General features: G+C 60.1%; 49 protein-coding genes and 3 pseudogenes (1 of these 52 only partly in view). 33 read left to right on the forward strand and 19 right to left on the reverse strand.

Annotation, left to right across the window (positions count from 1 at the left end):
- Positions 1-577: 577 nt before the first annotated feature.
- The 3 genes from JFT66_RS25760 (at position 578) to JFT66_RS30100 (ending at position 3,718) form a co-directional block, all read left to right on the forward strand.
- Complete coding sequence (locus JFT66_RS25760; protein ID WP_073844924.1) at positions 578-814, forward strand: helix-turn-helix transcriptional regulator; 237 nt, start codon at positions 578-580, stop codon at positions 812-814.
- 28 nt (positions 815-842) lie between these two features.
- Complete coding sequence (locus tag JFT66_RS25765) at positions 843-2,297, forward strand: YfjI family protein (RefSeq protein WP_050587205.1); 1,455 nt, start codon at positions 843-845, stop codon at positions 2,295-2,297.
- A 320-nt stretch (positions 2,298-2,617) separates the two neighbouring features.
- Positions 2,618-3,718: a YagK/YfjJ domain-containing protein gene (locus JFT66_RS30100; protein WP_143192539.1), complete on the forward strand. Its 1,101-nt coding sequence runs from the start codon at positions 2,618-2,620 to the stop codon at positions 3,716-3,718.
- A 13-nt stretch (positions 3,719-3,731) separates the two neighbouring features.
- On the opposite strand, the gene JFT66_RS25775 is transcribed toward JFT66_RS30100, so the two are convergent.
- The 4 genes and pseudogenes from JFT66_RS25775 to JFT66_RS25785 all read right to left on the reverse strand — a co-directional run.
- Positions 3,732-4,748, reverse strand: coding sequence for a hypothetical protein (locus JFT66_RS25775; RefSeq protein WP_073844916.1), 1,017 nt, complete (start codon positions 4,746-4,748; stop codon positions 3,732-3,734).
- Positions 4,749-4,808: 60 nt separating this feature from the next.
- Positions 4,809-6,140, reverse strand: a complete 1,332-nt coding sequence (locus JFT66_RS25780; protein ID WP_198860394.1) for a tyrosine-type recombinase/integrase — start codon at positions 6,138-6,140, stop codon at positions 4,809-4,811.
- Between the two features lie 294 nt (positions 6,141-6,434).
- Positions 6,435-6,581: pseudogene (locus JFT66_RS29950) on the reverse strand (integrase); the annotation flags it as partial.
- 3 nt (positions 6,582-6,584) lie between these two features.
- Positions 6,585-6,733 (reverse strand): annotated as a pseudogene (locus tag JFT66_RS25785) (siphovirus Gp157 family protein); the annotation flags it as partial.
- Positions 6,734-7,265: 532 nt separating this feature from the next.
- Between JFT66_RS25785 and JFT66_RS25790 the strand changes: the two are divergent.
- The 21 genes from JFT66_RS25790 to JFT66_RS25890 all read left to right on the forward strand — a co-directional run bounded on the left by JFT66_RS25790 (position 7,266) and on the right by JFT66_RS25890 (position 28,547).
- Positions 7,266-7,463, forward strand: coding sequence for a hypothetical protein (locus tag JFT66_RS25790; protein ID WP_198860396.1), 198 nt, complete (start codon positions 7,266-7,268; stop codon positions 7,461-7,463).
- 179 nt (positions 7,464-7,642) lie between these two features.
- Positions 7,643-7,906 (forward strand): DUF7709 family protein, encoded by a 264-nt coding sequence (locus JFT66_RS25795; protein WP_153837976.1) that lies wholly within the window; start codon positions 7,643-7,645, stop codon positions 7,904-7,906.
- Between the two features lie 231 nt (positions 7,907-8,137).
- Entirely contained in the window at positions 8,138-8,830 is a 693-nt protein-coding gene (gene aqpZ, locus JFT66_RS25800) for an aquaporin Z (RefSeq protein ID WP_198860397.1), read from the forward strand.
- 225 nt (positions 8,831-9,055) lie between these two features.
- Positions 9,056-10,753: a type II secretion system ATPase GspE gene (gene gspE / locus JFT66_RS25805; protein WP_198860398.1), complete on the forward strand. Its 1,698-nt coding sequence runs from the start codon at positions 9,056-9,058 to the stop codon at positions 10,751-10,753.
- Positions 10,750-11,946 carry a type II secretion system inner membrane protein GspF gene (gene gspF, locus JFT66_RS25810; RefSeq protein ID WP_198860399.1) on the forward strand — a complete coding sequence of 399 codons (1,197 nt, stop codon included), beginning with the start codon at positions 10,750-10,752 and terminating at the stop codon, positions 11,944-11,946. Before gspE ends, gspF begins: the two co-directional genes overlap by 4 nt.
- A gap of 20 nt (positions 11,947-11,966) precedes the next feature.
- Positions 11,967-12,377 (forward strand): type II secretion system major pseudopilin GspG, encoded by a 411-nt coding sequence (gene gspG / locus JFT66_RS25815; RefSeq protein WP_152612369.1) that lies wholly within the window; start codon positions 11,967-11,969, stop codon positions 12,375-12,377.
- A 7-nt stretch (positions 12,378-12,384) separates the two neighbouring features.
- Positions 12,385-12,810, forward strand: coding sequence for a GspH/FimT family pseudopilin (locus JFT66_RS25820; RefSeq protein WP_034120543.1), 426 nt, complete (start codon positions 12,385-12,387; stop codon positions 12,808-12,810).
- A complete protein-coding gene (locus tag JFT66_RS25825; RefSeq protein ID WP_198860400.1) occupies positions 12,807-13,139 on the forward strand; it encodes a type II secretion system protein in 333 nt (110 codons plus the stop codon). The genes JFT66_RS25820 and JFT66_RS25825 overlap by 4 nt, the downstream gene beginning before the upstream one ends.
- The gene (locus JFT66_RS25830; protein ID WP_034120540.1) at positions 13,136-13,744 is read left to right on the forward strand and encodes a prepilin-type N-terminal cleavage/methylation domain-containing protein; all 609 of its coding nucleotides are present in this window, start codon (positions 13,136-13,138) and stop codon (positions 13,742-13,744) included. Before JFT66_RS25825 ends, JFT66_RS25830 begins: the two co-directional genes overlap by 4 nt.
- Positions 13,741-14,442 carry a hypothetical protein gene (locus tag JFT66_RS25835; RefSeq protein ID WP_034120537.1) on the forward strand — a complete coding sequence of 234 codons (702 nt, stop codon included), beginning with the start codon at positions 13,741-13,743 and terminating at the stop codon, positions 14,440-14,442. The genes JFT66_RS25830 and JFT66_RS25835 overlap by 4 nt, the downstream gene beginning before the upstream one ends.
- Entirely contained in the window at positions 14,439-15,431 is a 993-nt protein-coding gene (locus JFT66_RS25840; protein ID WP_034120536.1) for a PilN domain-containing protein, read from the forward strand. Before JFT66_RS25835 ends, JFT66_RS25840 begins: the two co-directional genes overlap by 4 nt.
- A complete protein-coding gene (gspM, locus tag JFT66_RS25845; protein ID WP_034120535.1) occupies positions 15,406-16,008 on the forward strand; it encodes a type II secretion system protein GspM in 603 nt (200 codons plus the stop codon). The genes JFT66_RS25840 and gspM overlap by 26 nt, the downstream gene beginning before the upstream one ends.
- Positions 16,005-16,505, forward strand: a complete 501-nt coding sequence (locus JFT66_RS25850; RefSeq protein WP_034120534.1) for a general secretion pathway protein GspN — start codon at positions 16,005-16,007, stop codon at positions 16,503-16,505. The genes gspM and JFT66_RS25850 overlap by 4 nt, the downstream gene beginning before the upstream one ends.
- A 5-nt stretch (positions 16,506-16,510) precedes the next feature.
- Entirely contained in the window at positions 16,511-18,637 is a 2,127-nt protein-coding gene (gene gspD / locus JFT66_RS25855; RefSeq protein WP_198860429.1) for a type II secretion system secretin GspD, read from the forward strand.
- A 471-nt stretch (positions 18,638-19,108) separates the two neighbouring features.
- Positions 19,109-21,502, forward strand: coding sequence for a TonB-dependent receptor plug domain-containing protein (locus JFT66_RS25860; RefSeq protein WP_198860401.1), 2,394 nt, complete (start codon positions 19,109-19,111; stop codon positions 21,500-21,502).
- Positions 21,503-21,521: 19 nt separating this feature from the next.
- Positions 21,522-22,493: an amino acid ABC transporter permease gene (locus tag JFT66_RS25865; protein WP_198860402.1), complete on the forward strand. Its 972-nt coding sequence runs from the start codon at positions 21,522-21,524 to the stop codon at positions 22,491-22,493.
- Positions 22,486-23,259 carry an amino acid ABC transporter ATP-binding protein gene (locus JFT66_RS25870; protein WP_034120531.1) on the forward strand — a complete coding sequence of 258 codons (774 nt, stop codon included), beginning with the start codon at positions 22,486-22,488 and terminating at the stop codon, positions 23,257-23,259. The genes JFT66_RS25865 and JFT66_RS25870 overlap by 8 nt, the downstream gene beginning before the upstream one ends.
- An 18-nt stretch (positions 23,260-23,277) precedes the next feature.
- Complete coding sequence (locus JFT66_RS25875; protein WP_034120530.1) at positions 23,278-24,201, forward strand: ABC transporter substrate-binding protein; 924 nt, start codon at positions 23,278-23,280, stop codon at positions 24,199-24,201.
- Positions 24,202-24,213: 12 nt separating this feature from the next.
- A complete protein-coding gene (locus JFT66_RS25880; protein WP_198860403.1) occupies positions 24,214-25,797 on the forward strand; it encodes a flavin monoamine oxidase family protein in 1,584 nt (527 codons plus the stop codon).
- An 11-nt stretch (positions 25,798-25,808) separates the two neighbouring features.
- Positions 25,809-26,231, forward strand: coding sequence for a RidA family protein (locus JFT66_RS25885; protein ID WP_198860404.1), 423 nt, complete (start codon positions 25,809-25,811; stop codon positions 26,229-26,231).
- 159 nt (positions 26,232-26,390) lie between these two features.
- Positions 26,391-28,547 carry a phosphocholine-specific phospholipase C gene (locus tag JFT66_RS25890; protein ID WP_198860405.1) on the forward strand — a complete coding sequence of 719 codons (2,157 nt, stop codon included), beginning with the start codon at positions 26,391-26,393 and terminating at the stop codon, positions 28,545-28,547.
- Between the two features lie 570 nt (positions 28,548-29,117).
- On the opposite strand, the gene JFT66_RS25895 is transcribed toward JFT66_RS25890, so the two are convergent.
- The 10 genes from JFT66_RS25895 to JFT66_RS25940 form a co-directional block, all read right to left on the reverse strand.
- Entirely contained in the window at positions 29,118-29,954 is an 837-nt protein-coding gene (locus JFT66_RS25895) for a 5'-nucleotidase, lipoprotein e(P4) family (protein WP_198860406.1), read from the reverse strand.
- Between the two features lie 60 nt (positions 29,955-30,014).
- Positions 30,015-32,525: a fimbria/pilus outer membrane usher protein gene (locus JFT66_RS25900; protein ID WP_198860407.1), complete on the reverse strand. Its 2,511-nt coding sequence runs from the start codon at positions 32,523-32,525 to the stop codon at positions 30,015-30,017.
- A gap of 84 nt (positions 32,526-32,609) precedes the next feature.
- Positions 32,610-33,350, reverse strand: a complete 741-nt coding sequence (locus JFT66_RS25905; RefSeq protein ID WP_034120519.1) for a fimbrial biogenesis chaperone — start codon at positions 33,348-33,350, stop codon at positions 32,610-32,612.
- Between the two features lie 76 nt (positions 33,351-33,426).
- Positions 33,427-34,029, reverse strand: a complete 603-nt coding sequence (locus JFT66_RS25910) for a fimbrial protein (RefSeq protein ID WP_034120518.1) — start codon at positions 34,027-34,029, stop codon at positions 33,427-33,429.
- A 198-nt stretch (positions 34,030-34,227) separates the two neighbouring features.
- Complete coding sequence (locus tag JFT66_RS25915) at positions 34,228-34,875, reverse strand: response regulator (RefSeq protein ID WP_034120517.1); 648 nt, start codon at positions 34,873-34,875, stop codon at positions 34,228-34,230.
- 23 nt (positions 34,876-34,898) lie between these two features.
- Positions 34,899-38,072, reverse strand: coding sequence for a hybrid sensor histidine kinase/response regulator (locus JFT66_RS25920; protein WP_198860408.1), 3,174 nt, complete (start codon positions 38,070-38,072; stop codon positions 34,899-34,901).
- Positions 38,073-38,142: 70 nt separating this feature from the next.
- Positions 38,143-39,336, reverse strand: coding sequence for an EAL domain-containing response regulator (locus JFT66_RS25925; protein WP_034120514.1), 1,194 nt, complete (start codon positions 39,334-39,336; stop codon positions 38,143-38,145).
- Positions 39,323-42,121, reverse strand: a complete 2,799-nt coding sequence (locus JFT66_RS25930) for an ATP-binding protein (protein WP_153837962.1) — start codon at positions 42,119-42,121, stop codon at positions 39,323-39,325. The genes JFT66_RS25925 and JFT66_RS25930 overlap by 14 nt, the downstream gene beginning before the upstream one ends.
- 57 nt (positions 42,122-42,178) lie before the next feature.
- Complete coding sequence (locus JFT66_RS25935; protein WP_153837961.1) at positions 42,179-43,162, reverse strand: fimbrial protein; 984 nt, start codon at positions 43,160-43,162, stop codon at positions 42,179-42,181.
- 23 nt (positions 43,163-43,185) lie between these two features.
- The gene (locus tag JFT66_RS25940) at positions 43,186-43,875 is read right to left on the reverse strand and encodes a fimbrial biogenesis chaperone (protein WP_162524841.1); all 690 of its coding nucleotides are present in this window, start codon (positions 43,873-43,875) and stop codon (positions 43,186-43,188) included.
- 198 nt (positions 43,876-44,073) lie between these two features.
- Here JFT66_RS25940 and JFT66_RS25945 point away from each other — a divergent pair, with 198 nt between their 5' ends.
- The 3 genes from JFT66_RS25945 (at position 44,074) to JFT66_RS25955 (ending at position 46,352) form a co-directional block, all read left to right on the forward strand.
- Positions 44,074-44,595 (forward strand): chemotaxis protein CheY, encoded by a 522-nt coding sequence (locus JFT66_RS25945; RefSeq protein ID WP_153837959.1) that lies wholly within the window; start codon positions 44,074-44,076, stop codon positions 44,593-44,595.
- A gap of 288 nt (positions 44,596-44,883) precedes the next feature.
- Complete coding sequence (locus tag JFT66_RS25950; RefSeq protein ID WP_034120507.1) at positions 44,884-45,561, forward strand: ABC transporter ATP-binding protein; 678 nt, start codon at positions 44,884-44,886, stop codon at positions 45,559-45,561.
- Complete coding sequence (locus JFT66_RS25955) at positions 45,558-46,352, forward strand: ABC transporter permease (protein ID WP_153837958.1); 795 nt, start codon at positions 45,558-45,560, stop codon at positions 46,350-46,352. The genes JFT66_RS25950 and JFT66_RS25955 overlap by 4 nt, the downstream gene beginning before the upstream one ends.
- 3 nt (positions 46,353-46,355) lie before the next feature.
- On the opposite strand, the gene JFT66_RS25960 is transcribed toward JFT66_RS25955, so the two are convergent.
- Positions 46,356-47,570 (reverse strand): DUF2599 domain-containing protein, encoded by a 1,215-nt coding sequence (locus tag JFT66_RS25960; RefSeq protein ID WP_034120503.1) that lies wholly within the window; start codon positions 47,568-47,570, stop codon positions 46,356-46,358.
- A gap of 419 nt (positions 47,571-47,989) precedes the next feature.
- Here JFT66_RS25960 and JFT66_RS25965 point away from each other — a divergent pair, with 419 nt between their 5' ends.
- The gene (locus JFT66_RS25965) at positions 47,990-48,394 is read left to right on the forward strand and encodes a RidA family protein (RefSeq protein WP_153837957.1); all 405 of its coding nucleotides are present in this window, start codon (positions 47,990-47,992) and stop codon (positions 48,392-48,394) included.
- 211 nt (positions 48,395-48,605) lie between these two features.
- Here the strand turns inward: JFT66_RS25965 and JFT66_RS25970 are convergent, their stop codons facing one another.
- Positions 48,606-50,093, reverse strand: a complete 1,488-nt coding sequence (locus JFT66_RS25970; protein WP_198860409.1) for an aldehyde dehydrogenase family protein — start codon at positions 50,091-50,093, stop codon at positions 48,606-48,608.
- A gap of 235 nt (positions 50,094-50,328) precedes the next feature.
- Here JFT66_RS25970 and JFT66_RS25975 point away from each other — a divergent pair, with 235 nt between their 5' ends.
- Entirely contained in the window at positions 50,329-51,498 is a 1,170-nt protein-coding gene (locus JFT66_RS25975; RefSeq protein WP_034120500.1) for a p-hydroxyphenylacetate 3-hydroxylase oxygenase component, read from the forward strand.
- Between the two features lie 57 nt (positions 51,499-51,555).
- Positions 51,556-52,029: pseudogene (locus tag JFT66_RS25980) on the forward strand (flavin reductase family protein); the annotation flags it as partial.
- Positions 52,030-52,061: 32 nt separating this feature from the next.
- Here the strand turns inward: JFT66_RS25980 and JFT66_RS25985 are convergent.
- Positions 52,062-53,384 carry a hypothetical protein gene (locus JFT66_RS25985; protein WP_198860410.1) on the reverse strand — a complete coding sequence of 441 codons (1,323 nt, stop codon included), beginning with the start codon at positions 53,382-53,384 and terminating at the stop codon, positions 52,062-52,064.
- A gap of 217 nt (positions 53,385-53,601) precedes the next feature.
- On the opposite strand from JFT66_RS25985, the gene JFT66_RS25990 reads away from it, so the two are divergent.
- From JFT66_RS25990 to feaR, 3 genes are all read left to right on the forward strand, one after another.
- Positions 53,602-55,101: an APC family permease gene (locus tag JFT66_RS25990; protein WP_034120497.1), complete on the forward strand. Its 1,500-nt coding sequence runs from the start codon at positions 53,602-53,604 to the stop codon at positions 55,099-55,101.
- On the forward strand, positions 55,064-55,660 hold the full coding sequence (locus tag JFT66_RS25995; protein ID WP_034120624.1) for a DUF3156 family protein: 597 nt from the start codon (positions 55,064-55,066) through the stop codon (positions 55,658-55,660). Before JFT66_RS25990 ends, JFT66_RS25995 begins: the two co-directional genes overlap by 38 nt.
- A 114-nt stretch (positions 55,661-55,774) precedes the next feature.
- Positions 55,775-56,716, forward strand: a complete 942-nt coding sequence (gene feaR, locus JFT66_RS26000; RefSeq protein ID WP_034120496.1) for a transcriptional regulator FeaR — start codon at positions 55,775-55,777, stop codon at positions 56,714-56,716.
- 70 nt (positions 56,717-56,786) lie between these two features.
- On the opposite strand, the gene JFT66_RS26005 is transcribed toward feaR, so the two are convergent.
- Positions 56,787-57,542: an SDR family oxidoreductase gene (locus tag JFT66_RS26005; protein ID WP_034120495.1), complete on the reverse strand. Its 756-nt coding sequence runs from the start codon at positions 57,540-57,542 to the stop codon at positions 56,787-56,789.
- Positions 57,532-57,543, reverse strand: partial view of an SDR family NAD(P)-dependent oxidoreductase gene (locus JFT66_RS26010; RefSeq protein WP_034120494.1) — the 3' end only. The gene runs 792 nt beyond the window's last position; 12 of the gene's 804 nt are visible here — the last part of the coding sequence; its start codon lies off the right edge, out of view; the stop codon is at positions 57,532-57,534. The genes JFT66_RS26005 and JFT66_RS26010 overlap by 11 nt, the downstream gene beginning before the upstream one ends.

Here is a 57,543-nt window from a genome sequence, read left to right on the forward strand (position 1 = left end):
TTCCCACCGGCCCGCCGACTACTCCCAGCACCGCGCCGGCTTCTGCGCCTGAAAGGGCGCCGGCGGCACCGCTGGCCACACCGCCTGCCGCACCAATTAATCCACCCGTTTGTTTACCGATATTTTTAGTAACCACTCGTCCTGAATTGCAGCTCGGGCACGGGGTGTACATAAATGATTCCTCTCTGTTTGCTGAGTCCACGTATCACGCAGAAATGCTGAATGACGCGCTCATCGCTGAGCGTTCATCTAGGTGATATAGGTCTGAGATTTTTTTGAATGAGGCTTGCCAAAACAACATCCCAGGGAGGGACGTTGTGGGCGGAATCTGAATGTGAGGTTTGGCGTTAAGGGCAGCTATTTTTGCTATTAATAGCTGGAATAGTACTGGCTAAGGGGAGATACATTCTATTTTGAGGCGCGAGACAGAATTGCTTTCAAAGTGGCATGTTCTAAGGCGTAACGTTAGCAAGCGTTACGCTCACGTTCTTTGAGATTTGAGTTGCTGCTTATAGGATTGCCTCGTCCAGTCCTAACGGGTGTAATGATGTTTAATGAAAAATCAGAAGCGTTGGTTATGCTTCGCTTGAGAGATGTTTTAACGCGAACGGGTCTTTCAAGGTCAACTATTTATAACAAGCTAAATGTGGCCTCGCGTCATTATGATGCGAAATTCCCAAAGCAGATACGTGTCGGGAAAACATCTGTGCGTTGGATTGAGAGTGAAATAAATTTGTGGGTGGAAGAGTGTGTGAGGCTGTCTAGGCAGAATCAATGGTCAATGGCGGGCGTTATGTCTGCTGCAGTTTCTTAATGTTGTTTGTTGTATTTTTGGGTGAGCTATGTATTTTAACTATTTCAGAAATAGCGCAAATAAGTCTAATTTCGGAGATGATTCATATCCGAGTTTGTCGCAATTTCCCTTGCTGGATGCAGCAATAAATGAGGCTCAAGCTAATATTCAGGCTCCGCGGGGATTGATTCAAAATGCGGCCCTAACTGCAATCTCTGTTGTCTTGCAGGGCCTTGTAGATATTCGTAAACCCAATGGCCAGGTCGCTCCGACCTCGCTGATGCTTCTGGCTATTGCTGACTCGGGTGAAAGGAAGTCAACGGTTGAGAATGTTTTTTTGAAGCCGATTAGGGCCTTTCAGGCTAAACAGGGCGAGGAGGTGAAGGAGAGTCAGTCGGTGTGGAAAGTTAAGTACGATACCTGGATGGTTCGACGTAACGGAGTATTAAAAGCGATTATGAAAAAAGCATCAAAAGGGCTTTCTGCTGACGAAGAGGAGAAGGTTCTATTGGCTTTAGAGAAAGAAGCCCCAGCTAAGCCAAAAGAATTTAAGATCTTGTATGAGGACTCAACCTCTGAGGCTTTGTTTCATGGGATGTACGAAAATTTACCTGCGGCTGGTTTGATTTCAAGTGAAGGTGGAGGTGTTTTAGAAGGGCGCGCCTTTAATGACCTTTCAAAGCAAAATGCGATTTGGAGTGGTGACTCAATCACAATTGATCGTAAGACGGCGGAAAGCTTTAAACTTGTTGACGCACGGCTGACAGTCTCTCTTATGGTCCAGGAGAGCGTATTTTCGAAGTACATGGCTCATAAAGGCGGGGTGTCTAGGGGATCTGGTTTGTGGGCGCGCTTTCTAATCTGTCGCCCGGCTTCAACACAGGGGACTAGATATGTAAGCACTCACGTACCGTCCTGGTATCATCAAACACAATTTGCCTCGCGGTTGGAGCACTTTCTTGAGATGGATCTTATTTGTTTCAGAGGAAATAAAAAAGAAAAAGAAGTGATCGGATTCGACTCCGAAGCGGCTCGGCTTTGGGTAGAGATTGCGAATGATATTGAGTCAAGGATGTGTGCAGGTGGAATACTGTATGGGCTAGGTGATCATGGTTCAAAGTTAGTTGAGGTTATTTCTAGGTTGGCTGCATTGCTTCATTGTTTTGAAGGGTTTGAGGGTGATATTTCGATGTCAACCTTGCAGGCGGCAACGGATCTTGCTAAATGGTACTCCAATGATTTTATAAAGTTGTTTGGGGAGAACTCTAAAGAGAACGATGAAGAGCAGGAATTAAATTGCTGGCTTGATAGTTTTCGTAAGGTGGGTAAGCGTTTTGTTAAAAAAAATTATATTTTGCAATGCGGGCCTGGGAAGTTTAGAAAGAAAGCTGCTCTTGAGCATGTTCTTTTGCGACTGGTAAATAACAGTGCTATCCGGATTTTGAATTATCCTGGGGACAAAACTATTTATGTTGATCTCTGTCCTTGGCAGGGTGGTTTGTAGATGATGCTAGTCTCTTTTCGGGGTACTAACTCTTTGGGTTGTTTTTGATATTTGGCGTTAGTTGTTTACGAGTTGTGTTGGTTTGTTTGTCTAGGTTTTATAGGAAGCATGTTCAAGGTGGTTATTGCTTGATTATGTATTACTATTTAATTAGATTGTTGGGTTTGTAGTTTGGTTTAATTAAATCAGTTGTTTGATGTCTAGTTAATTAGTTAGATAAGTTGATGGTGCAATAGTTGACGGTTGTGATGTCAACTGATCATTTGTCAGCAGCATGGCCCCCCCAAAGCCATGTTGCTGGCTTCTTGAGGAATCAGTGAGTGATAGATGAAGTTGATTGGATCGATAATGGAGGGTCGTTAGATCTAATGGTTGAGGAGGTCGGAGGGCTTCCTGTTTTAAGGGTAGAGGAAAGCTTGGTGTTGGAGTTGCGTTCTATTGAGAAATTAATGTGTGAGCTTGCTGATAGTAAGGGCTTTTTGTTCTCTTCTTATACTCATCAACTTTACGGGGTAAAGGTTAAGGCTGAGAGGCTTGGTCGCTATTTTGTTGACAAACTGAAGAGGGGAAAGGGAATGCTTGAACAGTACTTCCCCTGTCATGTAGTTAATCCTTATGTGGAGGTTTTTTTCAGATGTGTTGATCGAGTCGATGAGCTTCATTCGCTCAGAGTCTGGCGGGATTTACGCAATGGAGCCGCTGAGGCTTTTTCAGTTAGAATGAATGATCTCGTAGAGTTTGTGCGGCTGGAGCTGGCCAGTGATGCTTTTAAAGCCGTTTTGAAACGATTCCGTAAAGCGTCCGTTAAGCGAGTTAACAGCTTGGAAGGTTATATAGACGCTCTTTTCGCCAAGCACTCTAGGATGCTTGTTGTGCGTGTTGATTTGTCTTATCAGTCAGGCTTTGTAAGTGGTCGTGAGGATTTTTATGGCGATGTTAGTAAGGTAAAGGTACATTGGGCAAAAATGCAGAAAGATCTACACAAGGGCATTCCAGTTGATGGGTTGTTAGGGTTTGCTTGTAAGCTGGAATATGGACAGCTAAAGGGGTTTCATTTTCATTTGTTGCTTTTTTATAATGGATCAAATCATCGCCAGGATGGGGTTTTGGCTAGAATGGTTGGTGAGTATTGGCGGGACTCAATTACGGCAGGATCAGGGCGCTATTTCAATTGTAATGCAGTAAAGGATAAATATAAATATCTTGGAATAGGTATGATTAGTTTTAATCAGCTGGACAGGGTAAGCGCTTTGAAGAATAGGGTGGCGTCATATCTTACGAAAGTGGACTATTGGGTACGGCTCTCTGCTGATAGTGGCAGGTCATTTTTCAGGGGAAATATGCCAAAGCTGAAAACTATGAAGAGAGGGCGCCCTAGACGTTCATGTCCTGCTCAGGCGGCGCCTAATGGTTCTGTGTAGAAAGCCTTTTTGATTACTTTCTAGGCTTTAAGCTGATAATACTGGCAGCTGCTACGGCAAGCTTTACTGTTAGCCCGCACTCATCGCACAAATGGTTTTTAATTGTTTCCTTTTTGGGGTGATATTTTTTGGTGCTTTCTTGGCTTTGTTTCCAGAAAAGCTTTGCCGCCTCGTTTATCATAATCAACGAGATTGAGGCATGGGAAGGATATTCTTTGATGATTTCATTGCCTGGCTTTTCAATTGGTGTATACTCATAGAGCCTGTCTGGAAGTATTGCATAAGCCGCCTGATCTAGAAGATCTCCGCCTCTGAGGCTGAATCTAGATTTTAGCCAGTCTTTTATTTTTTCGATAAGTTCTTTTTTTTGATCGATTGAGGTGATTTTTTCTTTTTTGATGAATCTATCTGATGCTTCGTTCAGGATTGCAAGATCCTCTGACATCCATTCCATTTTTTGACTGTAGCGGCTCTCCTCCATTCCTTCATTAAGGATTTTTTGAGTGTCTTCTTTTTTAATTAGTATTTCCGCGGCGGTAATTTTTTCTTCTTGTGGCTGGTTGCTTTTTCGGTTAGTCACAAAAAATCCTGCGTCAACCACAAGGGATGGATAGGGTTTTAATTGTGCTTTTAGTTGTTCAATCGCCGAAATTACTGAAAGTCCTTCTTTGATGCTGCTGATAAAGGCACAGCTAAAATTATCCTTTAGGATTTCTCCGTAATCTATAATTTCAGCCCACTCAGAGGGGGGTATGGAGAAGAATTTAATGTTGGATTCTACAATTGCGTGGTAATCGTGCTCTTCGCTGAAAGGTGTGCCCCTATGCCGCTTAAATAGGCTTTGTGCTGTTTGTAGCTCATCTGAACCTGCGACGATAGCCGAGCCTGATACGTGAACTGCAACATTTCTAGGGCGGCGGCATAAAAGGGAAATCTGCAGCTTTTCGATTCTGTTTTTGAATTCACTTTCGGAGATGCTGTGCTCCTCAAGAAATTCAGTTACTGATATAACAAACTCTTTGTTTTTCATTTGTAATAGTGTCCTTGTGTAGCGCTGCTAGTCTTTTCTCTGGGCGGTTGGAGTGGTTGTCTATATCAGGCCGGATAAATGTTTGCCGAGAACTTCCCAAGCCTCCGCCATTTCTTTAGCATAGCTATGACGCTGATATATGCGTTTTACCTTATTTTCCTCTGTGTGGTTGAGGCAACGTTCAGCCACTTCAGGAAGCACGCCAATAGCAGTCATAATCGTCGCGCCTGTACGCCGCAGGTCGTGAGGCGTCCACTTTCCGCCTGGTAGCAACAGTGCTTGGGCTTTGGCGCTACGTCGGCTCATGGAGCCTTGTTCCGGAAGGCGCTGGCGATCTCCCAGCTGCTTGGTTACCGTTTTAGGGCATACATGGTCAGTTATGTAGGTGTTCGGGTAGCACCAAGGTGACAGGCTATTAATCTGCTTTACGCGCTTGAAGTGGCTAATGGCAAAGTCTGAAAGGGTGATGCTGTGCGGTTTGCCGTTTTTACTATTCTCGGACGGAATCAGCCAAGTGCTTTGCTCTAGATCGATATGCTCCCATCGGGCGCTCAGGAGCTCACCAATTCGACAGCAGGTCGATAGGGCAATCCAGATTGCAGCTTCGGTGGTGACTAGCAGTCCTGCATCAGGGGCTTTCTTAGCAAGCAGCTTGATTTCGTCATCACTCAGTACTCGGTCGCGTTCAGTATCTTTGCCGCCTATCTTAGCTTTGCGGATACTGGCACTGGGATCGTGCTCAATAAGGTCGCGGTCTACGGCAAAGCGGAACATTTGACGCATAAGCGAAAAAACCATCTTGGCCATACGGTTTACACCGCGAGCGAGGAGGGCATCTGTCACCTCGGTGATATGACCCTTTTTCACATCAGCGACAGCCAAGTCGCCCAAGAAGGGCAGAACGTCCTTTTCAAACATCCGACGAGCCTCTGCACCCTTGTCCTTGCGGTTGATGAGATCAACCTTAGCCCAGTGCTCGAATAGGTCGGTAACAGTCTTGCGTGCCGCCTGGCGAGCTTGCTCGGCTTCGGCTTCTGCTTTCTCGGCGGTGAGTCGTGCCAATTCACCATCTCGGGCTGCGATACGGGCAGCTTCCTCGGCATCCAGATGTTCACGTAAGTTGCGAGTTCCACTTTGGTAGAGGCGTGACCACTCTCCAGCTTTAGTTCTTGCTTCCTTGAGGGTAAGTCCATCAGTGCCAGTGGCGTCATATGCACCTATGGGCAGAAACACTCTTCCACCGCTGGTGTCGGTATACCTGAAGTAAAACAGGCGTTCGCCATCTGGGCGAAGACGTGCCATGAATCGGCCGCAGCCGCGAGGAGCATCCTCGATCAGCCAGGTAGGTTTGGCTGGTTTTGCGTTCATCTGTTTGTCGGTGATCGTCGCCACTTTCGCTTCCCCAGAAAGGCCAGGCTCCAGATGGTCACCGTTGGGTCACCGTTTCTCGCTGGCTTTGGTAGAATACTATCGGAAGCGGTTGGACTGTGTAAACTGTATTGGCCTAGTAAATACAGTGCTTTAGGCCTTGTTCCTGGAATTGTTTAGACTGGATTGGATTGTGATTCACCTTTATGGGGTGCTAGGGGTAGAGTGTTCGAATCACTCCGTCCCGACCATTATTCCTGAGTAAAATCAGACACTTAAGCCGATCAGGTAGATCGGCTTTTTTGTGGCTGCGCAAAACTACCCGGTGATTTCACTGATATTCAGGTCCGTAATTGCCTCGGGCCAGATGATTTTCTCGTGGTCTCGCTGGTAGTTTTTGGTCATGCCCTCGCTCGCATGGCCTGCGATCTTCTGCCCATCCTTTCCCGCTTTCTTGTACAGGTGTGCCCGCTCACTGCTCATTGCCAGAATAATGGTGAACAGCGGCCGTTTGATCGCTTGTTGTTGTCAGCTTCCATGTTGCGGCGCCAGTATTCGCTGATCTGCGACACGCTGTCGGACTTGATCCGTTTGAGTTCGGCCAGGCGTTCGATCTCGTCGGCGCTGAAGCCAAGCATCGATAGGGATTTCTTGATGGCGTCGGTGAGTGGGCTATTTATTTCCTAGAGAAAGCCTCGTTTAGTTCGGCTCTATGGAGTCAGCTTCTATCAGGCTGCAAGTTGATTTTCTCTGAAGGTTTCTTAGAAGGTGGTGCCGAATAGCAGCCAGGCTGATTTGCCGGCACTGCATCGCAGCTGATTTGGAAGCCGCCAACCTTGATGTCAGGGTCGCTTTGTCCGGGGCTGTACGCCGAACAAGCGCCGAGAGTTGCAAAAGCTATGAGGATCGCTAGGTATTTCATCTGGGGTCCATTCCTGTTTACTCCGGTTATCTACCGAGTATATCGAAAGTGTCCCGCCCGCCTAGCTGCCGCTTTTGGCTCGAACCTGATGTGTAACACTTTACGAGCCTCGGCACTCGACCGGGCTTTTGGCTTTTCGCCGTTCGTCCACTACTCGGCACTCACTGCGACCAGCCGACTCCCATCTTTAAGCGCGGATATCCCGGGCGTGAGAACGGAGAGCCAGCATGGAAATCAACGAGAACGCCCCAGGCAATATTTCACAGCAGGCAGTAACGCGCGGCACGGACAACGAGACAGGTCGTGATCCAAAGCGTGATGAAGATAACATCCCGTCGCCACCGGACGACGAGGCACCTCTGGAGGAAGATATGTCGGACGTAGACGCTGCCGATTCAGTAGCGAGCGAGCACCCTGACAACTGAAGACTTGTCGATCAACGAACCCGGCCAGGCGCCGGGTTTGCTCTGGTTTCAGTGGTAGGGCCCGGCAGGATATGGCTTGAATTTCATTTAAATGCCAGCGCGAAATAAGTGCGCTATTGTCGGCATGACTCTCCTGCGAAAGTCACAGACGTAACAGCAGCCCAACTGCGGAGATTGATATGCGTGCCGAAGACGTTCTTGCCGACGACACAAACGAAGCAACATTTGACGGAGTGACCGTACGTAAGGGGACGGTCGGTGCCTTTTTGGCAAACGTACGCGTTTGGAGTGATTCGACGGCGAGCAAGGATGATCAACTGCTAGCGGAGCGAGAAATTATTCAATCTCTACCCGCTCTGAAGGCGATCGGGCTCCTCGATGTGTTTGAACCTAAGGATTTCCGGTTGCGTGAGTTGATCGCCAAGGCGGGCGTACCTCAGTAACGGCAAATCACGCCGCGCAGAAGTGATTCGATAGAAATACCAAACATATTCATCAGGCCTCGGCATTGCCGGGGCTTTTTCATGTCTGGAATGCATGCTTTTTCTTCGAAAGCATCCTGCACGACGGGCACAGCTTTTGGTTAGTCGGTTTTACTGAGGAAATTTCCCACATCCAGCCCCGATACTCGCTTGTTAGGCTCGGCCTCTTTAAGCCTGATAAGGAGTTTCCTGATGATAAAGCGTCTTGCCGCCGAGTTCTTGGGCACGTTCTGGCTGGTACTGGGCGGTTGTGGCAGTGCCGTGCTGGCTGCTGCATTCCCTGAGCTGGGTATTGGTTTTGTAGGGGTGGCATTGGCATTTGGCTTGACGGTATTAACCATGGCCTACGCGGTCGGTCATATTTCCGGGGGGCATTTCAACTCGGCTGTGACCCTTGGTTTATTGGCTGGCGGGCGCATCGGCTGTAAGGAAGTGGCGCCCTATATCGTCACGCAGGTGCTTGGCGCTATTGCAGCTGCCGGGGTGTTGTATTTGATCGCAAGCGGCAAGCCAGGGTTTGACGTGTCAGCCGGTTTTGCTACCAATGGTTATGGCGAGCATTCACCCGCTGGCTTTTCATTTCTATCAGTCGTTGTCACCGAGTTTGTACTCACTGCGTTCTTCTTGCTGATCATCCTGGGCGTTACCGATAAAAAGGCACCGGCAGGTTTTGCGCCGCTTGCTATCGGGCTCGCTTTGGTGTTGATCCATCTGATCAGTATTCCAGTGAGCAATACATCGGTTAACCCGGCGCGCAGTACGGGCGTGGCAGTTTTCCAGGGTGGTTGGGCGGTTTCCCAGTTGTGGGTATTCTGGTTGGTGCCTTTACTGGGCGGCGTGTTTGGTGGACTTGTGCACCGTTTTGTATTGGCGACAAAGCGGTAAGCGGTTTTTCCCAAAGGAGGGGGCGAAGCCAAATCTGCCCCCTCTTCACTTAAGTCGCAGTACAGTATTTCATATTATTACCCCTCATCCCGGAACTAGCACTAGAACTTCCAGTCGATTAACCCAGTTAACTCCGACTGCGGCGTGGCGAACTAATGGCACTGCATGGGTAGTGTTCGATAGTTCCAAATAGCCATACTTTCTCGCAACTAGACACTTCAAATTATGTCTTCAACGCCCATCGATGCCTGCCATGTGCAGATACCGCACACCGATCAGGTATGCGCGTGGCTGATGCAGCACGCCGGGCTGAAAACCCTGGATCTTGAACGCGCCCAACGCCTGTCCAATGACCCTCGCGACCTGCTGGGTTTGCTGACGCGCTTGGGCTTGGTGTCCGAAGTCGAACTGGCTCGCGCCTGGGCTGACTTGCTCGACGCGCCGTTGCTGCTGGCCGACGCCGCGCCGCCGCTGCTCGACCCATTGCCCGTCTTGACCGAACGCTTTATGCGTCACTACCAAGTCGTGCCCATTGGCTGGGACGAGGGTGGATTGCGCGTGCTGGCGGCCAACCCGGCGCAGTTGTATCCGTTCCAGGCCCTGGCCTACGCCTGTCAGGTGCCGGTGTGGCTGGCCATCGGCCCGCGCAATGAAGTCGATGCATTGATCGAGCGCTATTACGGCCAGGGCCGTTCCGCCATGGGCACCTTGATCGAAAACCTCGATGAGCAGGGCGGCGCCCTCGAGGATATCGAGCACCTCAAGGACATGGCGTCCGAAGCGCCGGTGATTCGCCTGGTCAACCTGATCCTGCAGCGCGCGGTGGAACAGCGCGCTTCGGACATCCATATCGAACCGTTCGAAAACCAGCTCAAGGTGCGCTACCGCATCGACGGCGTGCTGCACGACGCCGAAGCACCGCCTGCCAGCTCCTCAGCGGCGGTAATCTCGCGGGTGAAGATCATGGCGCGCCTGGACATTGCCGAACGGCGCTTGCCCCAGGACGGGCGCATCATGCTGCGCATTCAGGGCAAGGAGCTGGACTTGCGCGTGTCCACGGTGCCCACCAGTTTTGGCGAGTCGGTGGTGATGCGCCTGTTGGACCGGCAAACCGTGCAGTTCGACTTTCCCAGCCTGGGCTTCGACGGCCAGCGCCTGGCGGCCTTCCTCGACCTGCTCGAGCGGCCCCACGGCATCCTGCTGGTCACCGGGCCCACCGGCTCGGGTAAAACCACCACGCTCTACACCGCCTTGTCGCGGCTCAACACCAGCGAGCGCAAGATCATCACCGTGGAAGACCCGGTGGAATACCAGCTTGAGGGCATCAACCAGATCCAGGTCAAGCCGGCCATCGGCCTGGACTTTGCCGGGGTGCTGCGCGCCATCGTGCGTCAGGATCCGGACGTGATCATGATCGGCGAAATCCGCGACCTGGAAACCTGCCGCATCGCCGTACAGTCCTCTCTCACCGGCCACTTGGTCCTTTCAACCCTGCACACCAACAGCGCCGCGGCGAGCATCACGCGCTTGCTCGACATGGGTGTGGAAAGCTACCTGATTGCCTCCACCGTCAGCGGCATCCTCGCCCAGCGCCTGGTGCGACGCCTGGACCCGGCCACGCGTGTGGCGTTCCAAGCATCGCCGCAATTGATCAAGGAGCATGGCCTGGATCGCTTGACCGAGCAGCGCCCGATCCTGCTCTACCGAGGTGATTATCACGGCCGCAGCGCGCTCACCGAACTGCTGGTGATGAACGACGAGTTGCGCGGCCTGCTGATGCGCCACGCCGATGCCGCCACCCTTGAACAGGCCGCCCGCCGCGCCGGTTTGCGCACCTTGTATGAAGACGGTTTGCGCCAGGCGCTGGCAGGTGTCACGTCTCTGGAAGAAGTGCTGCGCGTGACCCGTGGAGAGGACGCGTGAGCCTATTCAAGTTCCGCGCCCTGGACAGCCAGGGCGTCGCCCAGAGCGGCACGCTGCAAGCCACTGACCGGGCCGCCGCGGTCGCCGCTTTGCACAAGCGTGGTTGGTTGTTGCTGCACATCGAAACGGCGGGCAGCCCCTTGTTGCGCAAAACACGCGGGCAGTTGAAGGGCGCCGCGCTGGTGAGTTTCACCCAGCAACTGGCCACGCTGCTCGGCGCCGGCCAGCCCCTTGAACGCTCGCTGGGGCTGCTGCTCAAGCAGCCCGGCCAACCCCAGGTGCGGGCGTTGATCGAGCGCATCCGCGACCACGTCAAGGCCGGCAAGCCGCTGTCGGCTGCGTTGGAGGAGGAGGGCGGCACGTTTTCCCCGCTGTACCTGAGCATGGTGCGCGCCGGTGAAGCGGGTGGGGCACTGGAAGCTACTCTGCGCCAGCTCACCGACTATTTGGAGCGCAGCCAGTTACTGCGTGGCGAGGTGATCAACGCGCTGATCTACCCGGCGTTCCTGGTGGTCGGCGTATTGGGTTCGCTGGCGCTGTTGCTGGCTTATGTGGTGCCGCAATTCGTGCCGATTTTTCAGGACCTGGGCGTGCCGATTCCGCTGATCACCCAAGTGATCCTCGGGCTAGGCGAGTTTCTGGGGGCCTATGGCCTGGTGCTGTTGGCCGGGTTGTCGATCAGTGCATGGGTCCTGGCAGCGCGCCTGCGCGACCCCAGCCGCCGCGAGCGCTGCGACCGGCGCCTGCTGGGCATCCGCGTGATCGGCCCGCTGCTGCAACGGGTGCAAGCCGCACGCCTGACCCGCACCCTCGGCACCTTGCTCAGCAATGGCGTGGCGTTGCTGCCCGCATTGGTTATCGCCCGGCAGGTCTGCAGCAACCGTGCACTGCAGGCGCAAGTGGCGCTGGCGGCGCAACGGGTCAAAGGCGGCGGCACCCTGGCCGATGCATTTGGCCGCCAGCCGCTGCTGCCGGAGCTGGCCCTGCAAATGATCGAAGTCGGCGAACAAGCCGGTGAACTGGACAACATGCTGCTCAAGGTTGCCGACATCTTCGACATCGAAGCCAAGCGCGCAATCGACCGCCTGCTCGCTGCGCTGGTGCCGTCCCTGACCGTGGTCATGGCCGTGCTGGTGGCCGTGATCATGCTCGCGATCATGCTGCCGCTGATGAGCCTCACCAGCCATATATGAACATTAAAGGAGCTGAACGGATGAGAACCAGACGCCGCCAACGCGGCTTCACCCTGCTGGAAATGCTGGCGGTGATCGTGCTGCTGGGCATCGTCGCGACCATTGTGGTGCGCCAGGTCGGCGGCAATGTGGACAAAGGCAAATACGGCGCGGGCAAGGCGCAACTGGCGAGCTTGAGCATGAAGATCGACAGCTACGCCCTGGATGTGGGTGCGCCGCCCAACACCCTGCAACAGCTGCTGGACAAGCCGGCCAATGCCTCCAGTTGGGCTGGCCCCTATGCCAAGCCGTCGGAGTTGAAAGACCCGTTCGGCCACGGCTTCGGCTATCGCTTCCCCGGTGAGCACGGCGCTTTCGACCTGATCTTCTACGGCCAGGACGGTCAACCGGGCGGCGAGGGCTACAGTGCCGACTTGGGCAACTGGGAATAACCCGCCCGTGGCCCAGCGCGGCTTTACCCTGCTGGAGATGCTGGTGGTCCTGGTATTGATCGGCATCGCGGCTGGGTTGCTGGCATTCGGTGTGCGCCAGGGGCTGCAGGTGGCCCAGGAACGTCGGCTGGTCGGGCAGATGGTCGAGGCGCTGCGCACCACTCGGGCGGGCGCGATCATCAGCGGCCAGGCGGCGCGCACCGAGTTTGACCTTCAGGGCCTGAGGTTCCAGGCGCCAGGGCGAGCGCCGCAATACTGGCCGGCGCAGTTGCAGGTGACGTTGCACAGTGCCGAACAGGCAGGCTCTGCCGTGGTGTTCTACCCCGATGGCAGCTCCACTGGCGGTAACCTGCTGCTGGCCAACGGCACGCGACGTTGGCGTATCGACATTGGCTGGCTCACGGGCAGCGTGCAGTCCAAGGCGCTGCCATGAAGCACCAGGCCGGCTTCACCTTACTGGAAATGCTCGCCGCGCTGACGTTGATGGCGGTGTGCAGCAGCGTGTTGCTGGTTGCCTTCGGCCAGAGTGCGCGCTCTTTGTCGCAAGTGGCCCACAGCGACCGGCTCACCCATGCCGCGCTCACCGTGCTGGACCAGGAAGCGGCCGGCCCGCTGAGCGCTGGCACCCGCCAAGGTGAGCTCGATGGCATCCATTGGCAATTGACCAGTACCCGGCAACAAGCCCATCTGTTTCGCCTCGACCTGAGCCTCAGCGAAGGCCAGCACCAGGCACGCTTCAGCACCTTGAAGGCACGCCTGTGACGCGCCGCGAGCAGGGCTTTACCTTGCTGGAAATCCTTGTGGTGCTCAGTTTGCTCTCGGTGTTGTTGCTGTTGGTGGGCGGTGCGTTGCTGGGAGCCAATCGGGCGGTATTCAAGGCGCAGCGCTACACCGTCAGCCTGGATGAAACCCGCGCCGCCCACCAGTTTTTGCGCAACGCAATCAGCGAGGCGCTGCCGTTGGATATCACTGAGGACGACAGCCAGGCCGAGGGTTTTTTTATCGGTACGGCTGAGCGCTTGCAGTTTGTGGCGACCTTACCCGGTGTGCTCGGCGGTGGGATCCAGCGCTTTACCCTGCAACGGGTCGAGCAGGATTTACAGGTAGCGTTCTCGCAGCTGGAGTCCCACACCAACGCCCTGCGTGATCAGCCCCAGGTGCTGTTGCACAACGTCGAGGCGCTGCAATTCAGTTATCGCGGCGTATCACCATTGGGCCAGCCCACCGGCTGGTTGAGCGTGTGGCCCTGGCCCAAGCGGTTGCCCGCAGCGGTACGCATCGACGCCAGCGTTAACGGGCCGCTGCCGTGGGTTACCCAGGTGATTGCCCTGCGCCTGAACCTGTCCAGCGCGAGTCTTGAACAATGAAGCGCCAACGCGGGGCGGCGTTGTTGCTGGTGCTGTGGGTGCTGGCCTTGCTCAGCGTGTTGCTCGGCGGCTTGGCCGGTTGGGTGCAGTTGGAAAGTCGCCAGGCACTGTGGCACCGCCAGCACACCCAGACGCTTTTGGCCGCCGAGGCTGGCATCGCCCAAGTCATGGCTGATCGGCATTGGGTGGCGGACGGGCGCGCTATCGCACTGACCTTCGATGACGCCCGGTTGCAGGTCCGCCTGCGCAGTGAGCGCGGCAAACTGTACCTGGTCAACGCCGACACGGATGACCTGCTGCGTCTGGCCCTGGCCTGCGGCGCTACACCGGCTCAGGCCCAGCAACTGGTCAAGGCGCTCGAGGCCCGGCGTCACCAGGGCCTGGCGCCGTTTCGGGTGCTCGAAGAGGTGCGTCAACTCCCCGGTATGACCCAGGCGCTCTACAGTCGACTGTTGCCGGAAATCACCTTGTGGAGCGACCTCGATCGACCCGATCCGGCATTCGCCAGCCCCTTGATGCGCAAGGCATTGAACCTGCCGCGCCACAACGCCGAGGGCGCCGACCCCGGCCAGGTACTGGAAATCGACAGCCGCGCCGAGCGCCCCGGCGGCTCTCAGGCGCGCCTGCAACTCACCGTCTTATTGAGCCCCGCGGAGGACAGCGCACAGCCCTATCGGGTCGTGCGGTGGCAAGAATGAATCGACTCGAACCTATCGCCCGGCATTGGCGCGGCAGCCTGTTGCAGCAAGGCTGGCGCCTGTGGCTGTTGGAACTGCGCGGCTGTGTGCCCAGTTGGCTGGCTCTTCAAGAGCCGCCTGAGCAGGTCCATCATTGGCCACTGACGGCGCCGGTGGTCCCGGGCAGCGCGCGCCAGGTGCTGATGCTCGCCCCCGACGCGGTGCTGCAGCAAAGCGTACAACTGCCCTTGGCTGCCGCGCGTAACCTCACGGAGGTGGTCGGCTACGAACTGGACCGCTACACCCCATTCGACGCCGAGCAACTGTACTTTGTGGCCCGCCAGGAGCGGCGCACATCCAGTCACCTTGAGGTGACGCTGGTGGCGATCCTGCGTGAGCGCCTGGACCCGATTCTCAGCGACTGCGCCGCCCTCGGCCTGCATCCCCACCGCGTGGATGTGGCGGGCCTGGGCATCGACCTGCTGCCCGCGCCGTTACGCCCGCGCCAACGTCCAGCCGGAAAGCACCTGCAGCGCAGCCTGCCGTGGTTGTGTGGCGCTTTGCTGATCGCGGCGATGCTGCTGTGGCTCAACGACCGCCAGCGCGTACTCGACGCCATGCACGCCACCGTGCAGCAGCAAAAAGCCGAGGTCGCCCAGGTGCACGCCCTGCGCCAGCAACTGCTCAATACCCGTGGCGCGGCGCAGTACCTCACCCAGCGCAAACTGGCGCAACCGCCCCTGGCCGCACTGCTGAATGACTTGACCTCCTGCCTGCCAGCCGACACCTGGCTCGACCAATTGGACGTCAAGGCGGGGGCGGTGACTTTCTCTGGTCAAAGCGCCAAGGCCAGTGGCTTGATCACCCGCATCAAAGGCTGCCACCGTCTGGACAACGCCCAGTTCGAGGGGGTGATCCAACCCGACGCACGCACCGGCAAGGACCAGTTTGCCTTGCGTGCCCGCTTACGCCAGGAGGCCGCCGATGCGCCGACCCCTCACACCCCGTGAACGTCGCGGTGCGGCCTTGTTGGTGCTCGCCGTGGTGCTCGGCGCGGCCTACTGGCTGTTGATCGACAGCTGGTTCGCCGGGCCGCTGCGGGCCATGGGCGAACAGGCCGAACAGTTACGTGAGCAACAGCAACGCTACGCCAGCGTAGTGCGCCAGGGCGATGCGCTGCGCGCGCAGCTTGAGCTGGCACGGCAGGACCCGGCCAGCAGCGCCAGCCTGTTGCCTGGCGATGATCCGGACGTCGTCGCCGCCGACCTGATGCAGCGCCTCGCCGACCTGATCAACAGCCACGCCAACCTCGGCGGCGGCTGCAACCTGACCCAGCGCAAGCCCATCACCACCGAACAGGACGACAGCGAGCCCTATCGCCAGGTCAAGGTCAGCCTCACGCTCAACTGCGCTATCGAACCGCTGACCGCGATCCTGCATGCGCTGGAATATCAGCCACAGTTTCTGTTTGTCGATGAGCTGCGCATTCGCCGCAGCAAACAGGCGCCGGCCAATGGCGGGGCGGGCAAACTGGCGGTGCAACTGCTGGTGCGTGGCTACCTGCAACCGGCACGGGTGGTGCCATGACCGGCCCACTGCGTCCTTTGGAATGGGGCTTGCTCGGCCTGGCCGGGTTATTGGGGCTGTTGATGGCGGTGATCCTCAGCAGTATCGGCGATGCACCCCGGTGGTTACCCGAAGAACCGATGCATGCGCAGCCTTCCGTCAGTGTGCAAGCCGCGCCTACGCTGGCGTTGCAGGACCTCGCCAGCACCTGGCAGGCGCCGCTGTTCAGCCCTGATCGGCGCCCGGACCGGGTGGTGGGCAAAACCCGGGTGGCGAGCCTGGCCAACCTGACCCTCAGCGGCATCATGATCACCGGTAACCTGCAAATGGCCATGCTCAAACAAGCCGGCGGCCCACCCTTGACCGTGCGCCTGGGCCAGACCCTGCCCAACGGCTGGCGCCTGGAACACCTGACCCCGCAATACGCCCGTTTCGCCCTGGACGGGCGTACCCAGACCCTGAGCCTCTACGGCAAGCGGTTACCCCTGATCTCCCATCCCCGCGAGCCCCTCCCTTGATCGATATGCGCACTTCGCTGTTTTGCCTGGCCACTGCCGTCTCATTGGGCGGCTGTGGATCTTTGCCCGACACCCTCGACCCGGACGCCGACCTGCTGCACGAAGCGCTGCAGGGCACTGGCTCGCAACGCCCGCCAACCCCGGCTCCCGTGGCCGAAAGCCCGCAGCCGGCGACCCCGGCACCGCCCCAGCGCCAGTTGATTCGCGGCAATCAAGGCTTTGTGCGCCAGCCCACCGCGCCGGTGAAAGTGCCGGCGCAGGGCGGTGACATTGTGTTCAACTTCGCCGACCAGCCCATCGAGGCGGTGATCAACAGCGTAATGGGCGACCTGCTGCACGAGAACTACAGCATCGCCGAGGGCGTGAAGGGCAATGTCAGCTTCTCCACCTCCAAACCGGTGGACAAACAGCAGGCACTGTCGATTCTCGAGACCCTGCTGTCCTGGACTGACAATGCCATGATCAAGCAGGGCAACCGCTACGTAGTTCTGCCGGCCAACCAGGCAGTGGCGGGCAAGCTGGTACCGCAGATGCGCGTGGCGCCACCGTCCAGCGGTCTCTCGGCGCGGCTGTTCCCGCTGCGTTATATCTCCGCCACCGAGATGCAGAAACTGCTCAAGCCGTTCGCCCGTGAGAACGCCTTTTTGTTGGTTGACCCGGCGCGTAATGTGCTGAGCCTGGCCGGTACCTCGGAAGAACTGGCCAACTACCAGGACACCATCGATACCTTCGATGTGGACTGGCTCAAAGGCATGTCGGTGGCGGTATTCGGCCTGCAACGCGCCTCGGTGGCCGAGCTGATGCCCGAGCTGCAAGCCATGTTCGGCGCCGACAGCGGCACGCCCCTGGCGGGCATGCTGCGCTTCTTGCCGGTCGAGCGCACCAACTCGGTGGTGGCGATATCTTCCCAACCCCAGTACCTCAACGAAGTGGGCGACTGGATTCGCACTATCGACGAGGGCGGCGGCAACGAACCGCAGATGTATGTGTACGACGTGCGCAATATGAAGGCCGCCGATTTAGCCAAATACCTGCGGCAGATCTACGGTAACGGCGCGATCAAGGACGACACGCCCGCCAAGGTTGCGCCGGGGTTACGTACCACCACCTTGTCCTCGTCCACCCGCGCAGGTCTACAGGCCAACGCTCCAGCGCCCGTACCCGAAGAGCCCGAATCGGCGAGCGTCGAAAACACTCAGTCGCGCCCCGCCAGCGACCTTGAAGCGGGCACCCGCATCACCGCGCAAAAGAGCAGCAACCAACTGCTGGTGCGCACCCGCCCGGCGCAATGGAAAGAGATCGAAGCGGCGATCAAACGCCTCGACAATCCACCGCTGCAAGTGCAGATCGAGACCCGCATCCTCGAGGTCAAGCTCACGGGTGAACTGGACCTTGGCGTGCAGTGGTACCTCGGCCGTCTGGCCGGCAATTCCACCAGCACCACAGTCGCCAATGCCTCCGGCAGCCAAGGTGCATTAGGCGGTGGCGGGGCAGGGCTGGGAGCGGCGGATTCGTTGTTCTATTCCTTCGTCAGCGCCAACCTGCAAGTGGCCCTGCACGCCTTGGAAACCAACGGTCGCACCCAGGTGCTGTCGGCGCCGTCGCTGGTGGTGATGAATAACCAGCCGGCGCAGATCCAGGTGGGCGACAACATTCCCATCAGCCAGACCACCGTCAACACGGGGGACGCCGACACCACCCTGAGCAGCGTCGAATATGTGCAGACCGGGGTGATTCTGGATGTGGTACCGCGCATCAATCCAGGCGGTTTGGTGTACATGGATATCCAGCAGCAGGTCAGTGATGCCGAGAGCCAGGTGGGCAATAGCGACACACCGGTGAACCCGCGGATTTCAACGCGCTCGGTGTCGACCCAGGTGGCGGTGCAGAGTGGGCAGACGGTGTTGCTCGGTGGGTTGATCAAGCAGGACAACGCTGAGAGCGTCAGCGCCGTGCCTTACCTGGGGAAGGTTCCGGGGTTGCGGTGGTTGTTTGGCAATACCAGCAAGTCCAAGGACCGTACGGAGCTGATTGTGTTGATTACGCCCAGGGTGATTACCAGCAGCAGCCAGGCGCGGCAGGTGACGGATGATTATCGCCAGCAGATGCAGTTGTTGCGGCCCGCTCAATAAACTGGCCGCACCGCTTACCACTGTGGGAGGGGGCAAGCCCCCTCCCACATTTTTATCTAGTGCAGCCAGAAACCGATCATCGAAACAACCTTCCCAGGCCCCAATCTCTCTGCTATTGATGGAAAAAACATTACCTTTACGAATAAAAATATTTATAAATAATAAAAGTAGTGAATATTAGCTTATGCCAAAACAGCATTATATTTTTGAAATTCATTCCGTTATGTTTGAACTCAACAGCCTACCCCTGACCTCGGATGGTACCCAGCGTGATTCAGATTCTGCGCGCCTGACCGGGTAATCATCCCCCGCAGCAGAATCGTTGGACGGGAGCTCAACGTATGTTGCCACTTCAACTTCCTCGCTTGCCCCACACCTAGCCCACAGCGCATCGCCCCTTGAACACCGGCCACGCCGCACCAAGCAGCGTGCCTGCCCGACTTCGCGATTTGGAAAAAGCTGGGAATGGATATGAAGCAAGTTCTGCAACCCACCGCCGCCCTGACACTGTCCCTGCTCGCCGCAGCGGTACAGGCCCAAGACGACAGCACCTTGTCCACCGTCGTGGTCACCGGCAACCGTGGCGCCGAGCAGCGCACGGTCACCAGCAGCCCGGTGCCGATTGATGTGGTCAGCGCCAAGCAATTGCAAAGCACCGGCAAGCCCGGGTTGATGGAGGCGTTGAGCGCGGTGATTCCGTCGCTGACCCTGCCGGAAAAAACCGGCTGGGACGCCAGTGGCATCGCCCGGGCGCCGAACCTGCGCGGCTTGAGCGCCGCCGAAGTGCTGGTGCTGGTCAACGGCAAGCGCCGCCATACCAGCGCCACCCTGAATATCAACGGTATCAACACCGGCGCGGCGCCGGCCGACCTGGACCTGATCCCCATCAGCGCCATCGACCATGTCGAAGTCCTGCGCGATGGCGCCGCTGCCCAGTACGGGTCCGACGCCATCGCTGGGGTGATCAACGTGATCCTCAAGGCCGACACCAGCGGCACTTCGGTGACTAATGCCGGCCTTGGCTATGACGGCAAGAAGCAGACCGTACAACAAAGTCTCAACAAGGGCTTCGAGATCGGTAACGGCGGCATCGTGCAACTGGCCCTGGATGCGCGCAGCCAGAACGACGACAACAAGGCCAGCGCCAACGGCTACAGCTATGAACAGGCCTATAGCCTGGCGGGCAAGTCCACCTACGGCGGCTACGGCACGCCCAAGACCAACCTGTTGACCCTGGGCTACAACGCCGAGCTGCCGATTGACGACAGTTTCAGCCTGTACTCCTTCACGACGTATTCACGACGCAAGGCCGAGCAAGGGCAGAACTTCCGCCTGCCCACCATCACTAACACCATCACCACCGGGCCTAACGGCTACCCGGCCGGGTACACCCCGGCCTGGTACATCGACGAGGACGATTTCCAGGCAGCGTTCGGTGGCAAGGGCACCGTGGGCGAGTGGGACTGGGACCTGTCCACCACCTACGGGCGCAACGAAGCGGAGCAGGGCACCACCCACAACCAGAACCCGTCCCTGGGTGAGGCCACGCCGAACAGCTTCACCTCCGGTACGTGGATTTCAACGGAGCTGACCACCAACCTGGACTTCAAGCGTGGCTTCGATATCGGCCTGCAAAAACCCTTGGATCTGTCCTATGGCTTTGAGCATTGGCGCGACACCTACGAGGTGCAGGCCGGTGATTACGGCTCCTATGCCAACGGCGGTTACTGCGTGGCGCCGGGTAACTGTGCGTCGTCCGGGGCCCAGGTCACCAACGGCATTTCCCCGGAAGAAGAAAGCAGCGCCTCGCGCAACAGCCTGGCCGGTTATGTGGATGTGGGCTTCAATCCCTTGCCGGACTGGTATGTCGGCACCGCCCTGCGCTATGAGCATTACAACCAAGGCGTGGGCGCCACCCGCAGCGGCAAGCTGACCACGCGCTACGACTTCACGCCCCAATTCGCGGTGCGTGCCACGGTGAGCAATGGCTTTCGTGCGCCGTCCCTGGCCAACAGTTTGTTCAGTGCACGCTCCACCACCTATGGCGTGGTGGACGGCGTGTACCAGTCGATCAACTACGGCGTGCTGCCGGTGGGCTCGGCGGCGGCCAAGGCGTTGGGTGCCGAAGAATTGAAACCCGAGCGCTCCACCAACTTCAGCCTCGGTTTCACCCTGACGCCCACCGACCGCCTCAGCTTCACTGCCGATGCCTACGTGATCAACCTGCGTGACCGCATCACCCTGACCGGCACCTTGCTCGGCCCGCAAGTCACCCAGGTGTTGCAAGACAACGGCATCAACTCCACCTCCGGCGGCCAGTACTTTATCAACGGCGCCGACACCCGCACCAAGGGCCTGGACCTGGTCAGCAGCTACAACCAGGACCTGGGCCAGTTCGGCGCCCTGAAATGGACCGCTGCGTTCAACTGGAACCAGACCAAGATCCTCAACTACAAGCAGTCCACAAATATCCTAGGCACCTCCTATGACCTGATGGACCGCCAGGCCCGCAACCTGATCACCGGCGTGCAACCCAATACCAAGCTGATCCTCGGCGGCGACTGGAGCATCGAGCGCTTCAACCTCAACCTGGCCCTGACCCGCTACGGTTCCTACAAAGAAGTGAATTCATCGGCCAATCGTGACCTGGACCGGGTCTACAACGCCCGTTGGATCACCGACCTCGACCTTGGCTACAACCTCACCAAAGACCTGAACATCGCCATCGGCGCCAAGAACCTGTTCGACCAGTACCCCAAGAAACAAGGGGTGCCGAGCAGCACCATGGTCGCCAGCTACGGCACTTATTCGCCCTACGGTTTTACCGGCGGGTACTACTACACCCGGCTGACTTACGCCTTCTAAGGCCTGCGAGGAATAGCACATGCCCACTGTCGCCAAACCCTACGACCTGCTCGATGAGGTCGCCGCCCAACCGGTTCGCCAGCGCCGCGTCTCCACGCCGATCAAGGCACTCCAGGTCGTGCCGGCCCGGCATCCCTGGCGCTGGGCCGGGTCGATCTTCGCCGCGCTGGTGCTGCTCGCCATCGCGCATTCCCTGGCCACCAACCCGCGCTGGGAATGGGGCGTGTTCGGCCAGTGGTTCTTCTCGCCCTCGGTGCTACGTGGCCTGGGGCAGACGCTGTTGCTGACGTTGCTGAGCACGGTGTTCAGCATCCTCCTGGGCACGGCGCTGGCCCTGGCGCGGCTGTCGGGTTCGCCGTTGCTGGCGGCATTGGCCTGGGGCTATATCTGGTTTTTCCGCTCGATGCCGGCGCTGCTGGTGTTGATCATTCTCTACAACTTTGCCTATCTGTACGACCATATCGTGCTCGGCGTGCCGTTCACCGAGCTGGTGTTCGCCGAGTGGTCCACGGTAGACGTGCTCAGCCAGTTCACCGTGGCAGTCCTGGGCTTGAGCCTGATGCAGGCGGCCTACGCGGCAGAGATCATTCGTGGTGGCCTGATCGGTGTGGATGCCGGCCAACATGAAGCGGCAGCGGCCCTGGGATTACCGGCGTCGCGACGCATCTTTCGCATCATCCTGCCCCAGGCACTGCGTTCGATTTTGCCCTCGGGGTTCAACGAGATCATAGGTCTGGTCAAAGGCACGTCCATTGTCTATGTGCTGGCCTTGCCCGAGCTGTTTTATACCGTGCAGGTCATCTACAACCGCACCCAGGCGGTGATCCCGCTGCTGATCGTTGCCACTGTCTGGTACCTGATCATCACCACCGTGCTCACCAGCGCCCAGTACTACGTCGAACGCCACTTCGCTCGCGGCACCGCCCGGGTGTTGCCGCCCACGCCGTTGCAGCGCTTGCGCCACTGGTTCAAGGAGAAGGCCCATGGCTGAAGCACGCGCCGGGCGCATCCAGATCCAGGGCGTGGGCAAGCGCTTTGGCAACCAGCAGGTGCTCGATAACATCGACCTGACCATCGACCCCGGCAAGGTCACGGTGATCCTCGGGCCGTCCGGCTCGGGCAAGTCCACCTTGCTGCGCACCATCAACCACCTGGAGAAGATCGACAGCGGGCATATCACCATCGACGGCGAATACGTCGGCTATCGGCGCAAAGGTGACCTGCTGTTTGAGCTCAAGGAGCGCGAGATCCTCAAGCGCCGCATCGACGTGGGCTTTGTGTTCCAGAACTTCAACCTGTTCCCGCACCTCACGGCCTGGGAAAACATCGCCGAAGCGCCGCTGGCCCACAAGCGCTGGAGCAAAGCCCAAGCCCACTTCAAGGCCGCCGAGTTGCTGGCCAAGGTTGGCCTGGCGGACAAGGCCGACGCCTACCCGCGCCAGCTCTCCGGCGGCCAGCAACAACGCGTCGCCATCGCCCGGGCCCTGGCGCTGGACCCCAAGGTGCTGCTGTTCGACGAGCCCACCTCGGCCCTCGACCCGGAGCTGGTGGGCGAGGTGCTGGACGTGATCAAGGGCCTGACCCAACTGGGCGTGACCCTGGTGATCGTCACCCACGAGATCGGCTTTGCCCGCGAGGTGGCCGACCACGTGGTGTTTCTCTGCGACGGCCAACTGATCGAAGAGGGCCCGCCTGAACAGATTTTCCGCCAACCCCGACATCCCCGCACCGTAGCCTTTCTCGGCAAGGTGCTTTAGTTCAAGGAGTGACTGCCCATGTTCATCCATACCGCCCGCGTGGCCTTGCTGGCGCTTGCCATCGGCACTGCGCAACACGCCTTCGCCGTGCAACAGGTCGACCTCAGCCCCGACCGCCCGCGCATCCATGTGCCGCGTAATGAAGCGGCCATCGCGCAGATCCCACCGGGGTTCAAGTTCGCCCAGCCGGGCAAGTTCACCGTGGCCGTGTCTGGCGTGGCCGGCCCGCCTTTGGCACTGCTGGCCAGTGACGACAAAACCACCATCGGCAGCGAAGCCGACACCGCGCAACTGGTGGCCGACAGCCTCGGCTTGCAACTCAACGTGGTGCAAACCAGTTGGGAAGACTGGCCCCTGGGCGTCAGCTCGGGCAAATACGATGCGGTGATCAGCAACGTTACCGTGACCGAGGCGCGCAAGAAGCGTTTTGACTTCGCCACCTACCGCCAGGATGTGCTCGGCTTTTACGTGAAGAGCACCAGCAAGATCAACGCGATCAAGCAGGCGGCGGACATCGCCGGGCTGAAGATCATTGTCGGCTCGGGCACCAACCAGGAAAAGGTCCTGCTGGCCTGGAACGAGGCCAATGAAAAAGCCGGCCTCAAGCCTGCACTGTTGCAGTACTTCGATGACCAGGCCGCCGCGCAACTGGCGGTGCAGTCCGGGCGCAGCGACGCGCTGTTCGGGCCTAACTCGGTGTACGCCTATTCGGCGGCGATCACCGGTGGCATCAAGCGCGTCGGCACCGTCAACGGTGGGTGGCCGTTGCAGGCAGATATCGCGGTGACCACACGCAAGGACAACGGCCTGGTCAAGCCGATCCACACCGCCCTGGAGGGCGCGATTGCCGGCGGGCAATACGAGCAGGTCTTGCAGCGCTGGGGCCTGGATGTGGAACGGGTCGACCAGTCGCTGATCAACCCGCCAGGGCTGCCGGATTAAGGAGGATTGGACATGGGACTGACACGACGTGAAGCGCTGTCGAGCATTGCCGCGGTCGGCGGTGAAAAGGCGGTCAAGGACGCATTGGCGGTCTTGGGTTTGGGCCCATCGTCACATCGTCGGCCGCAACCGTTGAAACTCAAGGACGGCCTGGGGCAGGGCACTAGCGTGCTGGTGCTGGGCGCAGGGATTGCCGGGCTGGTCACTGCCCTGGAGCTGAGTCGCGCCGGCTTCAATGTGCAGGTGCTCGAAGCGCGTGACCGCGTGGGTGGCCGCACCTGGACCCTGCGCAACGGCGACCGCGTGGACTACAAGGATGGTCGCTCTCAGACGGTGGGGTTTGATCCGGGCCAGTATTTCAACGCCGGCCCGGCGCGCATTCCCAGCCAGCACCGCACGATCCTCGATTATTGCAGTGAGCTGGGCGTACCCCTGGAAGTGCTGGTCAACAGCAGCCATGGCGCCCAGGTGCGGCCGGACCTGGACCAGCCGGCGTTCAGCGTCGGCCAGGCGCTCAACGACACCCGTGGGCATCTGTCCGGGCTGTTGGCCAAGGCGGTGCAGCGTGACGCCCTCGACGATGTACTGAGTGGCGAAGAGCGCACACGCTTGCTGGGCTTCTTGCAGGTGTATGGCGACCTGTCTCAGGAGCTGGCCTTTGAAGGCACCCTGCGTTCGGGGCACCTCGAATCCGCCGCCCACCCTGGCGCCTTGCCCGCCCGCCGCAACCCGCTGAGGTTAGAGCGGTTGCTGCACCCGGAACTCTGGGGCGCATTGCTGCATACAGAGTTTCCGGAGTTCTCGGCCACCATGTTCCAGCCGGTGGGCGGCATGGACCGCATCACCGAGGCCTTCTACCGGCGCGTGCATGAGCAGGTGCAATTGGGCGCCCAGGTGCGCCAGATCCGTCAGTTGGAGGACGGCGTGGCAGTCACCTATCACGACCAGCACAGTGGCCGCGAACAGGTGGTGCGCGCCGATTACCTGATCTCGACCTTGCCGCTGCCCTTGCTGGCCAGGCTCGACACCGACTTCAGCGATCCGGTCAAGGCCGCCTTGCTCAGCACCCGCAGCGACCAGGCGACCAAGGTGGCGTGGCAATCCCCGCGTTTCTGGGAAACCGATTACCGCACCTACGGCGGCCTGTCGTGGATCGAACACCCGGCGCGCCTGCTCTGGTACCCGAGCAACGACCTCAACACCCGCGAAGGCGTGCTGGTGGCCGGTTACGTGACCGGGGAGGGCGCCGACGTGTTTGGCGCGCAACCGCTCGAGAAGCAGTACGCCACGTCCCAGCAAGCCGTGGAGCTGTTGCACCCGGGTTATTCCAGGCACCTGCGCAACCCGCTGGCGGTGGCGTGGGAACAGGTCCCCTACAGCGAAGGCCCGTGGCTGCAACGCGAACACTTCCCGGCCGAGGCCAGCGCCTTGCTCGAACGGCCCCATGGCCGCGTGTACTTCGCCGGCGACGGCCTGGTGCAAAGCGGCGTGGGGATCTGGCAGGAATCAGCCGCCAACTCAGCGCGCCATGTGGTCGCGCAACTGGCCGACCGCGTCACCCAACAACGACAGATCGCGGCCGTGGCCGCTTCTTGAGGAGCAACACCATGAGCGACAGCATCCAACGCACCAGCGTCGGCGATTTCCCCATCTCGCAAACCGTCACCGTGCCGGCCTCCGCCAGCCTGGTGTTCGTCAGCGGCACACTGCCGGACCTCGCCGACCCGAGTGTGCCCGGGGTGTATGGCGACACCGAAGTACAGAGCGTTTCGGTGTTCAACAAGCTGCGCCAGATCCTGCGCCAGCACGACCTGGACTTGGGCGATATCGTGCAGTTGCGGATTTTTTTGGTGGGGGCGGAAGACACCGACGGTAAGTTGGATTTTGCCGGGTTGCAGCGCGGTTATACCCAGTTTTTCGGCACGCCCGAGCAGCCGCACAAACCAGCGCGAACAGCGCTGCAGGTGGTGGCTTTGCCACTGCCGGGGGCGTTGGTGGAGGTTGAGGCCATCGCTGCCAGAGCGGTGTGAGTGCAGGCGCTGATCAATGACTCGCCAGCCAGCTGTCCCAGATAGGATCAGGGCATGCTGGCCCAGCTCCAGGAAGTGAGTGTCACTTTCCTGTCGCTTTAAGCCCCTACCGTGTTCTGAGTTTTTCGTCTCAAACACTCCAAGGGATTGACTAGTGTTATGCCGACTCTCACCCGTAGAACCCTGCTACAAGCCGCCGCCATCGGCTCTGCCTACGCCCTGCTACCCGACTCGATCCGCAAGGCCCTGGCGATCCCCGCCAACAACCGCACCGGTACGATCATGGATGTGGAGCACGTGGTCATCCTGATGCAGGAAAACCGTGCGTTCGACCACTACTTCGGCACCTTGCCGGGTGTACGTGGCTTCAGCGACCGCTTCACCATTCCGCTGCCGGGCAAACGCAAGGTGTGGGAGCAACAGGGCAAGGAGCGCCGAGTGTTGCCGTATCACCTGGACAGTTCCCGCGGCAATGCGCAACGCGTCGATGGCACGCCGCATTCCTGGGTGGACGAGCATGCCGCCTGGGACAGCGGCCGCATGCACGCCTGGCCGACCTACAAGACGCCTACGTCGATGGGCTACTACCGTGAGCAGGAGTTGCCATTCCAGTTCGCCCTGGCCAACACGTTCACCTTGTGTGATGCCTACCACTGTTCGGTGCACGCGGGCACCAACCCCAACCGGCTGTTCCATTGGACCGGCACCAACGGCCCGACCGGCGCCAATGTCGCCGCCGTAGTCAATGAGTGGGACGGGCCTGGCCCGGTGGGCGTGGGCTATACCTGGAAAACCTACCCTGAGCGCCTGGAAGAGGCGGGCGTCAGTTGGAAGGTCTATCAGTATTTGCCGGACAATTTCGGCGACAACCCCCTGGCCGGGTTTCGCCAGTTCCGTGCCGCCAGTGTGGCCGCCGGCAACCCTGCGCAGCCGCCACAGGACTTCAAGAACTTTGTGCCGTACAGCGAGCAACTCAACGCCCGCGTGCCGTTGTACAAGGGCAATGGCAACACGCTGCCGGCCGTCAGCGGTGGCGACCTCGAAACGATCATCCAGGGCTTTCGCCAGGACATCAGCCAAGGTCGCCTGCCCCAGGTGAGCTGGCTGGTTGCCCCGGCCAACTATTCAGAGCACCCCGGGCCGTCCAGCCCGGTGCAGGGCGGTTGGTTTACCCAGGAGATTCTCAAGGCCCTGACCGAAAACCCGCAGGTCTGGAGCAAGACCGTGCTACTGGTCAATTACGATGAGAACGACGGGTTCTTCGACCATGTGCCTTCACCCTCGGCGCCGTCGAAACGCTTGGATGGCAGTTTCGCTGGCAAATCCACGGTGAAGTTCGACAGCGAACTCTTCACCCACCCGGCACCCCCCGGTTCCACGCAGCAACCCCGGCCTGATGGCGGCGTGTATGGGCCTGGCCCACGTGTGCCGATGCTGGTGCTGTCGCCATGGAGCCGTGGCGGTTGGGTCAATTCCCAGGCCTTTGATCACACCTCGGTGCTGCAATTTCTGGAGAAGCGTTTCCAGGTGCGCGAACCCAATATCAGCGCCTGGCGCCGGGCGGTGTGTGGCGACCTCACGTCGGCGTTCAACTTCGTCAACCCCAACCACGAAACCTTGCCGCCGCTGCACGAGACCAGCCGCCAGGCCGCCGACCAACTGCGCCAGCGCCAGGAACAACTGGCCCAGGTCGCGCTGCCGCCGGTTGGCCGGCAACAGGCCCCCCACCAGGCGCGAATGGCACGACCATCCCGCGCGTTGCCTTACCAACTCAACGTGGTCGGTACGGCGGACCGGCGCAGCGGCACACTGACCCTGAACTTCTTCAACCACGGCGAGCAGGGCGCGGTGTTCCATGTCTACGACCGTCAGCACCTGGCAGACATACCGCGACGCTACACCGTGGAAGCCGGCAAAAATCTCAGCGACACCTGGCCGCTCTCCCAGTCTTATGACCTTTGGCTGTTGGGGCCGAACGGCTTCCATCGCGCCTTCAAAGGAGAGCTGCAACGTCGCCGCGAACCCGAGTTGTCGCTGGCCTACCAGGATGACAACTTGCAACTGACCCTGATCAACCCCAGCAAGCATCCGGTTTCGGTGACGATTGGGCGCTGCCCTTACACCCACCAAGGGCCTTGGCAGGTGGAAATCGCCGGCGGCAGCAGCCAGCAACGCACGTTCTCGCGTCAGCCCAGCGGGGGTTGGTACGACTTCACCCTGCGCGATGGCAACGGCTGGGTGCGCAGGGTGGCGGGGCGGATTGAGACCGGGGCGCATAGCATCAGTGATCCGTTGATGGGCAAGCGTGAGGGCTGAAGCGTTTTAGGTTGGCGGTACCGAGTACCCATGTGGGAGGGGGCTTGCCCTAATGCCAGTCAGTTAAGCGAACGAAATGCTCAAAGCAGCGAAGATCAAATGTGGGAGCGGGCTTGCTCGCGAAGGCGTCGGCCCAGCAAACGTTGATGTTGACTGACCCACCGCTTTCGCGAGCAAGCCCGCTCCCACAGGGGATCTGCGCTTAACTGACTGGCATTAGGGCTTGCCCCCGATGGCGGCCTTACATCTCAAAATCAAAAACACAGCGAGGCGGCCTTATAGCCGACCTGATCGATGCTGCGTGCGTGCCCCCCTGTGGGAGCGGGCTTGCTCGCGAAGGTCGTTAACGATGACGCGGGAAATCAGAAAGAACGCGGCGCCCTCAGGTTCTTCGCGGGCAAGCCCGCTCCCACAGAAAAGCAGAAGCGCCGCCAGCGTATCTACTGGACTTGCTCCTTCCAAAAGTGAGCCGCTGTAAGAGCGGAACCAATAGCAGCGTTACCCAAATAACGGATATGTACTCGGTCAACCCCCCCCGGTGTCAGTCCGCCACAGGTTTACCCCGACCCCCTATTCCTGCAACACCAACGCCCGCTGCTTAAGCCTGCGCTTCTGCGCAAACGGCAACGTTTCATCATCGCCATACGGCGCGCTGTACCAGTTGCCGTAACTCGGGTTCGGCAGCAAAAACCAGCGCTGCCCCAGCCAGTTCACATAGGGCTCCATCGCCTTGCGCTGGGCGGCGAGGGTGTTGTGTTCGGCCTGCACGAAATCCCCCAGGGAGTCACCGGCCATCAGCAGCACACGGGCGTGGCTGGCGACCCACTGGCGGCGGCAGTTCTTGCCGTACCCGGCGCTTTCGCAGTGGCCGATGGGCGTGCTGGCGGCGAGCACTTGTTCGCTGCTCGCCACCGGGAAACCGCGCAGGCGCAGGTTGGCGACGGTGGCCGCGACCTGGCTGTGTTCGCGGTTGGTGAGGTAATACACCGTGATGCCTTTTTGCTCGGCGGCCTGCAGGAAGGCTACCGCGCCGGGCAGGGCCTGGGCCTTGGCCTGCTCGACCCAGGTGTTCCAGCGGTCATAGGAATAGACCTGGTTATTGATAATGTCGCGGGCGTTGAGGGGCACGTTATCCAGCAGGGTCTCGTCGATGTCCACCACCACCGCCGGGGGCAGGTCGGCCAGGTTGCGCGGGGCGAAGGGCAGAGCGTCCCAGCTCGGGTCGGCCAGGGCCACATCGAGTTGGCGGGTGGCGTTGGCGAAAAGCTGGCGGTAGATCAGTTCGTGCTCGATGGAGGTCTGGGTCCAGAGCACGGCATCGAGTTGGTCGTTGGCCGGTGGTGTTTGCTGACAGCCGGCCAGTGCGATGGTCAGCAGGCAGGCACTGGCGAAGAACAGGTTACGCATGGGGCAAGTCTCGCAGAGGGTGGGCGCGTGGTCAGCACAGTAGCTTAATCGCCCATACAATCAAGGCGTACACACCAGTGCCTGGCGCTCATAGTTCAGCGCCTTGTTCTGCGGTGGCAACGCATAGCTCGCGCTGCAACGCTGCTCACCCCACTTGATAACCAACGTGCCCTGATCCTCTTCCACCAGCGCCAGGGCATTGCCATTTGGATCGGCAATTGCCAACTGCTTGCCATTGGCGTCTTCCAGTGAGGCGCCAAACGACAGCGGCTTGTGCTGGGCATCAAACAGTTCAAACAACACACGCCGCCCGGTGGTACCGCTGTAGTGCGCCACCACGATGGCACCACGGCGCGGCACCAGTTGTTGGGTCGCGTTGGTGATTTCCACGTCGCCACCCAGATCGCGAGTGTCCAGGCTGATCCAGTTGACCCGGTAGGGTTGCGCAGTGGGCACCACCGCATAGCCGTTGTAGCCGGTTTCCACGCCACTGTAGCTGCTGATTTTGGCCCCGGCGACGCCTGGCACTTCAGCCAGGGCGAAGGTTTCGCTGACCGTCTGCCCCAGGTTGACGCCACCGGCGTGAGCCACCACGGAGCCGGCGAGGTTGAAGTTCTGTGAGTTGTAGCCCTGGCCCTGGCTGTAGCCGAGGCTGACATCGGCCACGGCGGTGCGGCTGTTGATGTTCACCGAGCCTGAGTCGCCGCTGGTGTCGCTGTGGCCAGCCTGCACCGAATAGAAGGTGTCGCTGGTGTCGGCCACGTAGCCATTGATGCCCGCTTGGGTGGTGGTGTCGCCACGTTGGTGGCTGGTGGTGACAAACGCCCGTGGCGCACGAGCCTGGCTGCCCAACGGGAAAGACACCGACAGGTTCAACTGCGTGTCGCTGCTCGGCTCACCCCAGGTGACGATCTGTTTGGTGCGCGTCACGCCCAAGTTGTAGCTCAGGTCGCCCCAGTTGCCGGTGTAGCCGGCGGAAAAGCTCTGGGAACCGCCGCGATTCCAGTAGCGTTGGTCGCTGGCGTTCACATACAGGCTGCCGAATTCGCTGTTGCGCCCGATGCTCTGGTTGATGGTCAGGTCGGTGCGGGTTTTGGAGTGTCCGGTGCGCACGCGCACGTCCTCGCTGTTGTCTTCCACATGGTCGGTGAGGGTGCGATAGCCCTCGGTGGAGTAGCGGTAGGCGGCGAGGGTGAAGTTGGTATCGGTGCCGGCGAAGGTCTTGGCGTACAAGGCGCGCACGCTGCTGCCCTGGGAGGTTCGCCCCTGGGCCTTGCTGGACGAATGAGTGGTATCCAGCGAGAACGCACCGAACGCCGTGTTCCGGCCAGCGCCGATCGACAGCGCGCTGTAGTCCTCACTGGCTTGCAGGCCGACAATCCCACTGAGATTGCTGGTCAAGCCATAGGCCAGCGTACCGCTGAGAAAGCGCGGAGTTGCCAGGCCATCGGCATTGCTGTTGAACGTGCCCGCCGAGAGGCTGTATTTCACTTGGCCTTCGCGCACCATGATCGGCAGGCTGGAGAATGCCTGCATCGTCACCCGCCGCGTGCCGTCGGCTTCGATCACGGTTATTTGCAGGTCACCGTTGGAGCCGCTGGGGTAGATGTCGTTGATCTCGAACGGCCCCGGCGCGACGTTGGCGGTGTAGAGGATATAGTCGTTCTGGCGGATTTCCACCGTCGCGTTGGTCTGCGCCACGCCGCGGATCACCGGCGCGTAGCCGCGCTCGCTGTCGGCGCGCATGCCATCATCAGACGCCAGCTTGACCCCGCGATAGCGCACGCTGTCGAACAGGTCGGTGTCGGAGAAAATCTCACCGGCGCTGAACTGGCCCTTGATCGCGGTGACGTCATGCTGCAGGTAGGTGCGGTTGCTGGTGAAAGTGTTCGAGCGATCGGTGCCGCCGCTCAGGTTCGACTCGTTGCGCAGGCGCCAGGCACCCAGGTTGATGCCATTGCGCAGGCCCAGGTTATTGGCAATGCGGGTCTTGTAGCCGCCGGCGGTGCGGCTGCTGTTGAGCTGATAGTTGATGAATGCAGCGGATACACCGTCGTCCCACAACTGTGGGTCGACATACCCGCGCAAGCCACGCTGCATGGCCACCTGCGGGATACTCGCGAGCAGGCGCAGGCGGCTGCTGTCGTAGCGCACGCTGGCGTCTTCGATCATATCGGCAAGGGCGTAGCAGTCCTGCGGTTGCTGTGGGTCGAGTTTGCCCTCGGCCTGCAAACGGTGCAGGTCGATACCCAATTGCTTGAGCAGGTCGAGGGTCAGGCAGGCTTCGACACGGCCGTTTTTCAGGTTGCGCTTGAAGTCGATATCGCGCCGGCCCACCAGCACTTCGTTGCTGTACAGGTCGACGCGGTAATTGCCCGGCAGCACGCTGTTGGCCGAGAGCAATTGCTGCAAGTCTACCGTTGACTGCGAGCCTTGCAGGAAGGTGGTGTTGAAGGTTTGCGCAGCGTCATCAGCCATGGCCAGGCCGGGCAGGCTCGCGGCAATCGCCAGCGACAGCGTCTTCAACTTCAGTGCGCCACGTGCGGGCCTGTTGCTGGAAAGAAAAGACATGCGAAGACCTATGACATCCTGATTGACGGACAGCCGGGCACGCAAACACGCACGCGAAGTGAGCCTGTGGGTTAGCGAAAGTGCTTAGGGGTTGAGGCGCGATTCAGTCGCATGCGCCGGTAGTGCAGCGCCGCTGGACAGCGGCGCGCTGTAGTGATTCTGCGCGCCGTAGTCATTGATGCTGGAAAACGACAACTGCACCGGCCCGCTGGCAACAGGAGCACTGAGCGCAAACTGTTTTTGCTCGCCGGGCGCGATCATGGTGGAGTCGCTGGCCAGTACCGCCTGCACTTTGATGTCGGCCATGGACACGTGGTACAGCGTCGGGTTTTTCACCTGCAACAGGGTCTGGCTACCGTGTTTGGCCAGTGTCCATTCAAGCTGCGCAGGGGCTTGCAGCGCACTGCCGGTAAGGCCAGCAGGGCGGTAAAAGATCTTGATGCGTTGGCGGATAGCCAACTGCAAGGTGTTCTCGGCTTCGCTTGCCTTGGGGATTTCCTGCACATTGAGCCACACCACTGACTCGCGGTCCGTGGGCATGCCGGTGCCTTCGTACAGAATGCGCAGCAGTTGTTGTTCCTTGGCGAATACCCGCGCCAGTGGAGGGGTGACGGCAAACGGCGCGCGGCTGGCGCTGGCGTCGTTCATGTCGACCCAGGATTGAATCAATACATCCTGGTTACCGTTGCGCACGGTAATGTTGGCTTCCTTGTGGTCGCCATCAAACACGATACGGGTGGCATTCAATGAAATGCTGGCGGCGGCCTGGGTAGCCATGAGCAGGCCCAGCAGCGCGAGGCTCACGGCGATAGAACGAGGCGGCATGAGGGTTATCCGGTGTAATCAGAAGACAATGGCGAGGCCGCAGGGCCTCGCACGTTCGGTGCCTGGGGGCGCCGAATTATTCGTATTGCAGGATGAACGGCAGGGTCGCATCACCGCGACCGGCGGTGGACGAACCCGCCGCTGCGGTAGTGACGTAGGCGGCCGCGAAGCTCAGGGTAGCGTCGCCGCCCTCGGTACCGGCACCGTGCATGGTGCTTTCAATGCGCGCGGTGCTTGGCGAGCTCAGGTCGATCAGACCGCCCTTGCTGTCGAGCAGGGCAATACCAACGTTTTGGGCAGTGGCCGAACCCGGGTTCAGGGCCAGTACTTTTTTGCCGGTGACCAGGCCCGAACCGCCGTTGTTGGCGTCAAAGATCATCGCGACCTTGGTGCCCTGGTTGCAGTTGACGTTCAGGTTGAAGTCTTTGGCGGTCACGCGGCCTGCGGTTGGGTTTTCCGCGGTGCCCATGTCCTTGATCGAAACGTTGCCCATGTCCACCGAAATGGTGCGGTCGGAGTTGGCGCCGTCCACCGAGCACGCGTCGTTGTTGATCACGCCGGTGAAGGTGATTTTGCCGCTGCCGCCCAGGGTTGGCGCTGCTGCTTCGCCTTCGGCGAATGCACTGCCGGAGGCCGCAATAATGGCCGAGGCGATAACAGCCAGGGAAAACTTCTTCATGATGATGTCCGTAAGTGTTAGTTGGAAAAAATGCTGTTGTTGAACTGCGAGCAAAGAGTAGGCGACGAGGCGGCGGGAGCGAATAAGACGATTCTTATAAGCGCTGGGGCGGGGCGGGTTAGTTGCGCTGCTGGAACGATGGAGGGCTTGAAAATAAAGGGCAAAGCCATTGTCCAGGAATGGCTTGCAAGTTATGCGTTAGTTGAAAACGTTACGTTCCAGGCAATAGGCAAGAAGGTCCTGGTCGCTGCTCACTTCAAGTTTGCGCATGGCCGATACCTTTTGCGCGCTGATGGTCTTTGAACTTCGGTTCTGGCGGCGCGCAATGTCACTGACGCTCATGCCGGAAATAAACAGGCGCAGGATCTCGAACTCTTTTGGCGACAAACTGGTAAAGCGCTCGTCAATTGCCGTGAGGGTCTCGATTACCGAGGTCTTGGGCGGCTCCAGGCTGCGATAGTCGCTGTGTTGGGCGATCGCCTTGAGCGCCAGTTGAATCTCGGTATGCAACTGGCTTTTCTGGATGATGCCAACCACACCCAACTCTTGCAGGCGCGTGAGGATCAGGTGGTTGGAGATCATGGTCAGGATCAGGATCTGTACCTGCGGGAAATGCCGTTTCAGGTACTCCACCAGCTTCAGGCCATCGCCGTAGGGCGAGTCGCCCGGCATGTTGTAGTCGGTGATCACGATGTCTGCGCCTTGGTGTAGCAACAGCTCGATCAGGCCGGCCGAGCACACGGCCTCGCCGACGACTTGAAAGCGTATGTCACGCTCTACCAGTTCGCGAACGCCGAGCAACACGATCGGGTGATCGTCCGCGATTACCACGTTGAATTTTTTCATAAAGGGCCGTCCGTAGTGCCAGTTCAAGTGAGTGAAGAATGCCCGGGCTGGAGAGTCTCCAGAACGGCCGACAGACGCTGCATCACAGTCTTCACCTTGAGCTCAAGCGTTGTGTCGAGGCTGCCGCGGTCAAGTGCGCTTTCCAGTTCGATGCAGGCCTGGGCCAGGCTGAGCGCCTGCACTGCGCCCAGGGCGCCGGCGATCGAATGCAGCAATTGGCCGAGGCCGCGGGCATCCCGCCGGGCCAGGGCCATGTCGATGCGCTGCACATCCTGCTGCACGCTGCTGATGAACAGTGGGCGCATCTTGTCCGACAGTTGCACGCTGTCGTCGAACACCTGCGCGGCAGGCTCAGCCGGCGGCTTGACCTGGCACAATTTGATCAACTGGTCGCGCAGGGTTTGCAGGCTCAAGGGCTTGACGATCCAGGCGTTCATGCCCACCGCCAGGCAACGTACGCCTTCCTCGCGCATCGCATTGGCGGTCACGCCGATAATCGGCAACAGTGGGTCATGCTCACGCAAGGTTCTGGCCAGTTCATAGCCGTTCATCAATGGCATATTCACGTCGGTCAGCACCAGGTCGAAGACCTGGGGTTGCCACAACTGCATCGCCTGTTCACCGTTGGCGGCCAGGCTCACCGAGCAACCGAGTGCCTCCAGCTGTTCCTTGATGATCGCCTGGTTGACCGGGTTGTCCTCGGCCACCAGGATGCGCAGCCCCAACCGCCCGGCGCTTTGTGGGTGGGTCGCCGTGGGTTGCTCGTGCTTGCCGTGCTGCGCCAGGGACACGGTGGCGGCGATGGTGCGTATGTCGTGCATATCCACCACCCAGCCTTGCGCCGTGTGCAGCGGCGGGCTGTGCGCACCCGGCAGGCAGCGCACACGTTGGCCGGCCCATGGCTTGGCGGGGTCGCTGGGTAACAGGTCTACCAGTACCGCGTGGTGACTGTCTTTGTCCTGGGTGGTCGCGGCCAGGGCGGCGGTGATGCCCAGGCGGTTGAGCCAGTCACTCATCGCCTGCGCCAGTTCGCGCACCGGTGCCTGCACATACACCGGCGTCGGGCTGGGTTCAATCAGCGGCAGGTTGGTCAGTGCGCCGCAACACAGCGGCAGGCGCATTTTCAGGGTAAAGCTGCTGCCCAGACCGGGCTCGCTGACCACGCGGATTTCGCCGTCCATCATTTGCGCCAGCCACCGGCAGATCGGCAGGCCAAGCCCTGCGCCGCCTTCGCTGGCGGTGTCCGGCGCCTGGTAGAACAGATCAAAGAGCTTGGCCTGTTGCGCCTCGGCAATGCCCACGCCGGAGTCGGTGACTTGCCATTCCAGGTCGACATTATTGGCATCGCGGCTCACCACCCTGGCACGAATCACCACGCGCCCAAAGTCGGTGAACTTGATGGCGTTGCTCACCAGGTTATTGAGGATCTGGCGGATGCGCATCGGGTCGCCCATCAGGCAGTCCGGCAACTGCGGGTCGATGCAGCTGTAAAGCTGCAAACCCTTGCGCTGGGCGAAGGCGGCGTAGGTGTGCAGGGTGTCTTCGAGCATGTCCAGTGGGCAGAAATCCACGGCGTCTATCGCCATTTGCCCGGACTCGATCTTCGAGACATCCAGCACATCGCTGATCAGTTGGAACAGTGTGGCGGACGAGCGCTGGATGGTGTGCAGGTAGGTTTTCTGGTGCGGGTCCAGGTCGGTCAGGCCGAGCAATTCGAGGGTGCCGAGCACGCCATACAGCGGCGTACGGATCTCATGGCTCATGGTCGCCAGGAACAACGTCTTGGCCTCGCTGGCTGCATCGGCGGCATGACGCGCCTCTTCCAGGGCCTGGGCGTCTTCGATGTGCCGGGTAATATCGTTGAATGCATACAGGCGTACGTCCTCAAACTGATAACGGGTCGACACAAAGCCGATCTGCAGGTGCCGGCCTTCGATCTCCAGGTGCGTCTCACCACTCTCAGCGCCATCGTGCTTACCAGCCATGGCTTCCACCAGGCATGTGGTGCCCGGCCATTGCTGGGCGCGCTGGTTTTCGATCAGTACTTTGCCATCGCTGCGCCGTACCACGCATAACCCAGTGGGTGCGGTGTCGATGATCACACGGCTGAACGCCACGCTTTCGGCAATGCGTTCGTGGGCCAGTTGCGCCGGGGTGATCACCTGGCGTCGATACCAGCGGCTGCCGGCCCAACCCAGGGTAATCAGGCTGAACAGCAGCAACGCCAAGGTGCTCAACGGCCACAATGCGGAGTGAAAGAAGTGCGAGTAGTTCAGGCCATAGACCGCGCTCCAGGGCTGGTCGCCGGCCTCGGTGATCTTGAATTCAAAGCCGTCGGCCGTTAAATGCACGCCATCGCTGAGCTGCACTTGGGTGGCTGGCCCGATCAACCGGTTGCCGTCAGGGCCAATCAGGGTGAAGCGATCAAACGCCGAATGATTCAGCGCGCGCTGTACATCGTCGACCTGCGACACGTCGAGCAGGGTGCCGATTACTGCCTGGCCCTGGGCGTCGAGTGGCAGGCCGATGTAGGCGAGCAAATGTTCCGGTTCGGGGCCTGCCTGCCAATACACCCGATTCTGCTCCAGCGGCTGCGGCGTCTGTGCAAGGATTTGCTGCACAGCGTTGACCCGCGCCACCGGGTTGTCGGTGTTCTCGAGGCTTTCCCGATGCTGGTAGCCCACGGATGGAATAGTGATGGAGTAGTTCGTCTGACGATTGAGCAGAAAGGTTTGCGGCGCCTCGTACGGCGACGAGGACCAGAAGGCGCTGTAGTAGCTGGTCAAGTGCGCACCCAGGGCAAAAATCGGCGGCCTGTCGGCGGCGCTGATCTGCTGTTCATCGAACTTGACGCTAAATGGCACTGAAAACGAATACTTCTGGCCTTCGTACAGCGTGCGGCGGTTGTCGACCATGCGGCTTTTGAGGCTGACCTGCACATTGGTGGCGTGCAGCAGTTCGGCCTGGATGCCGGGGTGTGTCAGGCTCTTGAGGTAGGTTTGCTGTTCTGAGAGGTTTTCCATCAGCCGCGCAAAGTGGAAGCGCATGGCGCTGTAGCGGATTTCGACGCCTCGGTGCAGAGACCAGTAATTGGTCAGCATCAGCAGCAACGCGATTCCTGTCAGCACCATCAAGCCTTTGTTCAGGCGCAATGAGCTGCGGGTAAAGGCTTCGAGAATCGCGTTATTGTGCTTCATCAGGGTTTTCCGCAGGCGCAGGATAAATCGGCACTGGATGGAGCTTACTCCTTATATCCGCGGCCGCCAGCTAGTGAGATGTCGCGGGGCCATCATTGTTCAGTAGCTGCTGAAATTGCTCTGAAGACACCGCGTGGGAGATCAGGAAACCCTGCACCTGATTGCAGTCGATTTTGCGCAACAGCGCCAATTGCTGCGGGGTTTCCACGCCCTCGGCGACTACCGTCAGGCCCAGTTTGCGGCCCAGGGCGATGATGCTCGCCAATGCCTGGGCGATGCCTTCGTTGTCGTGGCTACCCTGTACCAGCGCCTGGTCGATCTTGAGTTCGGTAAATGGCGTCGACACCAGGTTGAGGTAAGAGCTGTAGCCCTTGCCGAAATCATCCTGGGACAAACCGAACCCCTTGATCCGCAGCCGGCAGGCGCCGGCGTAGAAGTTGCTGATGTCCTGCGGCACCGAACATTCCATCAACTCAAAGCAGATCATTCCCGGGATACCGTCGTGGTGCAGCACGAACTCCAGCAAGCGGTCTGCCAGGTCATGGCTGTTGAGCAAGTGGGTCGGCAGGTTGATCGACACCGGGATTTCATAGCCGCGCTGGCGCCAGTGCTCCTGGGCGTGGATAGCCTGCTTGAGCACCAGCCACAACAACCGCTCCTCCAGTTCGAACGCTTTGATCGCCGGCAGGAACGCGGCGGGCAGCATCACGCCTTGCTCGGGGTGCATCCAGCGCACCAGGGCTTCGGCGGCGACGATACGGCCGTTGGCCAGGGATTTTTTCGGCTGGAACCAGGCTTGGAACTGGCCGCTGCTCATGGCCTGCACCAGCGTGTGACGGTCTATGTCCATGTGCTCGGGCAATTCGGGGGTGGGCTTGCGCACCCTGTTTCTGAGCTGGTTGACCAGAGTGCGCAAGGCCTCGGCATTTACGGGTTTGGAGATCAGGCCGATCACTTCCACATCGAGGTTTTTCGCCACCAGGCTGGCGGCCATCAGCATGCGCCGTGACGCCGCACTCATGATCGCCAGCGCCGGCTTGCAGCGCAGGCTGGCCAGGCACTGGATAAACTGCACGCCGTCCATGCCGGGCATCAGCAGGTCGGTCAGTACCAGGTCGAAGTCCCGCTGGCGCAGGCGCTCCAGCGCTTCTTTGCCATCCTCGGCGGTTTCGAGCAGGAAGTCCCCCAACTCGCTGAGCAGGTTCTGCAGGTAGATATGCTGCAGGGGATGGTCCTCGACAATCAAAATACTAAGGGGCTTCATGGGTGATCCGTGCATAAGGCGCCAGGGAGTTGAAGAGAGCCCGCAACGCAAAGGGTTTGACCAGGCAATGGTTCATGCCGGCGGCCAGGCACAGGTCGGCCTCGCCGCGCATGGCGTTGGCGGTGGCCCCGATAATCGGCAACGGGCAGCCCTGGCGCCGCAGTTCACGCGCCAGTTCGTAGCCGTTGATGTGGGGCATGTTCACGTCCGTCAACACCACATCGAAGTTGCCGGCGGTGTACAGCTGCAACGCTTCCTGACCATCGGCCGCCAGCTCCACGGTGCAGCCGAGTTCTTCGAGTTGGTCACGCAAAATCAGCTGGTTGATGATGTTGTCCTCGGCCACCAGCAGGTGCAGGTTGAGTTTATTCAGCTCGCGCTGGCGCGTTTGCTCATCGGCGCGGACCACCCATAGCCCTTGTGCCTGGCTCACGGCCTGATGAATGGCGCCCAGGTGGTTGAGGTTGACGTGCCAGGCATCGGCGTCGGTTTCTACTGCGGTGCAGGCGTTGCTGCTCACGTGAATCACCGGGCCCGGCCACTCGGGCACCAGCAACGGGTCGACGCTGCCGGGGTGCACTTGCAGCAGCAGGTGTGTGTCCGCCAGCGTCGGCAGGCCGGCCTGGGCCCTTGCACCCCAACGGCGCAACCAGCCGGCGACGGAGTTCGCCAGTTCCGGGATCGGTGAGGCCACGTAAATGGTCTCGGCCAGTAACGGTGTCATCGGTGGGGTAGGCGCTTCTTCCAGCGGCAGGATCAGGCTGAAACTGCTGCCCAGACCAAGTTCGCTGACCATGCGGATATTGCCGTTCATCAACTCGGTCAGGCGCTGGCAGATCGGCAGGCCCAGGCCGGTGCCGGCTACCACATTGGTGTTGCCTTCACTCTGGTAAAACGGCTCGAAAATCATCGCCTGGTCTTCCTGGGCGATACCTTTGCCGGTGTCCGAGACTTGCCACAGCAGGCTGGAACGCTCGCCGTCGCGGCCCAGCACTTTGACCCGCAGTACCACGCGTCCATAGTCGGTGAATTTCACCGCGTTATTGAGCAGGTTGTTGAGAATCTGGCGGATGCGCGTCACGTCGCCGGTCAGCCGTTCCGGCAACTTGGGATCGAAGCAGGCATACAGCTGCAGGCCTTTGGCTTGGGCCGCTGCGGCGTAGCCCTGGATGATTTCATGGACAAGATCCAGCGGCGAGAACTCGCTCAGTTCCAGTGCCAGCTGCCCAGCCTCGATCTTCGACACGTCCAGCACATCGCAAATCAGTTGCAGCAAGGTCGATGATGAGCCTTCGATCGCATGCAAGTAGTCCTTTTGCTGTGCATCCAGTTGCGTGCGCGCCAGCAACTCCAGGGTGCCGAGTACGCCATACAGCGGTGTGCGGATTTCATGGCTCATGGTCGCCAGGAACAAGGTTTTCGCGGCATTGGCTGCGTCTGCCGATTGCCGCGCTTCTTCCAGCGCCGCCTCGACCTGCTTGCGCGCACTGATGTCGCTGAAGGCGCAAAACAGTACGTCTTCGCCTTTGTAGCGGGTCGGTGCACTGCTCAGATACAGGTGGCGGCCGTCGATGGTTTCAAAATAGTCACTGCGTTCGGAAGGGCCGTTGGCAAAGGCTTGCTCGATCCAACCGGCGCGCAGCACCTCGCGCTCCGGGCCGTTGCCCAGCCACTGCTGGGCCAGGGTGTTTTCCAGCACCACCTGGCCGTCGGTGCGGCGCAGCACGCAGAGGGCCACCGGCGCGGTCTGGATCACATCGCGGCCGAAGGCTTCGCTCTCGATCAAGGCCTGGATACGATGGATCGACGGAATAATGAAACGCTGGTCGACGCGGCGCATCACCAACCAGATCAGCGTAAGGCTGAACAGGCAGAACAACAATGAACCGAGCAGCTGTTTCCATAGGCCAGTGACCACCGCACGCAGGTCGATGGAGTACATCAACTGCCACTCGGAGGATTTCAGGTGCTTGCGTATCACCAGGTGGTCGGGCAGCCAGCCGCTGCCGACAAAGCCGAAAAAATTGTCCTCTCCGGGCCTCAGGTGTTGTTGGCTCAACTGCGTATCCGTGCTGTTGGTGAACACCAGCATGCCCTGGGAGTTGAGCATCATGAACTCGCCGGCGCTCTGGTCGCTGAGTGTCGAGGAGACTTCGCGGCTATCCATCTCCAGGCCGAGCCAGCCGGAGTCGGGGTCGCGTTCATCCAGGCGGACGAAGATGTACAGGTGCGAGTGCTGTTCAGTCCTGTCGCTCAGCCATAGTTCGTTGAGCGTGGCCGGGTCGCTGCGTTGCAGAGCCTTGAGGCGGTTGAGCATGCATTTGGAAATCGGCAATACCTGCGGTGTGGCGTCGTACAGACGCATCACTTGCGGGTTGGGGCCGGCGTTGACATAGAGCAGGTTGAGTTGTTTAGCCTTGAGGTAGTCGCGCATGCGTGCGGTCAGCCAGATGCTCCACTGGTTGCCCGATGTGTCGCCCAGTGCCAGGTGTTGTTCTTCCGGCGAGGACGAGTAGACCCTGGACTGTTTGCGCACTGTCGACAGGCTCAGGCTTTCGAGCAGGGCCTCGCGGTTGGTGAAAAAGGTATGGGCTTCGGCAATGGCGCTGCTCATGTAGCCGCGGCGCTGGGAGATGTCGTTGTTGAAGGTCGACAGCAAAAAGGTATAGACCCCGCTGAGGATGCCCACCAGCAGCACAGTCGCAAAAATACGAAGCAGCCTTCTGGCTGCTTCGGGTCGGGAGAGGACGGGGTTGATCTGGAGCAGATAACTTTTCAATCGCATCGGCAGACTTTACGTCTCGGCCTTTGCCCGTGGCATAAGACGATCCTTAAAAATCATCTATTTGTAGTACATATCCACCACCACGGCCGCGTCGAACGCACCCGGAATCGGCAGGGTGCGCCACTTGAGGTCGGCGCGAAATTCATCGTGGCTCTGGCCCAGGCCCATCAGCTCTTGCAGCGTGAACCAGTTGTTGAAGGGCAGTTGCTGCTGGCTCTCGGCACGAGACAGCGAGATGCCGACTGAACTGTTGTTGTCCGGCACCAGCAAGCCATTGTTCACACTGCCGCCACCCGGCGTGGTGGCAAAGCGTGCGCTGACGGTATAGGGCGTGTCGCAGCCCTTGCGCAGGTTCAGGCTGAAGTTCGCGCTGCTGGCGACTTCACCGATCGCGGCCTTGCGCGAAGGTGTGGGGAAGTTGACCACGCTGGGGCTGATCGTCAGTTCGGGGGTGCACGGCACGAAGCGGATATCGTTCATGCCGGTGACCACATAGTTGAAGTTGCTGTTAGGTCGCGAGTTGAGCCCGCGCACGCCGTCCAGCTGGAACACGCGGTAAGAGGTCAAGGTGCTTGCCTGGCCGCTCGGTGGCGTGGGGTCATACTTCTCGATGAACACGCTGAAATTGAGGGTGAAGCGCGCCTTGTCCCAGCCCACGCAGCTGGACAAATTGCAGCCTCGATCGGAGAAAAAACCGGTACCGACCTTGCCGGTGCTTTGGGTAATCGGTTGGTTGTTATAGCGAATGCCCACGCGAATCCCGGTGCCGATACTCACGCTGGCCGGGTTGACGTAGAAATACACTTCCTCACGGCCGTGGAGGTAGTCGTCCTTGCAGATCACATTGGTCGAGCGCGGGCCGGATTCCCAAATGATGGTGCCGTTGGGCGCGTCGGCCGCGACTGCCAGTGCCGTGCCCAGCGCCTCCTGGGTAATGATCGAGTTAGTGCCGTCCTCGCGGCAGGCCAGCGCGTGGCTGGTGGCGGGCAAGACCGCGCAGGCCCACACCAGAAGCGGTAAATAGCGTTTGGTCAGTGACATCGGTACAGATACCCCGTGATTTATCAGTTGAGCGCCGTGCTATGACGGGCTTGCAAACCGATATCGGTGATTTCGGTGAAATGGAGCGTGGTGCCCTTGGGCAATGCGCTTGGTGCAGTCAGGGTTTTGCGCTCATAGGGCTTGAGCAGCAGGTAATCGCTGAGCGCCAGGTTGTCGGTTCGCAGGTTGACCAGCGACAGGTGGAAGGCGCTGGGGTTGTTGACCGTCACCGTGCGCCCGTCGCTGCTCCATACCAACTGCTGCACCGCCTCGGCCGAGCCGCCCTGGAGTGCGGGTGGCCGATAGAACAGCTTGAGCCGTTGGCGGATCGCGAACTGCACGCTGTTGGGGTCATCCGGCTTGAGCGGGATTTCCATGATATTGAGCCAGAACAGCGATTCACGATCGCTGGGCAAGCCCTCACCGGCATACAGGATGCGCAGCTTGTAATGCTCCCCGGCGCCCAGTTGTACCAACGGCTCGGTGGCGGCAAAGGGCACGGTGCGGTCGGTTGAATCGTCCTCGCCGGTGATCCAGGTTTGCACCACCACTTCCCGTGTGGCCTGGTTGACCACGCTGATACCGGCGCCCTTGTCCTGGCCGAAATAGATCAGGCGCGTGCCTTCAATCTTCAGCGCCGCATCGGCAGGTGGCGGCGCAAGCACCAGCAGCCCGCAGGCCAACAGCACCATTCTGAGTAGAAACATGAACACGACAATTCCAGGGCAGCGTATGGGAACGCAGCTCATGGTAGGGGGCGGGCGGCGCGAGGGCTTTGAGGCGATTCTTAAAAGTGCGGTGTGCCCCGGATTGGCGTTTCAGAATCGCCTTAAAGTCATGTTTCACACCTGACGGTTAATTTGTTCAGCGTTGAATGATCGACGCTGATGCCCAACTGTCAGGTTTACCCTATGTCCAATAAAGCGTTACGCCTTCTGATTGCCGATGCAGAGCTTTTGCAACGGATCAAGATCGAGAAAATGCTCAACCAGCTGGGCTATCACCGCATCGCCCCGTTGAGTTCGTTCGACGAGTTGCAGGCACTGACACGCTCGGGCGTCGTGGCGTTCGACTTGTTGATCATCAATACCGCGCTGGTGCACTCGCGGCAGGTCAACCTGCTGAAGTACTGCCATGACAACCCGTTGATCCGCCATACGCTGATCTATGACGGCCAATGTGCGCAGCGTTCGGTGGTGTCGGTATCGGTGAGCCAGACCTTGCACCTGTCGTTGTCACAGTCGCCAGACTTCAACTCCCTGCGTCGCTGCATGGAAATTGTCGACCCGGCGCACAGTTCCCCGACCGCTGAGCGGCCGATGCTGCGCGCCGTGGACGGTCGAACGCCCCAGCTTTCGATGACCCAGCGTGCGGTCTACCAGGGCGATCCGACGGTGGTGGCATGTGCTGTTGGGTTGTTTCCCAAGCGTTGATCGTATCGCGGGGCGTCAGGCGGGTGGCGATCATGATTTTCGCGATTTGAGCCATTGGCTGATGTACCGCCGTCGCGGCGTGGGAATCTGCACAGTTTTGGCGTGGTGCTGAACCTAATGTTGTGTAGATACTTATGCCCCGATGGCTGTGTGTCAGTCAGCCCATGTGGAGCTGATATACCGCAATCGGGGGCAAGCCCCCTCCCATATTTTGAACTGCGCTGTTTCAACGCCAGTGCGGATGCCTCACCATGATGCCCAACCGGACTTGAGAGGAACACCGCGTCCATGAGCGCCTTGATAGAAACCCGCGCCCTCACGCGCCGGGATGAGCGTCGGCAGACGCTCTTGCTGCAACCGACGGACTTCAGCCTGAACCGCGCCGACCGCGTGTCGATCACCGGCTCATCCGGCTCTGGCAAAAGCGTGTTCCTGCGTGCACTGGCATTGCTGGACGCGCCGACCTCGGGGCAGGTGTTGTGGAATGGCCAGCCGATCGCCAACACCGAGATTCCCCATTACCGCAGCCATATCAGCTATCTGTCCCAGCGCCCGGCGTTGATCGAGGGCACGGTGGAAGACAACCTGCGTTTCCCTTTCAGCCTCAAGACCCTGCGCCAGCGCCGCTTTGATCCGGCAGCGGTCACGGCACTGCTGGAGCATGCCGGTAAAACCCCGGGCTTCCTGGGTAAAAACGCTGCCGACCTGTCGGGTGGTGAAGCCCAGGTGGCGTCGTTGATTCGCACCTTGCAACTTAACCCCGAAGTGTTGTTGCTCGATGAACCGACCGCCGCCCTCGACCCCACGTCATCGCGCGACGTCGAAGCCTTGATTAACGCCTGGTTCGGCGCTGATAGCGCCCGTGCTTATATCTGGGTGTCCCACGACCTGGAGCAGGCGCGGCGCATGAGCGAGATCCACCTGCAGATGAGTGCCGGGGTATTGAGTGGAGCGGCCCGGCCATGAACTACCACGATCTCACCGCGCTGGACATGGCCGTCGCCGCCTCGCTGATCCTGATCAACGGCGCGTTGTCGCTGCTGTTGCGTCTGGGCCTGGAACGCCAGTTGCTATGGGCCGCCGTGCGCACCGTGGTGCAATTGTTGGCGATTGGTTACCTGCTCGGCTGGGTGTTCGAGTTCGCCTACTGGTACGTGGTGCTGCCGCTGATGTGCGCCATGACCCTGATCGCCGGCCTGTCGGCGGCGGGGCGCGGTCGGCGTACTTACCGTGGGCAGCGGGTCGACAGCATCCTGTCGGTGTGGGGCAGTTCATGGCTGGTCACCGCAGTGGGCCTGTTTGCGGTGATCCGTATCCATCCGTGGTACGAGCCACAGTATGCGATCCCGATCCTTGGCATGATCCTGGGCAACACCCTGACCGGCGTGTCCCTGGGTATAGAGCGCATGACCCAGGAATTGACCTCGGGCCGCAACACCATCGAGATGATCTTGGCGCTGGGCGGTTCTCGCTGGGAAGCCGCCCAGGAATCCATTCGCCAGGCCGTGCGTGCCGGGATGATCCCCACGCTCAACCAGATGACCGTGGTGGGTATCGTCAGCCTGCCCGGCATGATGACCGGCCAGGTGTTGGCGGGGGAAAGCCCGGTGGACGCGGTGCGCTACCAGATCGTGATCATGTTCCTGATCGCCGCAGCGTCGGCCCTGGGCACGGTAGGGGCGGTGCTGCTCACCTACCGGCGGTTGTTTTCCAAGAGCCATCGGTTTTTGCGTGATCGGTTGCAAGAGCGCGCCTGAGCCTCAGGTGTTGTTGCAGCCCTTGGCAATCGAGTCTTCATTGGAGGTATACGGCCGTGACGGCTCCAGGTTCCACTCCGGCTTGTTGCGCGCGATGTTGAAGTGGCAGACCAGTTGGCGGCGCATGCTGCCGACGCTGCTGTCACGGTTGTCCGGGTTGTCTTTCCAGCCGGCATCCAGGTAGTGGTCGCTGGCCAGTTCGTTGAAGAAGTTGTTGGTCTGGCCGTCTTTCACCTGGCGTCCGCAGTCGGTGGGCGTCACTTCCAGGGTCATGATTTTTCTGCCGAAGCCTGGGTCATCCCGCTCAACCCAGGTGGCGCTTTGCACGTAGCGTTCGCAGCTGTTTTTTTCGCTGATCGGCTGGATCACCTGCTTCTTGCTGTCGTAGGCAAAAGTGGCGTCCTGCTGGCGACTTTGCGGCAGCTGCATATTGATCACCGGCAGGTACTGCCCCACCGACTTGTACCACTGCAACTGGTTCAGGCGTGCGCCTTCAAGGCCGCCGTCTTCGGTGTAGAACATGGCCAGGATGGAGGGGGATTTAGGCGGATTTTCTTCCCATTTGGCCAGGCGCAATTCGTTCTGGGTTGTGAACGATTCGTCGGCAATCGTGGCCATGGCGCGAATGCTCTGATAGAACGCCGGGCCGGCGGCAGTGTTGCGCTCGTCGCGTACGTCGAACGAGCATTGGCGCGAGTGATCACCGCGGTTCTGCTTGTAGTTGGCGTTCCACTGTTCGGCTGTGGTGATGCCCTGTTCATGGCAGTATTTTTCCACTACGCCTGGGGTGCGCCGCGAGTCCGTGCAGCCTTGCTGGTTGCGGTCATCGGTGGCTGCGTCGATGGGGAACGAGCACAGCACGGCGTAATCCTGATGGTCCTTGGGGTTGCCGAAAATCGTGTCGAAAATAAACCCGCTTTTCAGGCCATAGGCGAGCTTGCGGTACTTGGAGTCCTTGCGCAGGTATGACGCCGATACACCGCCGCTGGCCTGGCTTTTGGGGCTGACGCTGTAGAACTGGTAATCGGTGGATGGCCACGTGGCGCGAAACAACACGCCGGAACACAGGAACGCCGGCTTGGACGGCCCACCGCAGTCCTGGCGGGTGTCGTTGTAGAGTTGGTTGAGGCGGGTGACGGTGTCGGTGCCTTGATCGGCGTGGGCGGTGAGTGCCAGTGCGACGAGCGCAATGGCGAGGGGCGTGCGTGATCCTTTCATGGGCCAAACTCCTTGAATGACGTGAAGCGACTGGAACGACTCCTTGCTCCACTCGATGGAGAGCGTAGACAGACACTTGCAAGCGGTCCAGTCGGTCTGTCATCTGCTGGAGCCGGTGGGCAACCTGCAGGTCAACCCTGGTAGGGGCTTTCAGGCGCAGCAAGATCAAATGTGGGAGCTGTCGAGCCCTAGCGAGGCTGCGATGGCGGCGGCACTGTCGACATATTCACTGCCTGACCCACCGCCATCGCGGCCTCGCTGAAGCTCGACGGCTCCCACAGGGGAATGTCATTGCGTGTGGGGTTGGGGTTCGGCAGCAGAGTGGGTTTTGCTGTTGAAATGTTGCCAGATGTTGATCCTTCCGATTGAGCACTGGCTTTGGGTTAGCCTTGTTTTCTTACTGCCAACAAGGACTCGTCATGCAAAGAAAGGTCATTAATCCCACGACGGTATTCAATTCCCTGCAATACGGTTTCAGCCAGGCAATGGAAGTGCCGCAGGGGCGAAGGATCATGCTTTCCGGGCAGGTGGGCGTCGATGCTCAAGAACGTACGGTGGGCCCAGGCATAGCCGAGCAAACGGCCATGGCGTTGGACAATGTCGAGAAGGTGCTGGCTGAGGTGGGGGGCGATCTGTCCCATGTGATCATGCTGCGGTTGTATATCGTCGAATCTGCCCGGGAGCAGCAGGAACCGATTGCTGAAGCGCTGCGCCAGCGCTTCGCGCATAACCCGCCGCCGTCTTCGTGGATTATGGTCAGTGGGTTGTCGTTGCCGGAATGGTTGATCGAGGTGGAGGCAGAGGCGGTGGTTCCGTTCAGTTAGGCGGGCGCTTTTTTGAGCGTGGTGAAGGTAAAGGTGCGGGCTGAAAACGACAGCTATCTCACTGATGCAATGCGATCCAAATGTGGGAGGGGGCTTGCTCCCGATGGCGGTGGGTCAGTCAACACATCTGTGACTGACCCAACGCCATCGGGAGCAAGCCCCCTCCCACATGGGTTCGGTGTACACCAAACTAGATGTGCGCTACCCCCATTCAATACCGAATCATCACCGACTTAAGCTCGGTGTAATCCTCGATAAACGCACTGCCAAACTCCCGCCCAACCCCCGAAGACCGGCTGCCCCCAAACGGTACAGCCGGGTCGAGCAAGGTGTGCATGTTTACCCACAAAGTGCCTGCATTGATGGCCGGGATCATGCGCAGGGCCTTGCCCAAATCGTTGGTCCACAGGCTGGCGCTCAACCCGTAGGGCCCGTGGTTCATCAGCGCCAGCAGTTCGTCTTCGCTGTCGTAGGGCAGGAAGGTGGCGATGGGGCCGAAGGTTTCTTCGTTGAGCAGGGTGTCGTGCAGGGTGTTGGCGAGGATCACGGTGGGTTCCACGTAACAGCCGGGGCGGTCGATGAGGTGGCCGCCGTGGATGATCGTATTGTTCTCGGCGCGGGCCTGGTTGAAGTAGCCGAGCAGTTTCTGCTGGTGTTGCTGGTGCGTCACCGGGCCGAATTCGGTGTGTTCGTCCAGGGGCGAGCCGATGTTCAGGCGGCTGAGGCGCGCCTTGAGTTTTTCCAGCACGGCGTCGATCTGCGAGCGGTGCACGAAGAAGCGTTCGGCCGCCGCGCAAATTTGCCCGGAGTGCAAAAAGCCCGCTTCGATGATGCCTTCCACCGCCTTGTCCACGTCCATGTCGCGCAAGAAACCTGCGGCATTCTTGCCGCCCAGTTCCAGGGTCGCACGGGTCAGCCCGGCACCCATAGCGCTGCGGCCGACGGCGATGCCGGTGGGCACGGAACCGGTGAAGGACACTTTGTGTGTGCCGGGGTGTTCCACCAGCCCCTTGCCGACATGGCCGCCGCCCGTCAGCACGTTGAGCACGCCCGCCGGCAACCCGGCGTCGATGGCCAGTTCGGCGATGCGCAGCAGGGTCAGCGGCGTGAATTCGCTGGGCTTGATGATAATGCTGCAGCCGGTCACCAGCGCCGAGGCGAGTTTCCAGATGGCGATCATGGTCGAGAAATTCCACGGCACGATGCCCACCACCACGCCCACCGGTTCGCGCAGGGTGAAGGCGGTGTAGCGTTCGCCATTGAATGACGGCAGCGACGGGGTAAGGGTCTGGCCGCTGAGCTTGGTGGCCCAGCCGGCGTAGTAGCGCAGGAAATGCGCGGCCTGGTCGACCTCGAAGGCGCGGGAAATCTGGATGATCTTGCCCGACTGGCAGGTTTCGATCTGCGCCAGCTCTTCGCGGTTTTGTTCCAGCAGATCGGCCAGCTTCAACAGTACGTTGCCACGTGTGGCAGGGGCGGTCTGGGACCATTGCTGGAAGCCACGGTTGGCGGACGCGACCGCTGCGTCGATATCCGCCAGGTCAGCGTCGGCGACCTCGGCGATCACCTGGCCGTCGGCGGGGTTGGTCACGCTCAGGCTTTCAGTGGCGTGGCTGCGCACGCTGACACCGTCGATAAACAACCCATGGCGGCGACGCAAAAAAGCTTCGACTTGGGGCAGCAGCGGGATATCGCTCATGGCAGGTTCCTGGCAGTTCACAAAGAAAACCCGAGGGTAACCAACGCACCGAGTCGCGGCTTGACTGTGCCTGCCAGGTTTCATGCCTGTGCCTGCCGCGCCTGTGAAAAGTACAAGTTTGCCTGCCGAATGTGCATTTTCCGCCTGCGTGAGCCGTTCGATACTGGCCCTGCATCCCGCGCCGTTCCGCGATTCGGAACGCCAGCCAGACTTCCAATAATAAGCAGGGCCGCCCATGAAAAAGCCAAACCCGCTCCTCGAAGACCTCAAGCCCCTCCTGCCTGCCATCGCCGCGAATGCTTCCCGCGCCGAACAACTGCGCCAGGTGCCGGATGAGAATATTGCATTGCTCAAAAGCATCGGCCTGCACCGCGCCTTTCAGCCCAAGGCATTCGGCGGCCTGGAACTGTCGCTGCCCGAATTTGCCGACTGCATCGCCTTGCTCGCGGGCAGTTGCGCCAGCACCGCCTGGGCCATGAGTTTGCTGTGCACCCACAGCCATCAACTGGCGTTGTTCTCGGCCCGGTTGCAGGAGGAAATCTGGGGGGCCAACCCGCACGCCACGGCCAGCAGCAGTATTGCGCCGTTCGGTCGGGTTACCGAAGGCGAAGGCGGTGTGTACTTCAGCGGCGAGATGGGCTGGAGCAGCGGCTGTGACCATGGCGAATGGGCGATTGTCGGCTGCCGTCGCCAGAATGCCGAAGGCACCCAGGATTATTGCTTCGCCGTGCTGCCGCGCAGTGACTATCAGATCCGTGATGACTGGTTCGCCGCCGGCATGAAAGGCAGCGGTACCAAAACCTTGGTCATCGACAACGCCTGGGTGCCCGAACACCGTATCCAGAAAGCCAAGGACATGATGGAAGGCAAGTCCGCAGGCTTTGGTCTCTACCCGGACAGTCAGATTTTCTACGCACCGTATCGGCCGTATTTCGCCAGTGGCTTCTCCACCGTCAGCCTCGGTGTGGCCGAGCGCATGCTGGAGGTGTTCCGGGAAAAAACCAAGACCCGCGTGCGTGCCTACACCGGTGCCGCCGTGGGCGCCGCCACCCCGGCATTGATGCGCTTGGCCGAGTCCACCCATCAGGTAGCCGCCGCCCGGGCGTTCCTGGAGAAAACCTGGCAGGAACACGCCGAACACAGCGCCGCCCAGCGTTACCCGACGCGTGAAACCCTGGCGTTCTGGCGCACCAACCAGGCTTACGCGACCAAAATGTGCATCGAAGCGGTCGACCGCCTGTTCGCCGCCGCAGGCGGTAATGCCTGGTTCGAACACAACGAAATGCAGCGCCTGTTCCGCGATTCCCATATGACCGGCGCCCATGCCTATACCGACTACGACGTCTGCGCGCAGATCCTCGGCCGTGAGCTGATGGGCCTGGAGCCAGACCCGAGCATGGTCTGACGGGCCCTTCCACTACAACAATCAGAACGTCACGTTGAGGACGTTCGGGAGTCTTGCATGTCTGACGTCTTCGACCCACGCGCCTTTCGCCGCGCCCTGGGCAACTTCGCCACCGGTGTGACTGTGGTCACCGCCGCCACTGCCTCCGGGCGCAAGGTGGGTGTGACCGCCAACAGTTTCAACTCGGTGTCCCTCGACCCGCCGCTGGTGCTGTGGAGCATCGACAAACGCTCCAACAGCCATGAGGTGTTCGAGGAGGCCAGTCACTTCGCAGTGAATGTGTTGGCGGCGGATCAGGTGCACCTGTCCAACAACTTTGCGCGCCCCCGTGAAGACCGCTTCGCCCTGATCGAATACGAGCCGGGGGAGGGCGGCTCGCCGGTGTTCGCCGATTGCTCGGCGCGCTTTCACTGCGAGAAATACCAGCAGGTGGACGGCGGCGACCATTGGATCATGATCGGCAAGGTGGTGGCTTTCGATGATTTCGGCCGTGCGCCGCTGCTCTATCATCAAGGTGCGTATGCAGAGGTCCGGGCGCTACGTCCGTGCGCGCCCGACGTGGTTCAGAACGGTACCGCGACCACCAATTGACTGTAGACATTGGTGCCGTTGCCGCCGACCTGGTTGCCGCCGGTGTCGGCATCTCTGTTGGGTTTGTACAGCCCGAGCAGCGGCGTGATGATCAGGTGTTCGTTGACGGCCCATTCGGCGTACAGGTCCAGTTCGCGGCCATCCAGGTTCAACTGACCGCGGGTGCTGACGGTGTTGTAGTCGAAGAACAGTGCGCCGAGGGTGACGTTCTCCAGCGGCTTGACCTTGAGCGCCACGTGTTGCACTGCCGTGTTGCTGTTGTAGGGGCCGGAATAGTTGCCCGCCACTTCGCCCTGCACCCAGGTGCCGTAACCGCGATTGAAGCCTGCGAACATGCCGTCCCAGTTTTTTGAATAACGCGCGTAGCGGTAGGTCAGGTCCGGTGACCAGGGCAGGTCGGCAAAGGTGTAGCCGGCTTCGGCATAACCGGCGTTTTCCTGGCTGTCGCGGCGGTCCTGGCGGGCCAGTTCGAAGGCGAAGTGCGCGTTGTCGATACCTGCGCTGCCGGCGCCGCGCAAGCTGTAGAGGTTCATGCCCTTGCGCTGGCGTTGCAGCTCGGTGGCGTAGCGCTCATCCACATCAATCCCGTGAAGATAAGTGAGCCCCAGGGTGCCGGGTGCGGCGCTGTATTCCAGGGTGCCGGCGGCCATTTCAGTCATGGCCTGGGCGGGATTGTCGGACTTGATCCACATCAGGCTGCCATGCATACCGTCCTTGCCGCCCAGGCGAATCACCGCGGTCTTGTCGAAGGCATGGCGCGCGGCGATGTAGTAGGCGCCGCCGCGATTGAACTCACCGTCGCCCACGCCCTTGCCCAGGTTGGGACCGTCATCATTGATGATAAAACCGTCACCCAACAGGATGATCTGTCGGCCGAACGACAGGTCCACGCCGTCCTTGCCCAGCGCTGGGAACAGGTCGCCGGAACGCCAGCCGGCGAAGGCTTCGTCAAACTTGGTGGTGCGTTCGGTGCCGTTGGCGACTCCGGACGCATCGCCATCGCCCCAGGTTCCGGAACTCACCAGGTTGGCCGTGCCATACACGCCACCCAGGCTACCCAGGCTCTGCTCGACGCTCAGGCCATACTTGATGAACGCCTCGCGCCAGGTGGAGCCGCCGCGGCGGCCATCGTAGTTCTTCGGGCTGTTGAACATGCCGTACACGGCGAGGAAGTTGCCGGTGACCTGGGTGTCGGCATCCGCGTACAACTCGACGGCCTGCGCCTGGCCGACCAGCAGCGCAATGCCCAGGCCGACCGTATGGCGCAGGCGGCGGTTTTTCAGTGTGTGCTCCATTGTTATTGTCCCCATCTTGGTTAAGAGTGAGGGTGCATTAGGACGAGCGGTATTGGCCTAAGTCTTTTCTCTGCGTGCCAGGGAATTGACCCTGGCCGCCAGGCAGCCGGCCGTGGCAGGCAGCAACAAAACCGGCGGCAGACAGGGGCAAGACGATCAACGCGGGTGGGGCGCAGAGTGCCGACACACTAAAAAAACCGCTTTCGAGGACCCCACCATGTCGATCAACGACCGGCTCACCGCGCACCTCAACCGGGGCACGGTAGGTTTCCCCACCGCGTTGGCCAGCACCATTGGCCTGATTATGGCCAGCCCGGTGATACTCACCGCTACCATGGGCTTCGGCATCGGCGGCAGTGCGTTTGCCCTGGCGATGCTGATTGCGGTGGTGATGATGCTGGCCCAGGCGACCACCTTCGCCGAAGCTGCCTCGATGCTGCCCACCACCGGCTCGGTGTACGACTACATCAACTGCGGCATGGGCCGGTTCTTTGCGATCACCGGCACCCTGTCGGCGTATCTGATCGTGCATGTGTTCGCGGGCACCGCCGAAACCATCCTTTCCGGGGTCATGGCCCTGGTGAATTTCGAGCACCTCAATACCCTGGCAGAATCGGCCGGTGGCTCGTGGCTGCTGGGCGTCGGTTTCGTGATCGTGTTCGGGGTGCTGAATGCCTTTGGAGTCAGCGCATTTGGCCGCGCGGAGATCATCCTCACGTTCGGCATGTGGACCACCCTGATGGTGTTCGGCGTGCTGGGCCTGATCGCCGCACCGGCGGTGCAGTTGGAGGGCTGGTTCGGTGAGTCACTGGTCGGCACCGATCTGGTCACCGTGCTGTCGCTGGTGGGCATGGCGATGTTCATGTTCGTCGGCTGCGAGTTCGTCACCCCGCTGGCGCCGGACCTGCGCCAATCGGCCAAGGTGATGCCGCGGGCGATGATGCTCGGGCTGATGGGCGTGGCGACGTGCATGTTCATCTATGGCGCCGCGATGAAGCGCCAAGTTGAAAACGTGGTGCTCGATGCCGCGTCCGGCGTGCACCTGTTGGACACGCCCATGGCTATCCCACGGTTTGCCGAGCAGGTGATGGGGCAGGTCGGCCCATTGTGGCTGGGCATCGGCTTTCTGTTCGCCGGCGCTGCGACCATCAATACCCTGATGGCCGGTGTACCGCGCATCCTCTACGGCATGGCGGTGGATGGCGCCTTGCCCAAGGTCTTCACCTACCTGCACCCGCGTTTCAAGACGCCGCTGTTGTGCATCCTGGTGGCAATGCTGATTCCCTGCCTGCACGCGCTCTACCTGGGCGGCAACACCGACAACATCATGCACCTGGTGCTGGCAGCGGTGTGCGCATGGAGTTTTGCCTACCTGCTGGTGACGTTGTCGGTGGTGATCCTGCGCATTCGTCGCCCGGACTTGCCTCGGGCGTACCGTTCGCCGTGGTTTCCATTGCCACAGATCGTCTCGAGCATCGGCATCTTGCTGGGCATGTGGTTTATCACCCCGCCGGGCATGAACCCGGCCGACATCTACGTGCCGTTTGGGGTGATGCTCGGTGTGACGGCGAGCTATGCGTTGTTCTGGACCTTGGTAGTACAGAAGGTCAACCCCTTCAAGCCAGCCTCCGTCGAGGAGGTGTTGGCCAAGGAATTCAGCCATGAACCGGGGCCTGCCCATGACGGTTATAACGATTTTGCGGCAAAAACTGTTTGAACTGCTGCGCGCTGACCGTGCTCCGTCGGGGTACCGGCCGGGCGTGACCCTGGAACACCTGCGGCGCAACCTTGGGCTGGCGAGCTTTGAGCGGCTGTCGGCAAACAGCGCCCAGCTGTGTGTGGATGATGTGGCTTTGCAGATTGTCGAGCGCACTGAGTCGCAGCTCTTGATGCACCTGGTGATGACTGAATTCGTCCTGCGCGTGCCTGCCTCGGCAGGCGGCACGGGTAGCTTCGACGTACACCATGGCGGCGTGATCCGGCGCAACGGTATTCGTCTGCGGCGTCGTACGGGCAACCAGGCCATCGGGCGTGAATTGCAGGCGCGCTTGGTGGCTGACGAAGCGTTGTTCCAGGCGCTGATGCCGCTGGACTTCAAGCGCCTGCGTATCGAACTGCGGGACCAGCAATGGTGGGTGCGCCTGGAACATATGGGGGGCAGTGAGGTGGTTAATCGGATGCCGGCGTTTCGGCGGTATATCGCGGTAAGCCCGGAGCAACGCAACCATTTACTGGCGGCGTTGGCTGGCATGAAGCGGGTACTGTCGAATCTCTGATTGGCATCATTAGTGCTTCTGCCAAGGGCAAACAGGTTGTTGTTGCGCGCATATAGATAACATGTTAACTATTGCGTCAGAACAACAAAAAGAACGCCACTGCGGAGACACCCCATGAGCATCCCACAGCATGCACCCGACGGGCTCGACAGCTGGAACCGCGAACTGCGCGCCGCGTGCGGTCACTTCGATACCGAACTGGCTTTTAACCGCTCGCTGTTTATCGGCGAGATCCACAATTTGCCGCGTGGCCTGGCCCTCCTGCGCACCAATGCCGGGCTGATCAAGCGCCTGACGCACCATGCCGATCACGACAACGACCAGGAATGTTTCCTGGTCAGCCAGCGCAGCGGCTATTCGCAGATCACCCAGAACGATGAGACCGTACAACTGGCCCCCGGCGAGATGCTGCTGATGGACTCGGTGGGCTCCATCGAGATCACCCCCTTCGGTCTTATTGAGCACGCCTCGCTGTCGCTGTCGCGCACTGAGGTCTGCAAGCACCTGGGCGGCCAGGCGCACGCCTTCGGCAAGATCTCCTCGACCAAAGCCTGTGGGCGCATGCTGCATGTGCTGATGGACCAACTGTGCAAGGACGACACCGAAGACGACGTCACGCAAGTGCAGGCCTTGCAAGCAGCCTTTGTCTCGCTGCTGGGCTCGGCTTTGGAGCAGGGCGATGAGTGCCACGTAGGCGTGGCCTCGTTGCAGGGCAATAACCTGCGCAGCTACGTGCAAAAGGTCATTGATGAGTCACTGAGCCAGCCTGGCCTTAGCCCGATTGGCCTGGCCAACCGCCTGAATATCTCGGTGCGGCACCTGTACCGCTTGTTCGAGGAGCAGGACGACAGCGTCTGCCGCTACATCCAGCGCGCGCGGCTCAAGCGCAGTGCGGATGACTTGACCAACCCGTTCCTGCGCAGCGAGTCGATCACCTCGATTGCCTACAAATGGGGCTTTACCGACTCGGCGCATTTCAGCCGGTCGTTCAAGAAGCAGTTCGAGGTGTCGCCCAAGGATTTTCGGTCAAGCCGGTTGCAGGCGGTGGGGGCATAAACAGGTCCTTCAGGCTGCAGGAGATCAAATGTGGGAGGGGGCTTGCTCCCACATTGGAACGAGTTGAGTTTCAGACCTCTGGCAGGGTAGACCCACCATCCACCACCAGGGTCTGCCCGGTGATATAGCCAGCCAAGTCAGAAGCCAGGAACACCATCGCCCCGGCAATATCCGCAGCCGTACCCAAGCGCCCCAACGGCACACGGCTGGCGATGCTGTCATTCAAGGCGGCATCGCCCAGGTTGCCCATCGCCGGCGTGGCGATCATGCCCGGTTCCACCCCATTGACCCGCACGTTCAACGGCGCCAGCTCCAGCGCCGCATTACGGATAAACCCATTCACCCCCGCCTTGGACGCCGCATAGTGGCTCAACCCTGGATAACCGACCCGATTGCCAGTGACCGAAGACGTCACCAGCACGCAACCCCGGCCTTGCTCACGAAACATCGGTAACGCCGCCTGGGTCAGCCAGAACAGCGCCGAGAGGTTCACCGCCAAGGTGCGTTGCAGGATCTGCGGGGTAATATCGGCAAACGCGGTCAGCGGGAAATACCCGGCGTTGTGCACCAGGATATCCAGTTGCGTCAGCCCTTGAACGCAGGCGAATACCGCCTCGGCTTGCGCCAGGTCGACGCCCACGGCCTCGACCTGGTAACCCTGCGCGCACAACCCTGTGGCCACCGTTTCGGCTTGTTCAAGCAGGCGGTCGGCAATCACCACCCGGGCGCCGCGTTGGGCAAATGCCTGGACGATACCCAGGCCAATCCCTTGGGCGCCGCCGGTGACCAGTACCACTTGGCCGCTGAAATCCAGGTCATTGGGCATG

The sequence above is a fragment of the Pseudomonas sp. MF6755 genome (assembly GCF_016405635.1).
In the GTDB taxonomy this organism is placed as follows: Bacteria; Pseudomonadota; Gammaproteobacteria; order Pseudomonadales; family Pseudomonadaceae; genus Aquipseudomonas; species Aquipseudomonas haemolytica.

What these genes read in the sequence shown, in the direction of transcription:
- gspD (WP_198860429.1), top strand. Translation starts at nt 16,511, where the DNA reads ATGCGCACTTCGCTGTTTTGCCTGGCCACTGCCGTCTCATTGGGCGGC.
- JFT66_RS25945 (WP_153837959.1), top strand. Translation starts at nt 44,074, where the DNA reads ATGTCCAATAAAGCGTTACGCCTTCTGATTGCCGATGCAGAGCTTTTG.
- JFT66_RS26005 (WP_034120495.1), bottom strand. Translation starts at nt 57,542, where the DNA reads ATGCCCAATGACCTGGATTTCAGCGGCCAAGTGGTACTGGTCACCGGC.
- JFT66_RS25790 (WP_198860396.1), top strand. Translation starts at nt 7,266, where the DNA reads ATGGAAATCAACGAGAACGCCCCAGGCAATATTTCACAGCAGGCAGTA.
- JFT66_RS25880 (WP_198860403.1), top strand. Translation starts at nt 24,214, where the DNA reads ATGGGACTGACACGACGTGAAGCGCTGTCGAGCATTGCCGCGGTCGGC.
- JFT66_RS25970 (WP_198860409.1), bottom strand. Translation starts at nt 50,093, where the DNA reads ATGAGCGATATCCCGCTGCTGCCCCAAGTCGAAGCTTTTTTGCGTCGC.
- aqpZ (WP_198860397.1), top strand. Translation starts at nt 8,138, where the DNA reads ATGATAAAGCGTCTTGCCGCCGAGTTCTTGGGCACGTTCTGGCTGGTA.
- JFT66_RS25955 (WP_153837958.1), top strand. Translation starts at nt 45,558, where the DNA reads ATGAACTACCACGATCTCACCGCGCTGGACATGGCCGTCGCCGCCTCG.
- JFT66_RS25850 (WP_034120534.1), top strand. Translation starts at nt 16,005, where the DNA reads ATGACCGGCCCACTGCGTCCTTTGGAATGGGGCTTGCTCGGCCTGGCC.
- JFT66_RS25930 (WP_153837962.1), bottom strand. Translation starts at nt 42,121, where the DNA reads ATGCGATTGAAAAGTTATCTGCTCCAGATCAACCCCGTCCTCTCCCGA.
- gspG (WP_152612369.1), top strand. Translation starts at nt 11,967, where the DNA reads ATGAGAACCAGACGCCGCCAACGCGGCTTCACCCTGCTGGAAATGCTG.
- JFT66_RS25775 (WP_073844916.1), bottom strand. Translation starts at nt 4,748, where the DNA reads ATGAAAAACAAAGAGTTTGTTATATCAGTAACTGAATTTCTTGAGGAG.
- JFT66_RS25975 (WP_034120500.1), top strand. Translation starts at nt 50,329, where the DNA reads ATGAAAAAGCCAAACCCGCTCCTCGAAGACCTCAAGCCCCTCCTGCCT.
- JFT66_RS25950 (WP_034120507.1), top strand. Translation starts at nt 44,884, where the DNA reads ATGAGCGCCTTGATAGAAACCCGCGCCCTCACGCGCCGGGATGAGCGT.
- JFT66_RS25860 (WP_198860401.1), top strand. Translation starts at nt 19,109, where the DNA reads ATGAAGCAAGTTCTGCAACCCACCGCCGCCCTGACACTGTCCCTGCTC.
- JFT66_RS25985 (WP_198860410.1), bottom strand. Translation starts at nt 53,384, where the DNA reads ATGGAGCACACACTGAAAAACCGCCGCCTGCGCCATACGGTCGGCCTG.
- JFT66_RS25840 (WP_034120536.1), top strand. Translation starts at nt 14,439, where the DNA reads ATGAATCGACTCGAACCTATCGCCCGGCATTGGCGCGGCAGCCTGTTG.
- JFT66_RS25900 (WP_198860407.1), bottom strand. Translation starts at nt 32,525, where the DNA reads ATGTCTTTTCTTTCCAGCAACAGGCCCGCACGTGGCGCACTGAAGTTG.
- gspM (WP_034120535.1), top strand. Translation starts at nt 15,406, where the DNA reads ATGCGCCGACCCCTCACACCCCGTGAACGTCGCGGTGCGGCCTTGTTG.
- JFT66_RS25885 (WP_198860404.1), top strand. Translation starts at nt 25,809, where the DNA reads ATGAGCGACAGCATCCAACGCACCAGCGTCGGCGATTTCCCCATCTCG.
- JFT66_RS25925 (WP_034120514.1), bottom strand. Translation starts at nt 39,336, where the DNA reads ATGAAGCCCCTTAGTATTTTGATTGTCGAGGACCATCCCCTGCAGCAT.
- JFT66_RS25760 (WP_073844924.1), top strand. Translation starts at nt 578, where the DNA reads ATGCTTCGCTTGAGAGATGTTTTAACGCGAACGGGTCTTTCAAGGTCA.
- JFT66_RS25835 (WP_034120537.1), top strand. Translation starts at nt 13,741, where the DNA reads ATGAAGCGCCAACGCGGGGCGGCGTTGTTGCTGGTGCTGTGGGTGCTG.
- JFT66_RS25905 (WP_034120519.1), bottom strand. Translation starts at nt 33,350, where the DNA reads ATGCCGCCTCGTTCTATCGCCGTGAGCCTCGCGCTGCTGGGCCTGCTC.
- gspE (WP_198860398.1), top strand. Translation starts at nt 9,056, where the DNA reads ATGTCTTCAACGCCCATCGATGCCTGCCATGTGCAGATACCGCACACC.
- JFT66_RS25990 (WP_034120497.1), top strand. Translation starts at nt 53,602, where the DNA reads ATGTCGATCAACGACCGGCTCACCGCGCACCTCAACCGGGGCACGGTA.
- JFT66_RS25895 (WP_198860406.1), bottom strand. Translation starts at nt 29,954, where the DNA reads ATGCGTAACCTGTTCTTCGCCAGTGCCTGCCTGCTGACCATCGCACTG.
- JFT66_RS25795 (WP_153837976.1), top strand. Translation starts at nt 7,643, where the DNA reads ATGCGTGCCGAAGACGTTCTTGCCGACGACACAAACGAAGCAACATTT.
- JFT66_RS25965 (WP_153837957.1), top strand. Translation starts at nt 47,990, where the DNA reads ATGCAAAGAAAGGTCATTAATCCCACGACGGTATTCAATTCCCTGCAA.
- JFT66_RS25995 (WP_034120624.1), top strand. Translation starts at nt 55,064, where the DNA reads ATGACGGTTATAACGATTTTGCGGCAAAAACTGTTTGAACTGCTGCGC.
- feaR (WP_034120496.1), top strand. Translation starts at nt 55,775, where the DNA reads ATGAGCATCCCACAGCATGCACCCGACGGGCTCGACAGCTGGAACCGC.
- JFT66_RS25960 (WP_034120503.1), bottom strand. Translation starts at nt 47,570, where the DNA reads ATGAAAGGATCACGCACGCCCCTCGCCATTGCGCTCGTCGCACTGGCA.
- JFT66_RS25870 (WP_034120531.1), top strand. Translation starts at nt 22,486, where the DNA reads ATGGCTGAAGCACGCGCCGGGCGCATCCAGATCCAGGGCGTGGGCAAG.
- JFT66_RS25935 (WP_153837961.1), bottom strand. Translation starts at nt 43,162, where the DNA reads ATGTCACTGACCAAACGCTATTTACCGCTTCTGGTGTGGGCCTGCGCG.
- JFT66_RS25920 (WP_198860408.1), bottom strand. Translation starts at nt 38,072, where the DNA reads ATGAAGCACAATAACGCGATTCTCGAAGCCTTTACCCGCAGCTCATTG.
- JFT66_RS25765 (WP_050587205.1), top strand. Translation starts at nt 843, where the DNA reads ATGTATTTTAACTATTTCAGAAATAGCGCAAATAAGTCTAATTTCGGA.
- JFT66_RS25910 (WP_034120518.1), bottom strand. Translation starts at nt 34,029, where the DNA reads ATGAAGAAGTTTTCCCTGGCTGTTATCGCCTCGGCCATTATTGCGGCC.
- JFT66_RS25875 (WP_034120530.1), top strand. Translation starts at nt 23,278, where the DNA reads ATGTTCATCCATACCGCCCGCGTGGCCTTGCTGGCGCTTGCCATCGGC.
- JFT66_RS25825 (WP_198860400.1), top strand. Translation starts at nt 12,807, where the DNA reads ATGAAGCACCAGGCCGGCTTCACCTTACTGGAAATGCTCGCCGCGCTG.
- JFT66_RS25915 (WP_034120517.1), bottom strand. Translation starts at nt 34,875, where the DNA reads ATGAAAAAATTCAACGTGGTAATCGCGGACGATCACCCGATCGTGTTG.
- JFT66_RS25890 (WP_198860405.1), top strand. Translation starts at nt 26,391, where the DNA reads ATGCCGACTCTCACCCGTAGAACCCTGCTACAAGCCGCCGCCATCGGC.
- JFT66_RS25865 (WP_198860402.1), top strand. Translation starts at nt 21,522, where the DNA reads ATGCCCACTGTCGCCAAACCCTACGACCTGCTCGATGAGGTCGCCGCC.